Annotated in this window: 42 protein-coding genes and 2 pseudogenes (1 of these 44 running past the window's edge); 21 read left to right on the top strand and 23 right to left on the bottom strand. The window is 63.2% G+C overall.

Annotated elements, in window-relative coordinates; translation table 11 throughout:
• Together NCS67_RS14055 and NCS67_RS14050 are read right to left on the bottom strand one after the other, a co-directional pair.
• Positions 1 to 211, bottom strand: partial view of a GMC family oxidoreductase gene (locus NCS67_RS14055; protein WP_250435466.1) — the 5' end (the start) only. It extends 1385 nt beyond the left edge of the window; only the first 211 of its 1596 coding nucleotides appear in the window; the start codon lies at positions 209 to 211; the stop codon falls past the left edge of the window.
• A gap of 36 nt (positions 212 to 247) precedes the next feature.
• Positions 248 to 703, bottom strand: a complete 456-nt coding sequence (locus tag NCS67_RS14050; protein ID WP_250435464.1) for a sugar dehydrogenase complex small subunit — start codon at positions 701 to 703, stop codon at positions 248 to 250.
• Positions 704 to 801: 98 nt separating this feature from the next.
• Between NCS67_RS14050 and NCS67_RS14045 the strand changes: the two genes are divergently transcribed.
• From NCS67_RS14045 to treY, 9 genes are all read left to right on the top strand, one after another.
• Positions 802 to 1458 carry a DUF1345 domain-containing protein gene (locus tag NCS67_RS14045; RefSeq protein ID WP_008354009.1) on the top strand — a complete coding sequence of 219 codons (657 nt, stop codon included), beginning with the start codon at positions 802 to 804 and terminating at the stop codon, positions 1456 to 1458.
• A 307-nt stretch (positions 1459 to 1765) separates the two neighbouring features.
• Positions 1766 to 3415, top strand: coding sequence for a glycogen synthase GlgA (gene glgA / locus NCS67_RS14040; RefSeq protein WP_250435462.1), 1650 nt, complete (start codon positions 1766 to 1768; stop codon positions 3413 to 3415).
• A gap of 335 nt (positions 3416 to 3750) precedes the next feature.
• Entirely contained in the window at positions 3751 to 7152 is a 3402-nt protein-coding gene (locus NCS67_RS14035; RefSeq protein ID WP_250435461.1) for a maltotransferase domain-containing protein, read from the top strand.
• Positions 7153 to 7183: 31 nt separating this feature from the next.
• Complete coding sequence (gene treS, locus NCS67_RS14030) at positions 7184 to 10594, top strand: maltose alpha-D-glucosyltransferase (RefSeq protein WP_051079077.1); 3411 nt, start codon at positions 7184 to 7186, stop codon at positions 10592 to 10594.
• On the top strand, positions 10581 to 12806 hold the full coding sequence (gene glgB / locus NCS67_RS14025) for a 1,4-alpha-glucan branching protein GlgB (protein WP_250435459.1): 2226 nt from the start codon (positions 10581 to 10583) through the stop codon (positions 12804 to 12806). The genes treS and glgB overlap by 14 nt, the downstream gene beginning before the upstream one ends.
• A 170-nt stretch (positions 12807 to 12976) precedes the next feature.
• Positions 12977 to 15202 (top strand): glycogen debranching protein GlgX, encoded by a 2226-nt coding sequence (gene glgX, locus NCS67_RS14020; protein WP_250435457.1) that lies wholly within the window; start codon positions 12977 to 12979, stop codon positions 15200 to 15202.
• Between the two features lie 46 nt (positions 15203 to 15248).
• Positions 15249 to 17147 carry a malto-oligosyltrehalose trehalohydrolase gene (treZ, locus tag NCS67_RS14015; protein WP_250435456.1) on the top strand — a complete coding sequence of 633 codons (1899 nt, stop codon included), beginning with the start codon at positions 15249 to 15251 and terminating at the stop codon, positions 17145 to 17147.
• Positions 17144 to 19351 (top strand): 4-alpha-glucanotransferase, encoded by a 2208-nt coding sequence (malQ, locus tag NCS67_RS14010; protein ID WP_250435455.1) that lies wholly within the window; start codon positions 17144 to 17146, stop codon positions 19349 to 19351. The genes treZ and malQ overlap by 4 nt, the downstream gene beginning before the upstream one ends.
• Positions 19348 to 22293 carry a malto-oligosyltrehalose synthase gene (gene treY, locus NCS67_RS14005; RefSeq protein ID WP_250435454.1) on the top strand — a complete coding sequence of 982 codons (2946 nt, stop codon included), beginning with the start codon at positions 19348 to 19350 and terminating at the stop codon, positions 22291 to 22293. The genes malQ and treY overlap by 4 nt, the downstream gene beginning before the upstream one ends.
• Before the next feature lie 738 nt (positions 22294 to 23031).
• Here the strand turns inward: treY and NCS67_RS14000 are convergent.
• Both NCS67_RS14000 and NCS67_RS13995 read right to left on the bottom strand, forming a co-directional pair.
• A complete protein-coding gene (locus NCS67_RS14000; RefSeq protein WP_008354020.1) occupies positions 23032 to 24396 on the bottom strand; it encodes a hemolysin family protein in 1365 nt (454 codons plus the stop codon).
• Positions 24397 to 24456: 60 nt separating this feature from the next.
• Positions 24457 to 25578, bottom strand: coding sequence for a sensor histidine kinase (locus NCS67_RS13995; protein WP_250435453.1), 1122 nt, complete (start codon positions 25576 to 25578; stop codon positions 24457 to 24459).
• Between the two features lie 691 nt (positions 25579 to 26269).
• Between NCS67_RS13995 and NCS67_RS13990 the strand changes: the two genes are divergently transcribed.
• The 10 genes from NCS67_RS13990 (at position 26270) to NCS67_RS13945 (ending at position 37841) form a co-directional block, all read left to right on the top strand.
• Positions 26270 to 27553, top strand: a complete 1284-nt coding sequence (locus NCS67_RS13990) for a flippase (protein ID WP_033536876.1) — start codon at positions 26270 to 26272, stop codon at positions 27551 to 27553.
• Between the two features lie 296 nt (positions 27554 to 27849).
• Positions 27850 to 28011 carry a hypothetical protein gene (locus NCS67_RS13985; protein WP_160297408.1) on the top strand — a complete coding sequence of 54 codons (162 nt, stop codon included), beginning with the start codon at positions 27850 to 27852 and terminating at the stop codon, positions 28009 to 28011.
• A gap of 415 nt (positions 28012 to 28426) precedes the next feature.
• On the top strand, positions 28427 to 29581 hold the full coding sequence (locus NCS67_RS13980; protein WP_008354025.1) for a glycosyltransferase: 1155 nt from the start codon (positions 28427 to 28429) through the stop codon (positions 29579 to 29581).
• A gap of 10 nt (positions 29582 to 29591) precedes the next feature.
• Positions 29592 to 30671 (top strand): glycosyltransferase family 4 protein, encoded by a 1080-nt coding sequence (locus NCS67_RS13975; RefSeq protein WP_250435452.1) that lies wholly within the window; start codon positions 29592 to 29594, stop codon positions 30669 to 30671.
• A gap of 66 nt (positions 30672 to 30737) precedes the next feature.
• Positions 30738 to 31841: a glycosyl hydrolase gene (locus NCS67_RS13970; protein ID WP_008354027.1), complete on the top strand. Its 1104-nt coding sequence runs from the start codon at positions 30738 to 30740 to the stop codon at positions 31839 to 31841.
• A gap of 506 nt (positions 31842 to 32347) precedes the next feature.
• Complete coding sequence (locus NCS67_RS13965) at positions 32348 to 34699, top strand: polysaccharide biosynthesis tyrosine autokinase (RefSeq protein ID WP_250435451.1); 2352 nt, start codon at positions 32348 to 32350, stop codon at positions 34697 to 34699.
• Between the two features lie 138 nt (positions 34700 to 34837).
• The gene (locus tag NCS67_RS13960; protein ID WP_250435450.1) at positions 34838 to 35083 is read left to right on the top strand and encodes a hypothetical protein; all 246 of its coding nucleotides are present in this window, start codon (positions 34838 to 34840) and stop codon (positions 35081 to 35083) included.
• 87 nt (positions 35084 to 35170) lie between these two features.
• The gene (locus tag NCS67_RS13955; RefSeq protein WP_144403786.1) at positions 35171 to 36583 is read left to right on the top strand and encodes a hypothetical protein; all 1413 of its coding nucleotides are present in this window, start codon (positions 35171 to 35173) and stop codon (positions 36581 to 36583) included.
• Positions 36584 to 36690: 107 nt separating this feature from the next.
• Positions 36691 to 37032: an FKBP-type peptidyl-prolyl cis-trans isomerase gene (locus NCS67_RS13950; RefSeq protein ID WP_008354031.1), complete on the top strand. Its 342-nt coding sequence runs from the start codon at positions 36691 to 36693 to the stop codon at positions 37030 to 37032.
• 11 nt (positions 37033 to 37043) lie between these two features.
• Complete coding sequence (locus NCS67_RS13945; RefSeq protein WP_175983191.1) at positions 37044 to 37841, top strand: helix-turn-helix transcriptional regulator; 798 nt, start codon at positions 37044 to 37046, stop codon at positions 37839 to 37841.
• Here NCS67_RS13945 and NCS67_RS13940 read toward each other — a convergent pair.
• The 16 genes and pseudogenes from NCS67_RS13940 to leuC form a co-directional block, all read right to left on the bottom strand.
• Positions 37823 to 37924, bottom strand: a pseudogene (locus NCS67_RS13940) (PLP-dependent transferase); the annotation flags it as partial. The gene NCS67_RS13945 and the pseudogene NCS67_RS13940 overlap by 19 nt on opposite strands.
• 113 nt (positions 37925 to 38037) lie before the next feature.
• Positions 38038 to 39585, bottom strand: coding sequence for an amidophosphoribosyltransferase (purF, locus tag NCS67_RS13935; RefSeq protein WP_008354035.1), 1548 nt, complete (start codon positions 39583 to 39585; stop codon positions 38038 to 38040).
• Between the two features lie 143 nt (positions 39586 to 39728).
• A complete protein-coding gene (locus NCS67_RS13930; protein WP_008354036.1) occupies positions 39729 to 40262 on the bottom strand; it encodes a CvpA family protein in 534 nt (177 codons plus the stop codon).
• Positions 40263 to 40271: 9 nt separating this feature from the next.
• Positions 40272 to 41135 (bottom strand): SPOR domain-containing protein, encoded by an 864-nt coding sequence (locus NCS67_RS13925; RefSeq protein ID WP_250435449.1) that lies wholly within the window; start codon positions 41133 to 41135, stop codon positions 40272 to 40274.
• Between the two features lie 41 nt (positions 41136 to 41176).
• A complete protein-coding gene (gene folC, locus NCS67_RS13920; RefSeq protein WP_008354038.1) occupies positions 41177 to 42487 on the bottom strand; it encodes a bifunctional tetrahydrofolate synthase/dihydrofolate synthase in 1311 nt (436 codons plus the stop codon).
• A 78-nt stretch (positions 42488 to 42565) separates the two neighbouring features.
• Entirely contained in the window at positions 42566 to 43438 is an 873-nt protein-coding gene (gene accD, locus NCS67_RS13915; RefSeq protein WP_008354039.1) for an acetyl-CoA carboxylase, carboxyltransferase subunit beta, read from the bottom strand.
• A gap of 70 nt (positions 43439 to 43508) precedes the next feature.
• The gene (gene trpA / locus NCS67_RS13910; RefSeq protein ID WP_175983188.1) at positions 43509 to 44312 is read right to left on the bottom strand and encodes a tryptophan synthase subunit alpha; all 804 of its coding nucleotides are present in this window, start codon (positions 44310 to 44312) and stop codon (positions 43509 to 43511) included.
• A gap of 76 nt (positions 44313 to 44388) precedes the next feature.
• Entirely contained in the window at positions 44389 to 45264 is an 876-nt protein-coding gene (locus NCS67_RS13905) for a DNA-methyltransferase (RefSeq protein WP_175983187.1), read from the bottom strand.
• An 11-nt stretch (positions 45265 to 45275) separates the two neighbouring features.
• A complete protein-coding gene (gene trpB / locus NCS67_RS13900; RefSeq protein WP_008354043.1) occupies positions 45276 to 46469 on the bottom strand; it encodes a tryptophan synthase subunit beta in 1194 nt (397 codons plus the stop codon).
• Between the two features lie 48 nt (positions 46470 to 46517).
• Positions 46518 to 47186 carry a phosphoribosylanthranilate isomerase gene (locus tag NCS67_RS13895; protein WP_250435447.1) on the bottom strand — a complete coding sequence of 223 codons (669 nt, stop codon included), beginning with the start codon at positions 47184 to 47186 and terminating at the stop codon, positions 46518 to 46520.
• Positions 47183 to 47986: a tRNA pseudouridine(38-40) synthase TruA gene (gene truA / locus NCS67_RS13890; RefSeq protein WP_250435446.1), complete on the bottom strand. Its 804-nt coding sequence runs from the start codon at positions 47984 to 47986 to the stop codon at positions 47183 to 47185. Before truA ends, NCS67_RS13895 begins: the two co-directional genes overlap by 4 nt.
• 1 nt (position 47987) lies before the next feature.
• The gene (locus NCS67_RS13885; RefSeq protein WP_250435444.1) at positions 47988 to 50060 is read right to left on the bottom strand and encodes a FimV/HubP family polar landmark protein; all 2073 of its coding nucleotides are present in this window, start codon (positions 50058 to 50060) and stop codon (positions 47988 to 47990) included.
• 149 nt (positions 50061 to 50209) lie between these two features.
• On the bottom strand, positions 50210 to 51331 hold the full coding sequence (asd, locus tag NCS67_RS13880) for an aspartate-semialdehyde dehydrogenase (RefSeq protein WP_008354047.1): 1122 nt from the start codon (positions 51329 to 51331) through the stop codon (positions 50210 to 50212).
• Between the two features lie 384 nt (positions 51332 to 51715).
• Positions 51716 to 52783 (bottom strand): 3-isopropylmalate dehydrogenase, encoded by a 1068-nt coding sequence (leuB, locus tag NCS67_RS13875; protein WP_008354048.1) that lies wholly within the window; start codon positions 52781 to 52783, stop codon positions 51716 to 51718.
• A gap of 22 nt (positions 52784 to 52805) precedes the next feature.
• Complete coding sequence (gene leuD / locus NCS67_RS13870) at positions 52806 to 53456, bottom strand: 3-isopropylmalate dehydratase small subunit (protein ID WP_008354049.1); 651 nt, start codon at positions 53454 to 53456, stop codon at positions 52806 to 52808.
• Positions 53457 to 53480: 24 nt separating this feature from the next.
• Positions 53481 to 54890 (bottom strand): 3-isopropylmalate dehydratase large subunit, encoded by a 1410-nt coding sequence (gene leuC, locus NCS67_RS13865; RefSeq protein WP_008354050.1) that lies wholly within the window; start codon positions 54888 to 54890, stop codon positions 53481 to 53483.
• 344 nt (positions 54891 to 55234) lie between these two features.
• Here leuC and NCS67_RS13860 point away from each other — a divergent pair, with 344 nt between their 5' ends.
• Together NCS67_RS13860 and NCS67_RS13855 are read left to right on the top strand one after the other, a co-directional pair.
• Positions 55235 to 55480: an AbrB/MazE/SpoVT family DNA-binding domain-containing protein gene (locus tag NCS67_RS13860; RefSeq protein WP_175983181.1), complete on the top strand. Its 246-nt coding sequence runs from the start codon at positions 55235 to 55237 to the stop codon at positions 55478 to 55480.
• Positions 55474 to 55794, top strand: a complete 321-nt coding sequence (locus tag NCS67_RS13855; RefSeq protein ID WP_008354052.1) for a type II toxin-antitoxin system PemK/MazF family toxin — start codon at positions 55474 to 55476, stop codon at positions 55792 to 55794. Before NCS67_RS13860 ends, NCS67_RS13855 begins: the two co-directional genes overlap by 7 nt.
• Positions 55795 to 55885: 91 nt before the next feature.
• On the opposite strand, the gene gltA is transcribed toward NCS67_RS13855, so the two are convergent.
• From gltA to sdhB, 3 genes and pseudogenes are all read right to left on the bottom strand, one after another.
• Positions 55886 to 57187 carry a citrate synthase gene (gltA, locus tag NCS67_RS13850; RefSeq protein ID WP_008354054.1) on the bottom strand — a complete coding sequence of 434 codons (1302 nt, stop codon included), beginning with the start codon at positions 57185 to 57187 and terminating at the stop codon, positions 55886 to 55888.
• Positions 57188 to 57323: 136 nt separating this feature from the next.
• Positions 57324 to 57593 carry an FAD assembly factor SdhE gene (locus NCS67_RS13845; protein WP_008354055.1) on the bottom strand — a complete coding sequence of 90 codons (270 nt, stop codon included), beginning with the start codon at positions 57591 to 57593 and terminating at the stop codon, positions 57324 to 57326.
• Between the two features lies 1 nt (position 57594).
• Positions 57595 to 57671, bottom strand: a pseudogene (gene sdhB, locus NCS67_RS13840) (succinate dehydrogenase iron-sulfur subunit); the annotation flags it as partial.

Below are 57671 nucleotides of genomic sequence, written 5' to 3'. Positions count from 1 at the left end.
GCGGCGCGTGACGCACGAGCGGATACGGCGCGCAGAGATCGCGCTTGTCGGCGGCGCGGCGAAAGTTCTCGACGATCTGCCAGCGCGCAAGACGCGGCCCGGCTTCGAGCAGAATCACCGACGCGCCCGCTTTCGCCAGCCGGTACGCGACGAGACTGCCCGCCACGCCCGAGCCGACGACCACGACGTCCGCCGAAGTGGAACCCGCCATGCGCGTGCCCTTGTCTTGAATGGCGATGCGCGGCGCTCAGGGCTTCTTCGCCCAGTCGGCCGGCTCGCCGCGGCAGTATGAGGGAACCGTGAGCATGTCGCCGACGGGATCGAACATCAGTGCGCGTTCGTACGCAACGACTTCGACATGCGGCGGCTCGCCGACGACGCCGAGATACCACGCGCGCATCACGCTGCCGACCGTCTTCGCAAGCTCGGGACGCGTGGCTTCGAGCGCGGCGGTGATGATGTCGGTGGGCGTGCCGCCGTGCGTCGCGATCCACTTCTCGAGCGCGGCGATCTTCGCGGCGAAGTCCGCGTCGTGCCGGGCAAGCGCCGCGTGCACGCGTTCGGCGAGACGCGGATCGAAGTGCGTGCGGCCGGTGAGTTTCATCGACACGGCGAGAAACGCGCCGATTCCGCTCGCGGGCGGTTCCTGAGCGCGCGCCGGCACGAGCAGCGCGCACGCGCCCGCCATGATTCCCCTTCGCATCGCAAACGACGTCATCTCTGGCACTCAGCTTGTTGAAAGGCGATCGGGCAATAATCGCAGCGTCGGGCGATGCCTGCCTCACATGCGGACAAAACGAAATGAAGCCGATCTTCCCGCCCGTACTGCGCAACCGGCCGCGCGCGCTGATCGGCCTGGCTGTTGGTTGCGTCGCCGCCGCTTTGGTTCCGGCGCACGTGCGGCCGACGGCGCGCGCGCTGATCGGCTGGGACTCGGCCGTGTGGCTCTACCTCGCGCTCATCTGGGTGAAGATGGCGTCCGCGCGCCAGAGCGACGTGCAGGAACTCGCCGAGCGCGAAGACGAAAACGCCGCGACCGTGCTGATGGTCGTGAGCGTCGCGGCGATTGCGAGCATCGTGGCGATCGTCGTCGAGCTGTCGACCGCGAAGCACATGGGCGCCGGCGCGGTGCTGCATTACGTGCTCACCGGCGCGACGATGCTCGGCGCATGGTTCCTGATCCCGACGATGTTCACGCTCCACTACGCGCGGCACTACTATCAGTCGCCGGACAACGATACCGCGCTGAGATTTCCCGACCGTCATCTGAAGCCGGGTTACTGGGACTTCCTCTACTTCTCCTTCACGATCGCGGTCGCGTCGCAGACCGCCGATATCGCGCTTGCATCGACGTCGGCGCGCCGCACGGCGCTCGCGCAATCGGTGCTGTCGTTCTTCTTCAATCTCGCGGTGCTCGGGCTTTCGATCAACATCGCCGCGAGCATGGTCGGCGGCTGAAACGACGCTGTCACGCGCGCGCCATAAGCTCGACGAACGGCTCATCGAACGCGCCGTGTAAAAACGCGGCGCGCGCCGCAGTCAGTTTTACACGCGGCACGTTCGTGCCTTTCTTGCTCTGCGGGACGTGGGCGCCGGCGGTCTCGTCGTGCCATAGGCGGAAATGAACGTGCCGCAGCGCACACACGCCCCCGCTCGGTGGCACAGCGATTGCTGCATTGCGCCAGCCCAATCAGAAGAAACCCGGATCAGCACTCGCTCGCGCGGCCTCGCGCTCGTGCGTTCCGCATGCACAGGAGAGCCCATTTTGCCTTTGAACGTTCTGCTGGTCGCCTCCGAAGCCGTCCCGCTCGCCAAGACCGGCGGACTCGGCGATATGGTCAGCGCCTATGCTGCCGCGCTGCGCGAAGCCGGCGTCGATGCCACCATCCTGCTTCCCGCCTATCCGAACGCTATTGCCCAAGCAGAAGGCCTGAGCAAGATCGGCACCCTCACCGGCCTGCCCGGCGGCAACGCGGCGCTGCTGCGCGGCCGTATGCCCGATACCGGCGTGCCGGTTCTGCTGCTGCGCTGCGACACGCTCTACGCGCGCGACGGGCTTTATCAGGACGAACAGGGCCGCGACTATCAGGACAACGCGCTTCGCTTCGCGACGCTTTCCGCCGCCGCGGTGCGGATCGCGCAAGGCGTGCGCGGCGTGAAGAAGCCGGACATCGTTCATGCACACGACTGGCACACGGGCCTGACGCCGCTTCTGATGAAGCACGCGGACGTGCACGCAAAGAGCGTATTCACGATCCACAATCTCGCATTCCAGGGCAACTACGCGCTCTCGCTTGGTGCGTCGCTCGGCGTGCCGGAAAAGTGGCTCGTGCATGCGTTGAGCGACCCGAAGAGCATCGAGTTCTATGGCGCATTGAGTCTGATGAAAGCGGGCATCGTCCACGCCGATCGCGTAACGACCGTCTCCGAAACTTACGCGCGCGAAATTCTCACGCCGCGCTTCGGTCATCTGATGGAAGGCGTGCTGCAAAGCTGCGCCGACAAGCTGTCGGGCGTCGTGAACGGCATCGACGAAGAAACGTGGAATCCCGCCGCCGATCCGCTCATCGAACGCACCTATTCCTTCGACGATATGCGCGGCAAGCACGCGTGCAAGCGCGCGCTGCAACGCATGTTCGGCTTGCCCGTCGATCCGTTCGCGCCGCTGATGGCGATCGGCAGCCGCATGACCGGTCAGAAACTCGCCGATGTCGTGCTCGATGCGCTGCCGCGTCTGCTCGCGCGACATCCGCGTCTGCAGCTCGCCGTGATCGGCAAGGGCGAGGCGCATATCGAAGCCGGTTTCAGGAAGCTCGCGCAGGAATGGCCGGATCGCGTGGGCGTGCATATCGGATACGACGAACGGCGCGCCCATGCCCTGCACGCGGGCGCGGACATCCTTCTGCACGGCAGCCGCTTCGAGCCGTGCGGCCTCACGCAGATGTATGCGATGCGCTACGGCACGCTGCCGGTCGCATCGCGCGTGGGCGGCCTCGCCGACACGATCGTCGATGCGGCGCAAAACGAACTGCACGGCATGCGCGACGTGCTCCGTCCATCGGCGTGGCTGCGCGACGGCACGCATGATCTGCCTGTCGCGCCGGTCCCCGCGCCGCGCTCCTCGCACGCGCCCACCGGCTTTCTCTTCGATGGCGAACGCGCGGACGATATCGTCTACGCCGCGAGCCGCGCGCTCGACGCCTACATGCGTCCGCAAGTGTGGCGCGCGTTGCAGCGCAACGCGATGTCCTGCGATTTCGGATGGAACGAAGCCGTGACGACGATGGTCGCACTGTACGTCGGCCTGAGCGGCGCGCGTCCGAGCCGCACCGCATTGCGTGCGCGCCGCGTGGCCGATGTCATGCCGACGCCCGCACGGGCACAGGACGCGCATTCGATGGCGCGCACCGCGTGAGCGTGCCGGCGGCAGTTGCTCCATAGTAGCGACCAGGGTTCGAACCGGGCGCGGCACGCAACGTGCTGTCCCGCCCGTGCATGAGCCCGAAGGAAATCACTTGGGGACCGTGGCGCCCACCGTGATGCAAGAAGGCATTCGATGCACGGTGCATCGCGACAACGCGGCCAGGCAGGCGTCGAAATCCGGCGCCAAGGTGTAATCTGAGTTCCGCCTGAGAGTTCGCGTGATTCGTGACGCGCGGACCAGCTCTTCAGCCAGTTTGGCCCGTGAGCGTGATCGCGATTGATGCCCGCATCCCCGCCACCGCAGGACGACTCTGGAAAAGACGAACGATGGAAAACCATCAAGCTCCTCATGCGTACGCGCCGCGTATCTACTTCATCGATCCCCTGCTCGTCGGCCCGCTCGCGAACTGGCCCGCCCAGTTCGAGCACGCGGCAGGGCTCGGCTTCGATCACGTCCTGATCGGCTCGCCGTTCACGCCCGGCAGCAACGGGCATCGCGAAGCGGTCGCCGATCATCATCGCCTGCATTCCGTCTTCGAATCCGATGGGAGCGCATCCGACGGCCTGCGCCAGCTCGCCGACGCCGCGAAAAAGCACAAGCTCACGCTGCTCGTCGATATCGTGATCGACCGCGTGAGCGCCGAAGGCGGCCTTTATCAGGACAACAAGCACTGGTTTCAGCCGTTCGAAAGCGCGGATGCGCGCCTCGATCCGCGCAAGCCGCCGCGTCAGCGCGACGTCGCGTGGGCGAATTTCGCCGATGGCGAGGCCGCGCATCATCTGACCGAATGGTGGGCGCGCGAGCTGAACCTGCTCGCCGATGCGGGCGTGGGCGGGTTTCGCTTCGATGCGCCGGACGCGGTGCCCGCGCATGTGTGGCGCAGGCTCGGCGCGGCGGTGCGCGAAAAGCATCCGGAGACGCGCTGGCTCGCGTGGACCGTCGGCGTCACGCGGCATGATCTGCACGGTCTCGCCGACGCCGGTTTCGACGCCGTGTTCGCATCGACGCGCTGGTGGGACTTCAAGAGCGCGTGGCTCTTCGACGAGCACGCGGCGCTGTCGCGCATCGCACCGCCCATCGCGTTTCCGGAAGATCCGTTCGGCGCGCGGCTCATCAGCGATCTCGCCGATACGAGCGACACCGCGCTCGTCGAACGCGCCTACACGCGCGCGCTCGACACCGCCGCCGCGCTCGGCACCGGCATCATGGTGCCGATGGGCTTCGAATACGGCGTCGCCCTGCCGATGTCGCCGCAATACGGCATCGCGGCGGAATACGAGCGTGCGAAGAGCGAGAAGCGCATCGATCTCACCGCGCGCATCCGGCGTGCGAATGAGTTGCAGCGCAACGTCGGCACGCTCGCGAGCGTCGGCGAACTGCGCGCGCTGACGGGGGCGGGCACGCCCTACGCGGCGCTGATTCGCGCGGATGGCGGCGATCTGCGCCATAGCAGCGACGCCGTGCTCGCCGTCATCAATCCCGATCTCGTCGCGCCCGTGCACGTCGATACGTTGCATCTGCTCGAATCGGTGCCGGGCAACTACACGCGCTTCGCGCTGATCGACGACACGATGGGCAAGCCCGAGCGCCTCGCGCCCTTCACGCTCAAGGCGGGCGAAGTGCGCCTGTATCGCGCGGAAGCCGAGCCGTTCATCCTGCTCGCGCAGCCGCAAGTGAAGCGCGGCGCGAAGGCCGCCGACAAGAAGTCCGTCGCCGAGGCGATCGCCGCGCCGCGCGTGTCGATCGAGAGCGTGACGCCTTCGGTCGATCACGGACGCTTTCCGGCGAAGCGTATCGTCGGCGAGGCGGTGGAGATTCAGGCAGCGATCTTCGCGGAAGGCCACGACAAAATCGCCGCCGCCGTGCAATGGCGCGCCGCCGATGAAACCGAGTGGCACGAAGTGCCGATGACCGCCGTGCAGCCCGCCGGCCTCGATCTGTGGAGCACGCGCATTCCGCTCGAACGCGTGGGCCGCCATGAATTCGTCGTGATGGCGTGGCGCGACGATTACGCGTCGCTCGTCGATCACATGCAGAAGAAGCTGAAGGCCGGTCAGACGGTGGAGCTCGAAGTCGAGGAAGCGAAGCATCTGTTCGCGCTGATCCTCGCCGAAGTCAAAACCTCCGACGATGCCGACAGCGACAGCGCGCCGCTCGAAGCGATCGTCAAGGAATTCACGAAGGCCGACGACGCGCGCAAGCTCGAACTCGTGCTCGCGAGCGCGACCGCGAAAGCCGTTGCAGCGGCGCGGCATCGTCCGTTCCTGTCGCGCGATCCGGTCGTGTACCGCATCGATTCGGAACGCGCCGCCGCGCGCTTCGCGAGCTGGTACGAGATCTTCCCGCGTTCCATGAGCGACGACGTGAATCGTCACGGCACGTTCATCGACGTGATCGGCAAGCTGCCGCGCATCCGCGAGATGGGCTTCGACGTGCTGTACTTTCCGCCGATCCATCCGATCGGCGTCGCGAACCGCAAGGGCAAGAACAACTCGCTGACCGCGCAGCCGGGCGATGTCGGCAGCCCATATGCGATCGGCGGCAAGGAAGGCGGCCACGACGCGCTGCATCCCGAACTCGGCAATCTCGACGACTTCAAGCGCATGCTCGAAGCCGCGCACGAACACGGGCTCGAGATCGCGCTCGACTTCGCGGTGCAATGCTCGCCGGATCATCCGTGGCTCAAGGAGCATCCGACGTGGTTCGCATGGCGTCCCGACGGCACGCTGCGTTATGCGGAAAATCCGCCGAAGAAGTATCAGGACATCGTGAATCCGGACTTCTACGCGCAGGACGCGAAACCCGATCTGTGGCTCGCGTTGCGCGACGTGTTCCTGCACTGGATCGCGGCGGGCGTGCGAATCTTCCGCGTCGACAATCCGCATACGAAGCCCTTCCCGTTCTGGGAATGGGTGATCGGCGACGTGCGCGCGCGCCATCCCGATGTCATCTTCCTCGCCGAAGCGTTCACGCGGCCGCGCGTGATGAACCGTCTCGCGAAGCTCGGCTTCTCGCAGTCGTACACGTACTTCACCTGGCGCGAGAGCAAGCGCGATTTTCTCGAGTACATGCACGATCTCACGCAGACCGATGCGAAGGAATTCTTCCGCCCGAACTTCTTCGTGAACACGCCGGATATCAATCCGCGCTTCCTGCAAAGCTCCGGACGGCCGGGCTTCGTGATTCGCGCGGCGCTGGCGGCCACGCTATCCGGATTGTGGGGCGTGTATAGCGGCTTCGAGCTGTGCGAATCGGCGGCGCTGCCGAACAGCGAGGAGTATCTCGACTCCGAGAAGTACGAACTGAAGGCGTGGGACTGGAACCGGCCCGGCAACATCGTCACGGAAATCACCGCGCTCAATCGCATCCGCCGCGCGAATCCCGCGTTGCAGACGCATTTGGGCGTCAACTTCCTGCCCGCGCATAACGATCACATCCTGTTCTTCGAAAAGGCGAACGCATCGCGCGACAACGTCGTGCTCGTCGCGATCAACCTCGATCCATTCAACGAGCAAGGCGCGGATATCGAACTGCCTTGGCAGACGCTCGAACGCTGGGGCGTGCATGAGTGGGACGCGATCGCGGTCGAGGATCAGGTGACGGGCGAGCAATTCGAATGGCGCGGACGGCGCCAGCATGTGCGGCTCAATCCGCATTCGCTGCCATTCGCGATCTGGCGCATATCGCCGACATGGGGTTTGCCGAAGCCGCAGCCTGACGCAGCGTGATTCATCGACGTACGAAAGCACACCAAGAACATTGGAGCGAAACGTGGATACAAGGGTGAAGCGCAACAAGAAGGCGTCGATTCTCAACGACGATCCGCTTTGGTACAAGGACGCGATCATCTATCAGGTTCACATCAAGTCTTTCTTCGATGCGAACAACGACGGCATCGGCGATTTTCCCGGCCTGCTCGCGAAGCTCGACTACATCGCGGAGCTGGGCGTCGATGCGATCTGGCTGCTGCCGTTCTATCCGTCGCCGCGCCGCGACGACGGCTACGACATCGCAGACTATCGCAACGTGCATCCGGACTACGGCACGATCGCGGACGTCAAGCGCTTCATTCAGGAAGCGCACGCGCGCGGCATACGCGTGATCACCGAACTGGTCATCAATCACACGTCGGATCAGCATCCGTGGTTTCAGCGCGCGCGTCATGCGAAGCCGGGATCGAATCATCGCAACTACTACGTGTGGTCCGACACGGACAAGAAGTACGAAGAGACGCGCATCATCTTCATCGACTCGGAACCTTCGAACTGGACGCACGATCCGGTCGCGGGCCAGTATTACTGGCATCGCTTCTACGCGCATCAGCCCGACCTGAACTTCGATAACCCGGCGGTCATCAAGGAAGTGCTCTCCGTGATGCGCTTCTGGCTCGACATGGGCATCGACGGGCTGCGGCTGGACGCGGTGCCGTATCTCGTCGAGCGCGAAGGCACGAACAACGAGAATCTGCCCGAGACGCACCAGATCCTCAAAAAGATTCGCGCCACCATCGACGCGGAGTATCCGAACCGCATGCTGCTCGCGGAAGCGAATCAGTGGCCGGAAGACGTGAAGGAATACTTCGGCGACGAAGACGAATGCCACATGGCGTTCCACTTCCCGCTGATGCCGCGCATCTATATGTCGATCGCGAGCGAGGATCGCTTTCCGATCACGGACATCATGCGGCAGACGCCGGACCTCGCCGAAACCAATCAATGGGCGATCTTCCTGCGCAATCACGATGAACTCACGCTCGAAATGGTCACCGACTCCGAGCGCGACTACTTGTGGAACACATACGCGAGCGATCGCCGCGCGCGCCTGAACCTCGGCATTCGCCGTCGTCTCGCGCCGCTGATGGAACGCGACCGGCGCCGCATCGAGCTCATCAATTCGCTGCTGCTGTCGATGCCCGGCACGCCCGTGATCTATTACGGCGACGAGCTCGGCATGGGTGACAACATCCACTTGGGCGATCGCGACGGCGTGCGCACGCCGATGCAATGGTCGTCCGACCGCAACGGCGGTTTCTCGCGCGCCGATCCCGAGCAACTCGTGCTGCCGCCCGTGATGGGCTCGCTCTACGGCTATGACGCGGTGAACGTCGAATCGCAAAGCCGCGATCCGCATTCGCTGCTGAACTGGACGCGCAAGATGCTCGCGGTGCGCCGCTCGAAGCATGCGTTCGGCCGCGGCACGATCCGCTTCTTGCGGCCCGCGAATCGCAAGATCCTCGCGTATCTGCGCGAACTCGAAGGCGAGCCGCCGATCCTGTGCGTCGCGAATCTCTCGCGTGCGCCGCAAGCGGTGGAGCTGGATCTGTCGGAATTCGACGGCTCCGTGCCGCTCGAAATGACCGCCGATTCGCCGTTCCCGGCTATCGGCAAGCTCACGTATCTGCTCACGTTCCCGCCCTACGGCTTCCTGTGGTTCCAGCTTTGCCCGGGCAACATGCGGCCCGCGTGGGCGCAGGCGCCGTCCGAGCAATTGCCCGAGTTCGTCACGATGGTGATTCGCGCCGGCCAGACCGGCCCGACGCCGGAAAACGTCCGGCTGCTCGAATCGGAAGTGCTGCCGAACTATCTGAGCAAGCGCCGCTGGTTCGCATCGAAGGATCAGAAGCTGCATGCGGTGCGCCTCGCCGCGCTGACCACGATCGAAGGCGCGGGCTTCGCGTTCACCGAGATCGAAGCCGATGTCGGCGATCATTGCGAGCGCTACGTGTTGCCGCTGTCGATCGCGTGGGGCACGGAGACGACGTCGCCGCTCTACATGCAGCTCGCGCTCGCGCGCGTGCGGCGCAACCGCAACATCGGGCATCTGACCGATGCGTTCTCGGTACCGCAATTCACCTATGGCGTGATCCGCAAGCTCAAGGAGCGCGCGGTCGTGCCGACGGTGCAAAAGAGCGAGATCCGCTTCATTCCGACCGAGCTCTTCGACACGCTCAATCTCTATCCCGCCGATCCGCCCGAGATCCGCTGGCTCGCCGCCGAACAGAGCAACAGCTCGCTCGTGATCGGCGACAAGATCGTGCTCAAGCTCGTGCGTCGCGTCGTGGGCGGCATTCACCCCGAAGCGGAAATGAGCCGCTATCTGACGCAACTCGGCTACGCGAACACCGGCCCGCTCTACGGCGAAGTCGTGCGCGTCGATCCGCAGGGCGTGCCGCATACGCTCATCATCCTGCAGGGTTACATCGACAATCAGGGCGATGCGTGGAACTACGCGCTCGACTATCTGCGCCGCACCGTCGATGAGCTCGCGGTCGCGGTCGAATCCGAAGAGCACGCGCAGGAACGCGACGCGCAGGCGGAAGGTTTAGCGGGCTACGGCAACATCGCGGGCATCATCGGCAAGCGGCTGGGCGAACTGCACGTCGCGCTCGCATCGCCGACGGAAGACGAAGCGTTCTCGCCGCAGCGCGCATCGGCCGAGGACGTCGAGGGCTGGATCGACGGCACGCTGAAGCTGCTCGAATCGGCGCTCGACATCCTCGCGCAGAAGATCGGCGAATTCAACGAGCACGACCGTTTCCTCGCGCAAAGCCTGCTCGACCGGCGCGAACTGCTCGTCGATACGGTCAAGAAGCTCGTCGCGCCCGATGCCGATGCGTTGTGCATCCGCATCCACGGCGATTTCCACCTGGGCCAGGTGCTGATGGCGCAAGGCGATGCGTATCTCATCGACTTCGAAGGCGAGCCCGCGCGACCGCTCGACGAACGCCGCAAAAAGACGAGTCCGCTGCGCGACGTCGCGGGCCTGTTGCGTTCGCTGTCGTATGCGAGCGCGGCAGCGCAATCGACGACGGAAAACGCGCCCGCGCAGACGGCGGATCGCAAGCGGGCGCTCTTCGAACGCCTGCGCGCGTTCGCCGAGGAGAGCTTTTTGCGGGAGTACACCGGGGCGATCGCCACGTCGCCCGAAACGATCGCGGCCGAAGACGTGTTTCAGCCGTTGCTCGATCTTTTCCTGATCGAGAAGGCCGCTTACGAAATCCGCTACGAAGCAGCGAACCGGCCGACCTGGATCGGCCTTCCGTTGCGGGGTCTCGCGTCGCTCGCGAGCCGCCTGCTGGGAGACACGGGCGAGCCGCCCGCTCCGGGCACGCGACCCGTATTCGGAGCCAACAAGGACAATCCGGATGGAACTCACCATGAACACTCGTAGCGATCCGGCGGATACCAGGAACCCGGCGCACGGCCTCAATCCGCTCGATATCGACGCACTCGTCGAGGCCCGGCATCCCGATGCCTTCTCGATGCTCGGCCTGCACGAAACCGATCTGGGGCACGTCGTGCGCGTGTTCCTGCCGGGCGCATCGTCAGTGAGCGTCGCGGATGCGGGCAACGGCGAGCATCTCGGCTCGCTCGCGCGCATCCACGATGCGGGGCTTTACGCGGGCTTCGTCACGAGGCCGGCGGCGTATCGCCTGAAGATCGACTGGCACGGCACGCCGCAGGAAACGCACGACACGTATTCGTTCGGCCCTGTGCTTAACGACGAATGGCTCGACCGTCTCTCGCAAGCCGATCCGTATGCGGTGCTCGAATGCCTCGGCTCGCGGCCCATCACGCATGGCGGCGTCGCGGGCGTGCGCTTCGCGGTGTGGGCGCCGAATGCGCGGCGCGTCTCGGTGGTCGGCGACTTCAACACATGGGATGGGCGGCGCCATCCGATGCGCCTGCGTCACAACGCGGGCGTGTGGGAGCTGTTCATTCCGGGCATCGGCGCGGGCACGCGTTACAAGTACGAGATCGTCACGCGCGACGGTCATACGCTGCCGCTCAAGGCCGATCCGTGCGCGATGCAGAGCGAGAAGCCGCCGTCGACGGCATCGGTCGTCGCGGATGCCGATGCGATCGATCATTACGCATGGACCGACGCCGAGTGGATGAACACGCGCGGCGGCAAGCAGACGCCGCAATCGCCGATCACCATATACGAGGCGCATGCCGAGTCGTGGCTGCGCGTGCCGGAGGAAGACAATCGCGGCATGAACTGGCACGAGCTGGCCGAGCGTCTGATTCCGTATGCGAAGGGCATGGGCTTCACGCACCTCGAATTCATGCCGATCGCGGAGCATCCGTTCGGCGGTTCGTGGGGTTATCAGCCGCTCGGGCAGTTCGCGCCGTCCGCGCGCTTCGGCACGCCGGAGCAGTTCGCGGAGTTCGTGAATCGCGCGCACGAGGCGGGGCTCGGCGTCATCATCGACTGGGTGCCGGCGCATTTTCCGAACGACGCGCACGGTCTCGTGCAGTTCGACGGCACGCCTTTGTACGAGCACGCGGACCCGCGCGAGGGTTATCACCAGGACTGGAACACGATGATCTACAACCTCGGCCGCAACGAGGTGAGCGCGTTCCTGATCGCATCGGGGCTGGCGTGGCTGAAGCGCTATCACGTCGATGGCTTGCGTGTCGATGCGGTTGCGTCGATGCTGTATCGCGACTATTCGCGCAAGGCCGGCGAGTGGGTGCCGAACATTTACGGCGGGCGAGAGAATCTCGAATCGATTGCGTTCCTGAAGCGGCTGAATCATGAAGTGCGGCAGATTCCGGGCGCGATCACGGTTGCGGAGGAATCGACTGCATGGCCGGGCGTGACGGCAAATGTCGAGAGCGGCGGACTCGGCTTCGACTTCAAGTGGAACATGGGCTGGATGCACGACACGCTGCACTACATGCAGGAAGATCCGGTGTATCGGCAGTATCACCATCATCTGTACACGTTCGGGATGGTGTATGCGTATTCCGAGCGCTTCGTCTTGCCTTTGTCGCACGATGAAGTCGTGCATGGCAAGGGGTCTTTGATCAACAAGATGCCGGGCGACCGATGGCAGAAGTTCGCCAATCTGCGCGCTTACTTTGGCTTCATGTGGACGCATCCGGGCAAGAAGCTGTTGTTCATGGGCGGAGAGTTCGGCCAGTTCGCGGAGTTCAATCACGATGAATCGCCGCATTGGCATCTGCTCGATGATTCGATGCATGGCGGGTTGCAGAAGCTCGTGCGCGATCTGAATCATCTCTATACGAGCGAGCCGGCGTTGCACAAGCTGGATAGCGATTCGCGCGGCTTCGAATGGCTCGTCGGGGATGACAACGCGAATAGCGTTTATGCGTATCGGCGTACGGATGCCGAAGGGCGCGATGTCGTCGTGGTGTGCAATATGACGCCGGTGCCTCGTCTGGCTTATCGGATCGGGTTGCCGCGGCGCGGGCGGTGGAGCGAAGTGTTCAACTCCGATGCTTCCATTTATGGTGGGTCGAATATGGGGAATGGCGGGGTGATTCATACGGACGACTATCCGAGTCATGGGAGGGAGCAGTCGGCGGCGTTGACATTACCGCCGTTGGCAACCATCGTGTTGCGGGCCGATTGATGGTTTTTTTTCGCCGGATCCCGTAATCGCGTCGGTCTATCAGCGTTGCCCCGCACAGGGGCAGTGCTGATAGACCACTAAGAAACCGGGATTCCATAGAAGCGCAAGCAATACGAAGAGCAAGAGCAGGAAACAGCAAAGGCAGAAAAACCCCAAAAGGATGCGCCAACATGGCAAATGCACTCCCCGACAAGTTGCTCCCGGGCGCGCCCTACCCGCTCGGAGCCAACTGGGACGGTCTGGGCGTCAACTTCGCGGTGTTCTCATCGAATGCTCATCGCATCGAGGTATGTCTCTTCGACAGCACCGGCCGCAAGGAACTGATGCGCTTCGACCTGCCCGAGTGCACCGACGAAATCTGGCACGGCTATCTCCCCGGCGCGCACCCCGGCACCGTCTACGGCTTTCGCGCGCATGGCCCGTATCAGCCGCAGCAAGGTCATCGCTTCAATCCGCACAAGCTGCTGCTCGATCCCTACGCGAAAAAGCTCGTCGGCCCCTGGCGATGGTCCGACGCCCTCTTCGGCTATCGCGTGCATTCGAATCGCCTCGACATGTCGATGGATCGCCGCGACTCCGCACCCGCGATGCCCAAATGCATCGTCACCGACGACGCCTTCGACTGGTCGCGCGACGTGCGCCCCGACACGCCCTGGGGCGAAACCATCGTCTACGAAACGCACGTGCGCGGTGCATCGATGATGCGCCACGACATCCGCCAGCACGAACGCGGCACCTTCGCCGCGCTATCGTCGCCTTGGTTCATCGAGCACTTGCAGAAGCTCGGCATCACCGCCGTCGAATTTCTTCCGGTGCACGCGTTTCTCAACGACCGCTTTCTCGTCGAACGCAGTCTCAGGAATTACTGGGGCTACAACACCGCCGCGTTCTTCGCGCCCGAGCCTTCCTATCTGTCGACGCATCGGCTCAACGAAATGCGTATCGCCGTACGTCAACTGCACGCGGCGGGCATCGAAGTGATTCTCGACGTCGTCTATAACCACACTTGCGAAGGCAACGAACTCGGCCCGACCGTCTCGTGGCGCGGCCTCGACAACGCAAGCTACTACCGCCTCATTCCCGGCGACGAACGTCACTACATCAACGAAACCGGCTGCGGCAATACGGTGAATCTGTCGCATCCGCGCGTCTTGCAGATGGTGATGGACTCGCTGCGCTACTGGTGCACGGCGTTCAACATCGACGGCTTCCGCTTCGATCTCGGCGTCACGCTCGGCCGCGAAGGCCACGGCTTCGATCCCGGCTCGGGCTTCTTCGATGCCGTGCGCCAGGATCCCGTTCTCTCCACGCGCAAGCTCATCTCCGAGCCGTGGGATATCGGGCCGGACGGCTATCAGGTCGGCAATCATCCGCCGGGATTCGCGGAATGGAACGACAAGTATCGCGATGGCGTCCGGCGTTTCTGGCGCGGCGATGCCGGCATGCGCCCCGATCTCGCCGCGCGTCTCACCGGCTCGGCGGAACTTTTCAACCGGCGCTTCAGGAAACCATGGGCGTCGGTGAACTTCGTCGCGTCGCACGACGGCTTCACGCTTGCGGACGTCACCGCGTATTCGCACAAGCACAACGAAGCGAATCAGGAAGGCAACAACGACGGCCACAACGAGAATTGCAGCGCGAACTGGGGCATCGAAGGTCCGACCGACGATCCCGCGATTCTCGAAGTGCGCGCGCGTCTCGCCCGCTCGATGATCGCGACGACGCTGCTCTCGCTCGGCACGCCGATGCTTCTCGGCGGCGACGAATTCGGCCGCACGCAGCAGGGCAACAACAATGCCTATTGCCAGGACAACGAGATTTCGTGGATCGACTGGGACGCGGCGCAAAGGCCCGCTGGCGTCGAGATGACGGAGTTCGTCGCGAAAGTTATTGCACTGCGCAAAAACTACCCGGTGTTGCGCGAAACGCGCTTCCTTTACGGCGACCGCGAAGTGCTGCCGGGACTCTACGATGTCAGTTGGTTCGATGAACGCGGCAACGCGCTCGCGATCGAAGCATGGCAGGACCCGGAAGGCCGCGCGCTCACGCTGCGGCGCGCGGGCCCGGGCGTCGACGGTGAAATCGACGTGCTGCTGCTCATGTTCAATGCATCGTCGCAAACGCTCGTGTTCACACCGCCCGCGCCGCACTTGGAATGGAACGTGCTCTTGGATAGCGCGGAGCCCGATTCGGTGACGCGGCCTCTCGTCGGCAGCGAGTTGGAAGTGGCCGCGCACAGCGTCGTGGTGATGCTGGCCGAGCCGACCGGCGATGCCGACTGGCAAGCGGTCTGGATGGCGGGCGCGCATCAGGGGCCGCGTCTTCTGACGGCATTGCCGCCCGATCCGGGCACGATGCCCTCGCATCGCGATTCCGAGATCGATTCGCCTCACTGACGCACAACCCATACGCAGTCCACCGCATCATTAGAGGCAGGAAATCATGTCCGAACGTCCGATCGATCCGCACAAGCATCAATATGCGTATTGCCTTCCTTTCGGCGCTCATCTGACGGGCGCCGCACGCGACAATCCGCGCACGCGCTTTCGTTTCTGGGCGCCATCGCGCGATGCCGTGCAAGTGGAAATCCTGCGCGCGGGCGGCACGCCCGAACGCGTCGACATGCAGCCGACCGGCGACGGTTGGTTCGAAGCCGAAGCCGATGGCGGCGCGGGCACGCTGTATCGCTATCGGCTCGACGAGGACCTCGCCGTGCCCGATCCCGCCTCGCGCTATCAGCCGCAGGACGTGCATGGACCGAGCGAAGTCATCGACCCGCGCGCGTATCGATGGACGCACACGAACTGGCACGGCCGGCCGTGGGAAGAAACCGTGCTTTACGAACTGCACGTCGGCGCGATGGGCGGTTTCGCGGGCGTCACCGCGCGCCTGCCCGAACTCGCGCAACTCGGCGTGACGGCCATCGAGCTGATGCCGCTCAACGATTTCTCCGGCACGCGCAACTGGGGCTACGACGGCGTGTTGCCCTACGCGCCTGACTCGGCGTATGGCCGTCCCGAAGATCTGAAGAGACTCGTCGACACCGCGCACGGTCTCGGCCTGATGGTCTTTCTCGATGTCGTCTACAACCACTTCGGACCGGACGGCAATTATCTGCACGCGTATGCGAAAACCTTCTTCCGCGAAGGCGTGAACACGCCGTGGGGCCCGGCGATCGACTTCGAGCGCCCGCAAGTGCGCGACTTTTTCTTCGACAATGCCCTGTACTGGCTCAACGAATATCGTTTCGATGGCCTGCGCCTCGACGCGGTGCACGCGATCAACGATGACGAATGGCTGCGCGAACTGGCGCATCGCATCCGCAGTTCCGTCGAGGCGGGGCGTCATGTGCATCTCGTGCTCGAGAACGAGCACAACACGGCGAATCTGCTGGAAACGCATTTCGACGCGCAATGGAACGACGACGCGCACAACACGCTGCACGTTCTGCTGACCGGCGAGGACGAGAGCTACTACGGCGCGTATTCCGACAAGCCGATCGAAAAGCTCGCGCGCATTCTCAGCGAAGGTTTCGCGTATCAGGGCGATCCGTCGCCGATTCATGACGGCAAGCCGCGCGGCGAACCGAGCGCGCATCTGCCGCCCACGCGCTTCGTCGCGTTCCTGCAGAACCACGATCAGATCGGCAATCGCGCGATGGGCGATCGCCTGCGCGCATTGACCGACGACGAATCGCTCTTCGCCGCAACCGGCCTTCTGCTGCTTTCGCCGCAGATTCCGCTGCTTTTCATGGAAGAGCAACACGGATCGAGGCAGCCGTTCCTCTTCTTCACCGACTATCACGATCAACTCGCCGATGCGGTGCGCGAAGGCCGTCGCAAGGAATTCGCGAAGTTCTCCGCATTCACCGACGAAAAGCGCCGCGCGCAGATTCCCGATCCGAACGACGAGAAAACGTTCGACATGTCCTCGCCGAAGATCAGCGACAAGCAGGACGAAGAAGACCGGCTCGAATGGCTGCACTTCTATCGATCGGCGTTGACGGTGCGCGCGAAGCTCATCACGCCGCGTCTGAAGGGCGCCAAAGCGCTCGGCGCGGACGTGCTCGGCGACAAGGCGCTCGTCGCGCGCTGGAAGCTCGGCGACGGCGAAACGCTCTCCATCGCGCTCAATCTCGGCGACGCGGCTGTCGCGCTCGACAAGCAGCCGCCAGGCAAGATCATCTTCGAGACGCCGGCGCGCGCGCAGGATCGCGTGCGTAACGGCGAACTCGGCGCTCGCACGTTCCTCGCGTGGATCACCGGCGAAGTGAACGAATATGCGATTGCGCACGACGCGCGCCGCTTCGAACCGGCATCCGCGGAAGGAAAAGTCTCGTGAACGCCGCCGCGACGAAAACGACCCAGACGGGCGCCACGCGTTCCGTGAGCAGCATCGAGGCGCTCGCGGAGCGCGCGGGCTTCGAGATCGAATGGCAGGACGCGCACAAGAACACGCAGCGCGTGCCTGAAACGACGCTGCGCATTCTGCTCGAAAAGCTCGGCCTGCCGTGTGGCAACGCCGCGCAGATCAAGCAGAGCATGAACGCCGTCGATGCCGAAATGAGCGGCCGCAAGCTGCCGCCGCTCATCACGGCCGAAGTGGATCGCGGCATCGCGCTGCCGGTGTCGGCGGCGAAACAGGGCGCGCGCTATCGCATCGAACTCGAAAGCGGCGAAGTGATCGACGGGCGCTTCACGTCGCCGAAGGGCGAGACCGCGCTGCTCTCGCCGATCGCGGAGCCGGGCTATCACACGCTCGTCATCAACGACCATCGCACGACGCTCGCGGTCGCGCCCGCGCGCTGCTACACCATCGACGATGCGTGGCGCACGCTGCACGAAGATGCGGCGAAGGCGCCGCCGCTGTGGGGCGTCGCGGCGCAAGTGTATGGCTTGCGGCGTGACGGCGACGGCGGCATCGGCGATTTCACCGCGCTCGCATCGCTCGCGACGCAAACTGCGAAGCGCGGCGGACATGCCGTCGCGATCAGCCCGATGCACGCGATGTTCAGCGCCGAGCCGAACAAGTTCAGCCCGTATTCGCCGTCGTCGCGGCTCTTTCTCAACATCGCGCACGTCGATCCTGCCGCGGTGCTCGGTGCGCCTGCCGCGCGCGCCGCGATCGACAAAGCGGGCGTCGCGAAGGAACTCGCCGAACTCGAAGGACTGACGCTGATCGACTGGCCGCGCGCATCGAAAGCGCGCCTCGCGATTCTGCGCGCCCTCTTCGACGCGTTTTCCGAAGATCGCGATTCGCCCTTCGCGAAAGACTTCGCCGCATTCGTCGAGGAAGGCGGACGTCCGCTCGAAGACCATGCGCGCTTCGAAGCGCTGCAGGCCGCGCAGATCGCGCAAAACGGCGAAGGTCACTGGCGCAACTGGCCCGAAGCGTTGCGCGATCCGCGCAGCGACGCGGTGACGGAATTCGCCGATGCGCATCGCCGCGAGGTCGATTTTTATCTCTTCACGCAATGGCTTGCCGCGAAGGGACTCCTGCACGCACAACACGCCGCGCGCGATGCGGGCATGGCGGTCGGGCTCGTCGCGGATCTCGCCGTCGGTTGCGACAGCGCGGGCAGCCACGCATGGTCGTATCGCGATGAAATGCTGACGGGCGTGTCGGTCGGCGCGCCGCCGGATCTGTTCAACCAGGCCGGGCAATCGTGGGGACTCACGACGTTCTCGCCGCGCGCGATGCGTACGCAAGGCTTCGCCGCGTTCATCGACATGCTGCGTTGCGCGTTCAAATGCGCGGGCGGCATCCGCATCGATCACATACTCGGCTTGCGCCGGCTGTGGCTCGTGCCCGAAGGCGAAAGCGCGAAGGACGGCGCGTATCTGCGCTATCCGCTCGAGGACATGCTGCGGCTGATCGCGCTCGAATCGTGGCGGCATCGCGCGATCGTCGTCGGCGAGGATCTCGGCACCGTGCCGCCCGGCTTTACCGAGCGCTTGCAGGAGCACGGCTTGCTTGGCATTCGTGTGCTGTGGTTCGAGCGCGAAGTGGACGGGCCGGGCTTCAAACCGCCGCGCGAATGGGACAGCGGCGTCACCGCGACGACGACGACGCACGATCTGCCGACCGTCACCGGATGGTGGCGCGGCGAGGACATCGTGTGGCGCTCGAAGATCGGCCAGACGATGGCGCGCGCCGATGGCCGCGACGCCGTCGAAGCCGCGCTCGAGGAACGCGGCGAAGATCGCGCGCATCTGTGGCGCGCGTTTCAGGACGCGGGCATCGCACCGGATGACGTGGAGGCGCCCGATATCGACAATGCGCCCGTCGACGAGGCGCTCGCCTTCGTCGCCGCGACGCCCGCGCCGCTCGTCACCTATCCGCTCGAAGATTTGCTCGCGCTCGTGGAGCAGCCGAATCTGCCCGGCTCCATCGACGAGCATCCGAACTGGAGAAGGCGCATCACGCGGCCCGTCGACGAACTGTTTCTCGACGATGCCTTCGCCGATCGCCTGCTCGCCGTCGATGCCGCGCGCAAGCGTTCCGCGCAACCGAACGAACCCAAATCGAAACCCGAATCACCATGACCGTACCGCGTTCCACGCTCAGGCTTCAGCTTCACAAGGGCTTCACTTTCGACGATGCCGCCGCGCTCGTGGACTACTTCGCGCTGCTCGGCGTGAGTCACGCGTACGTCTCGCCGATCACGACCGCGACCGCCGGCTCCACGCACGGCTACGACGTCGTGGACTACACGGCGGTCAATCCCGAACTGGGCGGCGAGGACGGCCTGCGGCGCTTCGTCGAGAAGCTGCGCGCGCACGAGATGGGACTGATCGTCGATATCGTGCCGAATCACATGGGCGTGGGCGGCTCGGAGAACGCGTGGTGGCAGGACATCCTCGAATGGGGACGGCATGCCGCGCATGCGCGCTTCTTCGACGTCGACTGGCATTCGCCCGATCCCGCCTTGCGCGGCAAGGTGCTCGCGCCGTTTCTCGGCGCGTCTTACGGCGACGAGTTGCAGGGCGGCAAGATCAAGCTCGCGTATCGCGCGGATGAAGGGCGCTTCGTCATCGAGTATTACTCGAACGTGTTTCCAGTCTGTCCGGTCGATTACCCCGCCGTGTTCCAGGAAGCGCCCGAGCTCGCGCAACGCTTCGTCGGCCTGACGACGCAGCCCGCCGATCAGCCGCGCGCCGCCGATGCGCGCACCGCGCTCATCACCATCGCGCAGACGGAAGGCGGCCAGGCCGCGATCGAGGCGATTCTCGCGGCGCACTCGCCAGATACGTCGGCGGGTCGCGACCGGCTGCATCGGCTGCTGGAGCGCCAGCATTATCGGCTGGCATGGTGGCGCACCGCCGCGGACGAAGTGAACTGGCGGCGTTTCTTCGATGTGAGCACGCTCGGCGGCGTGCGCGTCGAGCGGCCTGAAGTGTTCGAGGCATCGCATGCGCTCGTGTTCCGGCTCTTCACCGAAGGCCTGATCGATGGTGTGCGCGTCGATCACGTCGATGGTCTCGCCGAACCGCGCGAGTATTGCCAGCGCCTGCGCGCGCGGCTCGAAGAGTTGGCGGCGGAACGGCCCGAGGCGTTGCGGCATGGCAATGGGCGCACGTATTTCGTCGTCGAAAAGATTCTTGCGCGCGGCGAGCCGTTGCGCCGCGACTGGCAGGTCGATGGCACGACCGGTTACGACTTCATGAACGATGTCGGCGCGCTGCTGCACGATCCGGCGGGCGCGGAGCCGCTTGCCGCGCTTTGGGCCGAGATCACGGGCAAGAGCGCATGCTTCGCCGACGAAGCGCTCGCCGCGCGCCGCAAGATCCTCGCGGAGAATCTTGCGGCGGAACTGGATCGCGTGACGCGCGCGCTGCATCGCATTGCACGCGATGCGCAGACCACGCGCGATTTCACATTCACGTCGATACGGCGCGCGGTCGCGGAACTCGTCGTGCAGTTTCCGGTGTATCGCATCTATCCCGTGGGCGGCGTGCGCAGCCCCGATGACGAGCACTTTTTCGCGCAGGCGCTCGAAGCCGCGCGCGCGGTGCTCGCGCGTGCGGACCATGTGGTGCTGGATCAGGTCGCGCAATGGCTCGGCGGCAAGCTGCCCGATGAACTGCCGCAGCCCGAGCGTGGCGAACGCAACGACCGCCCCGAACGCGGCCGGGATCGCGCGGCGGAGCGCAATCGCGAGCGTGAGCGCGATCGCAATCAGGCGCAGGCGGGGCCGAATCCCCCGTCGTCGAGCGGCTCGCAGCGTCGCGCGGCGCAGACGCTGTTCTCGCAGCTGACATCGCCCGTGGCGGCGAAGGCGGTCGAGGATACGGCGTGTTATCGCTACGGACGGCTGATTTCGCGCAACGAAGTGGGCGCCGATCCGGGCGAGTTCGCGTTGTCCGTCGATGCGTTTCACGCGGGCAATCGCGAACGCCTCGATGCGTTTCCGCACGCGATGCTTTGCACGGCGACGCACGATCACAAGCGTGGCGAGGACGTGCGCGCGCGCATCGCTGCATTGAGCGAAATTCCCGACGAATGGGCCGCGACGCTCAGGCAATGGTCGACGTTGAACACACCATTGCGACGCGGCCCGAGCGGCGGACATGGCGAAACCACCGGTATCGACGACTGGGCGCCGGGGCCGGCGGCGGAAGCGATGCTGTATCAGACGCTCGTCGGATGCTGGCCGACCACACTCGCGCCCGATGACGAAGCGGGCGTTCGCGAACTCGCCGAACGTGTCGCCGGATGGCAACTGAAGGCGCTGCGCGAGTCGAAGACGCGCACGAGCTGGTTTGCACCCGACGAAGCGTATGAGAACGCGTGCAGGGACTTTCTGTTCGATATCGTCGCGCCGCAGCGCCGCGATGGCTTTCTGCGTGAGTTATCGGCGTTCGTCACGCGGCTCGGACCGCTCGGCGCGATCAACAGCTTTCAGCAAACGCTTTTGCGGCTCACGTCGCCGGGCGTGCCGGACCTTTATCAGGGCACGGAGTTGTGGGATTTCAGTCTTGTCGATCCGGACAATCGTCGGCCTGTCGATTATGAGTTGCGTCGCAAGTGGCTTCTCGAGATCGAAGAGCAAGGGCCGCCTTCGGAGCAATTGGCGAACTGGCGCGATGGGCGCGTCAAGCTTGCAATCGTGCGGCGAGCTTTGGCATTGCGCAAGCATTGCGAGTCGTTGTTTGCGCAGGGCGAGTATTTGCCGCTCGAGGTCGAGGGCGAGCATGCGGGGCGCGTGATTGCGTATGCGCGGCATGCGGGGAGCGCGTTTGCTGTCGTTGTTGCGACGCGGCTTGCAGCGCCGCTGCTGGACGTCGGGCGCGACGTGCCGCTTGTCGAGGCCGGGCGTTGGGGCGATACCGCCATCGTGTTGCCAGAAGCGCTGCATTCAAGGGCTTTGTTTGACTGGCTCAGTCCTAATGCGCCTAAAGCCGATGGGGCGAGGTTGTTTTTGCGCGATGCGCTTGGGGTTATGCCGGTGGCTTTGCTTGTTGAGGAAGGGGTGCCTAAGGCTTAGGTTTCTGCTTTTCGCTTTCGCTTGTTGCTTTCGCTTTTTCTTTTGCTTTCGCTCTTGCTTTCGCTTGTCGCCGGATCCCGGTTTCGCGTCGGTCTATTAGCACTGCCCCTGTGCGGGGCGGCACTCACTTTCTTTGCTGCTGCAAAGAAAGTAAGCAAAGAAAGCAGCTCGTTAAGCCCGCGGTCACACGCAATTTGGGTAGTCCTCTCGTCCACGGTGGCACTCGCCTAAAGAGTGCCCTCATCACAATAACGGGGCTTGGATCGCGCGCGGTCCGCCGCCCGAAAACGCTGAGGACACTGGTTCAGCACGAAATGGCTTCGGCACAGCGCTACGCGCTGCCGCCAGGTATGCAAGGGAAACCAACGTGCGGCACTTGCGGTGAGATGGAGACGTTAGTAGACAAGCACATGCATCCCCGATTGACCCATCGGCCGCGAAGCGGGCCGGAGCTATTTGGTGCTGAACCACCTCGTTGTGTGGTGCGATGTGACAGACCGTGCGCGAGCCAAGCCCGGTGATTGTGATGAGGGCACTCTTTAGGCAGCCCACGATGGACGAGAGGACTACCCAAATTGCGTGTGACCGCGGGCGTATCGGGAGCTGCTTTCTTTGGTTACTTTCTTTGCAGCAGCAAAGAAAGTGACTGCCGCCCCGCACAGGGGCAGTGCTAATAGACCGACACGATAACGGGATCCGGCGAAATCACTAGCGAAAGCGAAGAAAAACCCAAAAAGGTCATTCCGCTTCCTCAAGCGCCTCCTCCCGCGGATACACCCGAACCAGCACAATCCTCGGCCCCTTCATCTTCTTCACGACGATATCGAACCGATCGAACTCCACCCGCTGCCCTTCACTGGGCAAATCGCCCAAAGCATTGATTACGAGCCCGCCAACCGACTCCGCGCGTCCTTCATCGATATCGATCCCCAACGCGCGCTCGAGCGAAACAACCGGCAAGCTGCCCTTGCCCATCAACGTGCCGTCATCCATGCGCGACCAATCGGCATCGCCCTGACGAAACTCGTCGTGAATCTGCCCCACGAGCGCGCCAAGCAGGTTATCGAGCGTGATGAAACCGATAGGCTTCGCGCCCTTGCGCCCAACGATCGCCAGATGCGGCGCGCCCTTGCGAAAGCGCCGAAACAATTCAAGCGCCGACAGATTCGGCGCAACGTACTGCACCGGCCGCACATGACGCGAAAGCTTGTCGATCTTCCCGACCGCATCCTTCGAAAAGTTGAAGTGGATGCCACGCGCGCCGCCATCGCCTGAAAGCAGAAGGTCCTTCAGATGGATCATGCCGATCACGCGCTCGCCCGACGCATCGGCGAAAAGCGGATAGCGCGAGAAACGATGCCGCGCGATCACGGCGAGGTTGTCGCGCATCGGCAGATCATTGCGCAAGCCGACCAGCTCGTGCGCCGGACGCATCAGATCCGACACCGTCATGCGGCTAAAATCGAGCGAATGCGCGATCGTATTCCACTCGTCCTCGTTATACGAGGAGCCGCCGCCATGACGGCGCCCGCGCAGGATCAGCTTGAGCTCGTCCGTGGAGTAATGCGCGTCGTGACCATGTTCGGCCGAAATGCCGAAAAGACGCAGCACGAAGTTCGCGCTCGTATTCAGCACCCAGATGAACGGATACATCAGCCAGTAAAAGCCGTATAGCGGCGTGGCGAGCCACAGGCCGACCTGTTCCGCGCGACGGATGGCCCACGACTTCGGCGCCAGTTCCCCAACGACGATATGCAGGAACGAAATGACGGAGAACGCGAAGAAGAGCGAGATCGAGTCGATCAGCTTCTCCGACTCGACGCCGAGCAGTGCAAAGAGCGGATGAAGCAGCGCCGCGAACGCGGGCTCACCGATCCAGCCGAGTCCGAGCGATGCCAGCGTGATGCCGAGCTGACATGCGGAAAGATAAGCGTCGAGCTGCCCGTGCACCTTTGCGAGCAGTCGGCCAGGCAAGCCATTGGTGCGTGCCAACGCCTTGACGCGTGTGGCCCGCAGCTTGACGAGCCCGAACTCCGCCGCGACGAAGAAACCATTCAACGCGACGAGCAACAATGCGCCGATCAGCGCGACAACCTGAGCCAAAGCAACTCTCTTCGAAAGTGGAAAGCGTCAGTATATGGGTGACAGCTGATCGGAAGTCAATTACATGCCCGCGACCGGCACGCGCACCGATAACGTCACTTCGGCGTTGTCGGCGATATCGCTGTGCTCGAACGCGCCGCCATGCGCCTCCGACACGCGCTTGCACAATGCAAGGCCCCATGCGATGCGTCCGCCTTCGCGCGGCTCGAGCGCCTGACGCCGCGCGAACGCTTCGAGCACGTGCGGCGAGGCCGTATCGCCGAGCGCCTGTGCCGATGCCGTGAATTGCACGTCCGTGCGCCACATGCTGCCCTCGACGTTGCTCGACACACGCACCGTCGCGCCCGCGGGACTCGCTTCGGCGGCGAACGCGAGCATGAGCCAGAGCGTCTGCAACAGACGTTCGGCATCGCCTTCGACTTGTTCTTCCGCGAGCGGCGAATCGATGTCGATCGTCACGTCACGCGCGCGCGCGACGCCGGCACGCGCGAGCGCCGCGATCTTTTCCAGAAGTGGTCGCAACGCGACCGGCGCGAGCGCGACCTGTAGCGCCTTGGTCTCGGCGCGCGTCGTATCGACCGATTGCTCGATGAGCTTCACCTGTTGCTCGACGCCCGAGCGAATGCCCGCGAGCGCGCGCTGCGCGGCGGCATCGTTGGCGTCGACCTTGCGCTCCAGCACATAACCCCAGCTATGAATTGCGTTGAGCGGGCCGCGCAAATCGTGCGATACGACCGACAGCACATGATCGCGCATGAAAAGCGCAGCCTCGGCTCGCAGATGCGCGATGCGATCCTTTGCGCTGGGCTCGCCGTCCGGCGCGTTCGCCGGCGACACGATCAGCGTCACGCAATCCGGGCCCGGCAGCGCGATGATCGAGAAGGCGCGCGGCGCGTCGTCTTCGCCGAAGCTCACATGCGCGCGACGCGTGCCGTTGCCTGCGAGCGCGGCATCGGCAGCCTCGGCGAGCACCGCAGTGAGCGGCCGCGGCAACGGCGTCTCGGCGAGTGCGCGGCCGTTCAGCGCGGCGGGATCAAGATCGAAGAGATGAGCGAGAACGGAGTCGGCGGAGAGGCATCGCTGGGCGGCGTCGAGCACCAGCACGCCGTCGTTTCCTGCGACGGCCGCATCGAAGGACTTGTCGCCTTCGGGTTCGACCGTACTGGAAAAAGACGTTGTCACGGTTGTGGATCCTTGGTGTATCGGTGTTGCGGTTGATGTCGCGGAAGCTGGGATGCGTAGTAGCAGTGCGCGTATTGGCCTGACGAACGAGGACGCGCGAGAAACCTTGCAAGTCATTATATGTGAGCGCCTACCACGCCTGCGGCAGCGGTGCGCAACGCGCTCCGCTGCGCCGCTCGCAGCAATTCGCGTGCACGACCGATTCGGCATCATGCGCATGCGTTTTCATTCGACGCTCGCACAAGATGCTATCGGCGAACTATTGCGACACGTCATGTGTCGGAAGGGAAGGCCTCGTGGTTCACGCGCCTTTCGCTTACCAGCACTTCGCGAAAATTTCAATCGAACGATCGCATCCGACCATCGTGTTACGTGTGCAAACCCACTGACAAATACGGGTTTTCCTTGTTAAATAGCTTCTGTCGCACAGACAGCGCACTCTCCGGAAGTGTACGACGGTCCGGAACCGGCGCATTTCGTTCAACTTCAGCGCGCTTGATGCCAGGCCAAGGCACAAGTGCGCAGACCTCTTTGGCCCGCGCCGCATTGACGGCAATACGTACGAGCGAAACTAATCGCTTCATGCGTTGTCACGCAATGGCCCGCCCGTAACGGGCGAGCATGCAGGGTTCGTAGCCCTGCGTCATAGTCATAAGATCAAGCTGCGCTAAAGCCGGGGAAAAACCGTTCAATGGCTTCATTTCGAAAGAACTTCACGATATTGATGACGCTGCAGGTATCCACATACCTCGCACCGTTGCTGACGCTGCCATGGCTCGCGCGCGTCCTCGGCCCCAGCGAATACGGACGCCTTTCGTTCGGCCTCGCCTTCACCGCATACTTCATCTCAATCACCAATTACAGCTTTTCGCTGACCGCGACGCCGAAGATCTCGATCAATCGTCAGAGCCGCGAAATGCGCTCGAAGCTGTTCTGGGAAACCATCGTCACGCAGGCCGCGCTTGCACTGGCTGGCTTCTTCGTTGTCATCGCGCTGACGTCGGTCGTACCTTATCTGCAAGAGAACCGCGAGTTGCTTCTCATCGGCTATGGTCAGGCAGTCGGTGCAATGTTAATTCCGACGTGGTACTTTCAGGGCATCGAAGATCTCGGCATGTTGAGCCTGTTCGTATTCATCGGACGTGCCCTCAGCATTCCTGCGATGTATCTCTTCGTGCGCGAGCATGACGACGTCCATAAGGCGATGGCCGTCAATGCTCTGGTGCCGCTGCTGTCGGGCATCGCGATTTGCACGTACCTTTATCTGCGGCGCGAGCTCGACTTCGTGCGCGTGTCGCTCCGTACCATCGTCGTTCGTCTGAAGGACGGATGGAGCGTATTCATGGCGACGTCGATCGTCGACATCTATGCATCGAGCAACATCGTGCTCCTGACATTTATTTCGGGTAATGTTGCAGCAGGTTATTTCGCCGCGGCCGACAAGCTGATCCGTGCCGCGTTGAACATGCTTCAGCCGCTCAAGACCGCGGCCTATCCGCGCGTGAGCTTTCTCATGCATCACGCAAAGGATGATGCGTTTGCATTCCTGCGCAAGATGTTCGTCGTGCAAGGCCTGATCGTGTCGCTGATCTCGGTGTGCATCTTCTTCGGCGCGCCGCTTGCAGTAAAACTCTTGTATGGGCCGAAGTTCTTGCCTACCGTAGAGGTGTTGCGCTGGATGGCATTCGTGCCGTTGATGGTCGGCCTGACGGATCTGTTCGGTGTTCAGACGATGCTGCCGCTCGGCATGAAGGCACAGTTCAGCCGCGTGCTGATGGCCTCCGCGGTACTGAATTTCAGCTTGCTTGCCGTGCTGGCGAAGCTCTTCGGCGAGCAGGGCGCGGCGGCTACGGTGCTGATCGTCGAGACGCTGGTTGCTGCGGCCATGGCCTTCACGCTGCATCTGCAAGGCGTGCCGTTGCTCAAGCGTCAGCGCCCGATCGCGGGAGGAAGTGCCGGGTCTGAAACGACGTGAACCCTATCGGGAAATACGTCGTAGCTAATAAGCTTTCCCAGGCTGCATATTCGCTTTTCCATAAATGTGAAACTGGCGTGTTAAAAACAGTAACAAGTGATTCTAATTGGTAACGCATTTATCGAATCACGCGCTTTAACAAAGCTTTGTTTTGCACCCGAAGAGCGCAGCGGATGCTTTCGACTTGCGCTCTACTCCAAAGTTGCATTTAAGTATGTGAGTCAACGAACCGACCTATGCAGGTCGAGTCGTTATCTTAATGGTATGAGCAGCATTTAATTAAGAGAGCCTGCAGAATGGAAACAGAAGAAATGTCGGTCGAGCATGTACAAAGGCTGGCCGATCAGGCCGAGAGCCTGCGCATGCAGTCGGTCGCGGTACCGCTCAAGGATCTGCAGATCCTTCTGCAGATTTGCGAGACGGCGATAGCTCAGCAGAATGCTGCGGCCGCCAAATAAGCTTTATTTTCCGTATTCGTCAGCACGATTTCGCTGACTTCACGATGTTTCCAAAAAAGACCGACATCGGGGCGCCCATCCGACCAAAGCTGATTGGTCCGGGAGCTTGCGGCAGGTAAATCCAGGCTTGTCATCAGGCTTGACGGGGCTCTTGGCATCCCCGTGCGCAAGGAACGAGTAATGCTATGTCGGATCTCGTGTGTGCTTTTCGGACGCGTATTTAAATCGTGCGATTAGTACTCGCCACGCATATCCCGGCTTTTTGACGCGTTCCTCGAAGTGGCCATGAACCGCCGCTTCGGATGCGTTCGCCCTGCGTGAACGTATCACGTCATTTTTCCATAACGACTAGACCATTCCTTCTCATCGCGTATCGCCGCGGGCGCTCGGCGCAACGCCATTCGAAGAGTTGAATATGAAAGAGATCGTCCATATCACCGAAGCCTTCGGCGGCGGTGTACTGTCCATGCTGACGCAGCTTTCCAATCGCGCGGCGGCCGCTGGCGTCGGCGTAACGATCCTTCATTCGATCCGGCAAGAAACACCCAATAATTTCGCCAAGCTCTTTCATCCGGCAGTAAAGCTAACCTACGTCAGCATGTTCCGCGAAGTGAGCGTGAAGAATGACCTGACGAGTCTCTGGAGCCTCGTCCGCAAGTTGAAGGAGTGCGATCCATCGGTGATCCATCTGCATTCGTCGAAGGCGGGCGTTCTCGGACGCGCGGCCGCGCGCATCGCCGCGCCGCGCGCACGCGTGTTCTATTCGCCGCACGGTCTCGCGTTCCTGCGCCGCGACGTGTCGCCCGCGAAGCAGTTTGCTTATCTGAGCTTCGAGCGCATCGCCGCGAAGCTCGGCGGCACCATCGTCGCGTGTTCGAAAAGCGAGCTCTCCGAGATCGAAACGAAGATGCATGCGCGACGTGCCCGCATGATCGAAAACGGCGTGAACGTTCCGGAGATTCCGCCGCGCGTCGACACGAACGCGGGCGGCATCGTCATCGGCATGAGCGGCCGTGCGATGTTTCAAAAGAACCATGAAGCGTTCGTGAAGCTCGCGAGCGAGTTGTCCAACCCTTCGGTGCGCTTCCTGTGGATCGGCGGCAACGAAACCGAATTGCCCGCCGGCACGCCCAAGGATGCCGTCGCGTGCAGCGGCTGGGTCACGCGCGATCGGGCGCTCGAACTCACGGCTGGGCTCGATATCTATGTGCAGACGTCCCGGTGGGAAGGCATGCCTATCGCACTCATCGAGGCGCAGGTCGCGGGCATTCCCGCCGTCGTCACCGATGTGGTCGGCAATCGCGATGTCGTGCAGCACGGCGTGACCGGCTTCGTTGCATCGAACATGGAGGATATGGCGAAGTACATCGCGATGTTGCGCGATGACCCGTCGTTGCGCGCACGCATGGGGGCCGCAGCGAGAGCATCCGCAAGCAAGCGCTTCTCGATGGACGCGATCTTCCGTCAATGGCTTTCGATGTACGAGTTCGGCTCCGACAAGCCCACGCGCGAGCCGCTCGGCGCGAACGAGGTTGCATCGTATGAAACCAGCTCCGATTCACAGTTCTGACGCCCTGCACATGGATACGACAATCGCCACGAACAAGCTCGTCTATAACGGCCGCTTCACGAGCCAGAAGACCACCGGTGTGCAACGCGTCGCGCGCGAACTCGTCGCCGCGCTAGGAAAGTTGCCGCAAGGCTCGCATGTGACGCTCGCGGTGCCGCCGCAGGACGGACTCGATCCCGTGCAAGGCGTTCAGACCGTCAAGCTCGGCTTCGGCAAGGGCGTCTTCTGGGAGCAGATCGTCCTGCCGCTCTTCGCGGGGCGCTCGCGTATCGTGAATCTTTCGAACTCGGGTTCCATCTTCCGCCCGAACCAGATCATCTACATGCACGATGCCGCGGTGTTCGATACGCCCGCGCATTTTTCGTGGAAGTTTCGCACCTGGTATCACGTGATGTTCTGGATTCTCGCGCGCACGTCGAGCTGCGTGCTGACGAATTCGAAGTTCTCGCGCGACCGGCTCGCGCATCATGTCGGCGTGCCGGCGGAGCGTATCGGCGTGGTGCCGCTCGCGGCCGATCACCTCGATCAGATCACGCCCAATCTTTCGGTGATCGACGAGCTCGAGCTCACGAAGCGGCGTTACGTGCTCGCCGTGAGCAGCATGAATCCGACGAAGAACTTCAAGCGCCTCGTCGAGGCGTTCATGCGTCTGAACGATCCGTCGATCGATCTCGTGATCGTCGGCATGAAGAACGCCGCGATCTTCGGCAAGGCGCACGATCTGTCGAGCGCGCCGAACATCAAGCAGGCGGGCTATGTCAGCGACGAAAAACTGCGGGCGCTCTACCAGAATGCGGCGTGCTTCCTCTATCCTTCAATCTACGAAGGCTTTGGCATTCCGCCGCTCGAAGCCATGCGCAACGGTTGCCCGACACTCGTCGGACGCGCGGCCGCATTGCCGGAAACGTGCGGCGATGCATCGATCTATTGCGACCCGTACTCGGTCGAAGACATTTCGAACAAGTTGCGCGAGCTGCTGGATTCGCCCGAACTGAGCGAAGACCTTAGACGTCGCGGCCTCGCGCATGCCGAGCGGTTCCGGTGGACGGAAAGCGCCCGCTTGCTGATGCAGTTCATCGACAAGCCATGATGGCAACGACGTCACATCATTCCCACGCGCCCGCCGCAGCACGGCGCGCGCTTACATGAGGGCCGAATGTCGATGCGAACTCTGGTGGCTGCCGTCTCGCTCTTCGGTGCGCTGTGCTGCGCATCCGTTCTGATCTATGCGCGCAGCGGCACGTCCGACGCCTATTCCAGCAAGCACTCGGCAACGCACAAGGCGGACGCCGCGAGCAGCGCGACGCCCAGGATCGCGTGCGGAAACGGATCGACGGGTGTGTTCTACGGCATCGCGGGACATCTGGAACATCACGGCGCATACGGCACGAGCGATTACGACTTGCAGATTTCACAGCTCCGCGATCTCGGCGTCACGATGTATGCGCAGGATGTATCGAGTGAACGAAGCGCGCATATGGTGGCGGATTTCGCGCGCGCGGCGGCGAAGCAATGCATCGGCGTACTCGCGCTCGTCACGCCCTTCGAGCCGGAAAAGCGCGCGAACGAGCAGGAAACTTTCGAGCGCGGCTATGCGCTCGGCAAGACGGCGGGAAGCGTGCTGAAGGGACTCGTAACGTACTACCAGGTCGGCAACGAATACGACAACTGGTCGATACTCGGCTCGGATCGCAGCGGCGAGCATCCGCAGGACTACGACAACGCGATGTTCATGAAGGCGCGCGGCTCGATCCTCGGTCTGATCAAAGGCATACGTGAGACGAATCCCGACGCGAAGATCCTGCTGACATCGTTCAGCTGGCTGCATTACGGCTTCACGGACATGCTGTATGCGGGCACGCAGCCCGACGGCTCGCGCGGCCATCCGATTCCGCAGTGGGATATCACTGCATGGCATTGGTATTCCAACATGGGTTCGATCACGGCGGCGGGCGACAAGAAGGTCAACGTGCTCGAACGCCTGCGCGACAGTTATGGCAAGCCGATCTGGATCACCGAGTACGGCGTGCGGCCCACGCACGCGGACCCGGGGGGCTATCTCATCGGCAAGGACGCATTGAAGGGATTCGTGTCGCTCGCGAAGACCTACAACATCCAGAACGTGACGTTGTACGAGCTATACGACGATCAGCGCTTTGGCGGCGATGGCAACTACGGCGTGATCCACGATGACGGTAAAACGCGCAAATCGCGCTTCAATACGGTGCGCGACTTCATCAAGGCCAATCCGATGCCATGAAACCGCAATCTATTCGTGTTACGAATGAAGTATGGGCGGAACTTGCGATTATCGCGTGAAAATGGGCTTGCGCAACCGGCGACCCCACGCTTATAACGCCCGCAACGTTCGCTACATAACAGACGCATGCAGTTTGTGTCCGGAAGATAGATTCAGCACCGTTTTTTCCGGACTCAACGTATCGTTTTACAGTAAGCGATTCGTAGGGCTTCGCGAGTTTCATCCGCCGAATCCCGAGACGCGGTTCCGAGGCACGGAGTGTGCTTCCAAGGAATATCGCACTCCGACGAGCCAACGCGCTTCGTCACGCGAACTCGAAGCATCGCGCGCTTCGCCCGCTTTTAAGAGCCTTTCGCGTCTTTAGTCTGTCTGGAAGTTCCGACGGCCCTGCGCCGGATCAAATAACACGTAAGACGTACCGCGGACATGTCGCGCGGGCTTTCTGTTTTTTCTCGGCCCGGGAAACAACGCTCAACTTATCGACTTATCGAACTGAGGACGCGCCATTGAACACCCTCTATGTCAACTCCGGATCCTCGCGCCCTGGCAAGGACGACGGCGAATTCACCGCGGGCGACATGCTCAGGCTCCTGCGCGATCACCTTGGCATGCTGTTCCTGTTCATCGGGATCACGGCCGCGCTCGCGACCGCCTATGCGTTTCTTGCCACGCCCATCTATTCGTCGGATGTCGTGGTGCGGGTCGATCCACCTGATCCGAACGCGCTCGGCATCGCGCCGCAAAACCAGGCGCAGATGCAGCAGGCTCAACCCACGGCCACGCAGCTCGCACCCGCGGAAATCTCCGTGATGCAGAGCCGCTCCGTGCTCGAACCGGTCGTGAAACAGTTCCACTTCGACATCAAGGTCAAGCCGGACATGTTCCCGGTGCTCGGTCAGATCGCTTCGTTGTTCGCGAAGAAGGGACATCTCTCGCCGGCATGGTTCGGCATGGACTCGTACGGATGGGGCGGCGAGTCGCTGCAGATCGGCCGCCTCGATGTGCCGCCTTCGCTCGAAGACCAGAAGCTCGACTTCGTTCTGCTCGACAACAACCAGTACGAACTCCGCGACCCCGACGGCGCGGTGCTCGTGCGTGGCACGATCGGTCGTCCGGCATCGGCGAACGGCGTGTCCATTCTCGTCAATAGCGCGCTCGGTCATCCGGGCGTGCACTTCGACGTGACGCGCCTCAACACGCTCGACGCGATCGCGATGATGAAGAAGACGATGAAGGTCGCCGAGTCCGCGAAAGACACGGGCGTCGTGCAGATCACGTTCAACGCCGACGATCCCGCGCTGACCGCCGATGTCGCGAACGCGCTCGGCCAGGCGTATCTGACGGCAGCCGTGCACGCGCGTCAGGCCAACGACACGAAGACGCTCGAATTCATTCGCGGAGAATTGCCGCGCCTCGAAAGCGATCTGCGTCGCGCGGAAAGCAACTTGAGCGCGTTCCGTTCGAAGTCGCAATCGGTGACGCCGCTCAACGAAGCGCAGGCCTATCTGCAAGGCAGCATCACGTCGATGCAGCAACTCGCGACGCTCAAGCTGCAACGCACGCAACTCTTGCAGCGTTTCCAGCCCACCAGCCCGCAAGTCGTCAATCTCGATCAGCAGATCGCGGAGCTCGAAGCATCGAACAAGCAGATTCAGCAGCGCTTCGACAGCATGCCCTCGTCCGAGCGCCAGAACGCGACGCTCACGCGCGATGCGCGCGTGGCCGAAACCATCTACATGGGGATGGTGAACAAGGCGCAAGAGCTGTCCGTGCGCCGCGCAAGCACGAGCGGCGGCGCGCATATCGTCGATAACGCGCTGCGTCCGTATCGTCCGGTGAAGCCGAACAAGGCGCTCGTGATCGCCGCGGGCACGGGTCTCGGCTTTTTCATCGGCACGTTCTTCATCTTCCTGCGCCGCCACGCGATGATCGGTGTGACCGATCCGATGTTCGTCGAGCGCCGTCTTTCGGTGCCGGTACTGGGCGAAGTGCTGTATAGCCGTCAGCAGGCGATGCTCGATCACGAGATTGCCGTATCGCCCGTGGAGCACGCGCCGCTCACCTACTCCGGCGCGCAGGACGGCGGCGCGCCGAAGGCGTTGCCGCATATTCATCTGCCAGAGCACGACGCGTTCGCGATGCCGCACGTCGCCGACACGGACCGCGACGCCCGCGTGCTCGCGACGCGCTTCCCGCACGATCCGGCCGTCGAGGCGCTGCGTGCGGTGCGTACCGAGCTGTATCGCGATCTCGCCAATGCGCCGAACAATATCGTGATGCTGACGGGCCCGATTCCGTCCGCGGGCAAGAGCTTCGTCGCGGCGAATCTTTCGGTGCTGCTCGCGGAAATCGGCCTGCGCGTGCTGCTGATCGACGGCGACATGCGGCGCGGCCACATCGCATCGTTCTTCAAGCAGTCGAATCCGGGCGGTCTCTCGGAAGTGCTGAAGGGCGAACTCGCGCTCGGCGATGCGATCCGTTATGTCGGCGTGCCGGGACTGTCGTTCATGTCGTGCGGCGGCTATCCGGAGAATCCTTCCGAACTTTTGATGATGCCGGGCTTCCGCAACATGCTCGCGCGCATGAGCGATCAGTTCGACCTCGTGATCGTCGATACGCCGCCGTTCCTCGTCGTCACCGACGCGGCGATCGTGGCGAGCGATGCGGGTTCGACCGTGCTCGTGCTGCGCTCCGGCATCCAGAGCGAGGAAGAGATCGAGGAAACCGTGAAGAAGGTGCAGCGTTCGGGCGGCAGGCTCGTCGGCTCGGTCTTCAACGCGATTCCGCGACGCCCGAGCAATCGCCGCAGTTATGGTTACGCGGCGGCATATACGAGCACGTTCAAGTCGATGACCTAACCGCGGCGCATAATCGAGCGCAGCGGATGAAGCATCGCGCCGCGTGCCTGTCACGCGGCGCTTCACGTTGTAACGGTGGAATCTGCACGGACTTTCGATGTAAGCACGTCGTCAACCGGGTCGATGAGAGAGACGCATATGAGCGGACATTTTTCATTCGGGCATCGGCTCGTGCACTGCCCGCGTTGCCGCAGGCAAGTGGGCGCGACGTTGAGCGTGTGTCCGCATTGCGATTTTCATCGCGTGCGAAAGGCGCGACCCGAGCGGCAGTTGCCGCCGCCCGTGCAAGAACCGGTCGTCATCCGGCGCCCGCCGCTCGTGTCGCTGCGTTCCGCGCTCGTGATCCTGCTCGCGCTCCTGGCGACGTTCCGGCCCAGAGTGTGAGCGTGCCGACGATCGATCCGGCAGGCGTTTTGCTCCCGATAACGAACGACAGCCCGTCATGAAGCGGGCGCATCCTACCCTTCGATAATGAAAGATAAAGCGTCGCTGACCGACCTCTACTACCGAATCTGGGCCTTCGCGATGCCGGTGACGTCGTTTCTCGTCATGCCATCGATTCAGGGCACGACGATCGGCTATCTGATGTGCTTCCTGTCCGTGCCGCTCGTGCTGCTGTTCGGCGGGCGCGCGCGCAAGAACTGGATGCACTTCGTGATCGCGGCGATCGCGGTCTGGCTGCTGATGGTCTGCACCTCGCAGCTCGCGGACGTCATGGCGCCCTTCGATCCCGACTTCAGCAAGATCTCGCTCGTCGACGACACCGATCCCCTCACGTTCATCATGCGCAAGAGCATGTTCACGCAGTCGCTTTACGTGGCGGCGGTCGTGCTCTATGCGGCGTATGTGTACCACTACTACAAGCCGACCTGGGACCAGTGGATTCTCGCGGCCGTCACGCTGCTCGCGATTTACGGCATTTACGAAGTGGCGTACTTCATCGCGACGGGACAGCCGGGCGACTTCATCTCGAACCGCGCATTCGGCGATCAGTTCGGCAAGGGCATCGTGCGTTCGGACGGCACGGTGAACGGCAGTTCCTTCCAGCAGATCGACATCAAAGGCTTTCCGATCCAGCGCTTGAAAGCGCTGACAGGCGAGCCGTCGATGTACGCCATGTCCATCTTCCCGTTCTGGGTCTACTTCAACGCGACGTCGCGCGTGCGCTGGCCGGTGTGGGTGATCGGACTGTCGCTTCTGATGACCACTTCTTCGACGGTGCTGATCGGCTATGCGGTGTATTCGCTGATCCGCGTGCGCAAGCTCGGCATCAACCCGGTGAAGGCGCTGATCGGACTTTTCGTGCTGTGCGTGATCGGGTATCTGCTGCAGGATTACATCGCCGAGCTCTTCAAGCAGATGGTGACCGACAAGCTCGAAGCGAAGACCGAGTCGGGTTCCGACCGCAGTCTGCTGTTCCTTCACTCGATGCAACTGTGGCTCGATCTCGCGCCGCTCAATAAGCTCTTCGGCATCGGCTTCGGCTATGTGCGCTCGACCGATCTCTTCTCGACGCTGCTCGTCAATACCGGCATCATCGGCACGGTCTTCATCAGCGCGTTGATGCTGTACCCCGCGTTCAAGCTCGACTGGGATCCGCGCGGCATGGCGCTGCGCCAGTGCTGCGCCGCGACCTGGACGATGATGATGGTGTCCGTGCCCGAGTTCGCCTATCTCGCGCCGTGGACGCTCGTCGCGATGGCCTATGTCCGCGTGCGCGCGCTGAAGATCGCGAGGCAGCAGATCGGCGATCAGGCCGCCGCCGCCGCGATGCATGATTCGCAAGACGGCGCGTCGATCGGCACCGCGATCGGCCGGCACGTAAGGCCGGAAATCGGCACACGCATCGGTTCGCGCTTCGGGCCGCACAGCCGTCATCTGTAATCGACGCGGCGCTTCCGGGCGCCGCCCGCTTCCCTGCGACGTTCTACAATGTCGGTTTCGACCACCGGTTCATCCATCGCCGATGACCGGGCAACCAGGGAGCAACCATGTCGACTGTCACGACCGATTCCGGTCTCAAATACGAAGACGTCACCGTTGGCGAAGGCACTGAAGCCGTCGCCGGCAAGACCGTCAGCGTGCACTACACGGGCTGGCTCACGGACGGCCAGAAGTTCGATTCGAGCAAGGACCGCAACGACCCCTTCGCCTTCGTGCTGGGCGGCGGCATGGTCATCAAGGGCTGGGACGAAGGCGTGCAGGGCATGAAAGTGGGCGGCGTGCGCCGTCTCACGATTCCGCCGCAACTCGGCTACGGCGCGCGCGGCGCGGGCGGCGTGATTCCGCCCAACGCCACGCTCGTGTTCGAAGTGGAACTGCTCGACGTCTGAGCGTTTTCCGCATGAGCGCGCCGCTTCATCGTCCTGCCGTGTCGTTGCGCCGCTATGAGGCGGCGCAGGCGTCGGACGTGCACGACTTTCATCAGATCGTGCTCGGCCTCGACGGGTCGATGGAGATGGCCGTCGACGGCAACGGCGCACGCATCGATTGCAGGGGTGCGTGGATCATCCCGGCGGGCGCGCGCCACGATTACTGGGCCGAGGGCGACAATCGCCAACTCGTGCTCGATCTGCCCGCCACGTCCGTCGCGGTGCCCGAGCGCTACTTCGAACGGGCGCGCGCGATCGTCATCGATCCGCGCATCACGCAAGCCGTCGCCGATGTCGCCCGTCGCGCGCATCTCGCGGATACGCATCTCGCGGACCGCTTCGCATGGCAAGCGGCTGCGCATCTGTGCGGCGCGCTGATGCACGACACCGACGATTCCATCGACGCGATGCGCGGCCTCGATTTCGCGCGCATCGACCGATGGTTGCGCTCGCAACTATCGGCGCCGCTGCGTATCGCCGATCTCGCCGCGCATTGCGGCTTCGGCATGCGGCGCTTTCATCAGCTCTTCAACGAAGCGTTCGGCGAGACGCCGCATCGCTATCTGCATCGGCTGCGGCTCGACACCGCGTTGACCTTGCTCGCCGACTCGCGCGCGTCGCTCACCGATATCGCGCTCGATGTCGGTTTCGCCGATCAAAGCGCGTTCACGCATGCGTTCTCGAAACGCTTCGGCATCTCGCCGGGGCAATGGCGCAACGGCGGTTCATCCGATTCACGCGACAGACCGGCGCGTATGACGGATGCGTGATAGCGCGCGATTTCGAGCGCATTCGCCGATTGCTTCTCGACGCGCAACCCGAGCGTCTCCATGCCATTCAACAGCACCCACGCAAGCGCTTGGCCGCTTCCGCCGCGCTCGAAAAGCAGAAGCTCGAAGGCTCGAGACGCAAAAAAGCCCGCTTGGTCCTTGCAGACGAAGCGGGCTCGTTCGAAGCGCCGAAAACTTACTCGACCGATAGTTGCAAATGCAACTGTGAGCGCGCCATGCCGCCCTCTTGCGCGTCGCTCGCAGCATCGCGATCCGACTGCGATTGCGGCGCAAGACGTGCGGACTCGATGCGATCGAGATAATCGGTCGTGACGTCGCCAGTGATGTAGTTGCCGTCGAAGCACGACGCTTCGAATTCCTTCAACGCCGGATTGATGTCGCGGATCGCGTTCTTCAGGTCTTCCACGTCCTGATAGACGAGATAATCCGCGCCGATCATGCGTGCGACTTCCTCATCGCTGCGGCCGTGCGCAACGAGTTCGCCGCGCGTCGGCATGTCGATGCCGTACACGTTCGGGAACTTCACCGGCGGCGCGGCGGACGCGAAGATCACTTTGTTCGCGCCGGCATCGCGGGCCATCTGCACGATTTCATGCGAGGTCGTGCCGCGCACGATGGAATCGTCGACGATCAGCACGTTCTTGCCCTTGAACTCGATGCCCATCGCGTTGAGCTTCTGACGCACCGATTTCTTGCGCACCGCCTGACCCGGCATGATGAAGGTGCGGCCGACGTAGCGGTTCTTGAAGAAGCCTTCGCGATACTCCACGCCGAGCTTCGCGGCGACCTGCATCGCGGCGGGGCGCGACGAGTCGGGAATCGGCATGACGACGTCGATCGGCACATCCGGCAGCACGCGCTTGATTTTCTCGGCGAGGTAATCGCCCATGCGCAGACGCGCGTTGTAGACCGGCACGCCGTCGAGGCACGAATCCGGACGCGCGAGATACACGAGCTCGAAAATGCACGGATTGAGCTCGGGCTTCTCGGCGCATTGGTGGCTGTGCAGATTGCCTTCCGCGTCGATGAAAATCGCTTCGCCCGGTTCGACATCGCGCACGAATTCGAAGCCGATGCCTTCGATCGCCACCGATTCCGACGCGACCATCCACTCGACGCCCGTCGACGTTTCGAGCTTGCCGAGCACAAGCGGACGAATGCCGAACGGATCGCGGAACGCGACGAGACCGTAGCCCGCGATCAGCGAGACGATCGCGTACGAGCCCTTCACACGGCGATGCACGCCCGCGACGGCTTTCCACAGCGCGGTCGCATCGAGTTGCAGGCCCGAGCTCGCGAGCTGCAGTTCGTGCGCGAAGACGTTGAGCAGCACTTCGGTGTCGGATGCAGTGTTGATGTGCCGGCGGTCGATGCGGAACATCTCGTCCTTCAGCTGCATCCAGTTCGTCAGATTGCCGTTATGCGCGAGGATGATGCCGAACGGCGCATTCACGTAGAACGGTTGCGCTTCTTCCTCGCTCGATGCGGACCCGGCGGTCGGATACCGCACCTGGCCGATGCCGACGTTGCCCGGCAGACTGCGCATGTTGCGCGTGCGGAACACGTCGCGCACCATGCCGTTGGCTTTGTGCATGTGGAAGTTATTGCCGTTCGCCGTGGCGATGCCCGCCGCGTCCTGTCCGCGATGCTGGAGCAGGAGCAAGCTGTCATAGATCAGCTGATTGACGGGACTTTGGGAAACTACACCTACGATGCCGCACATGGCATGGTCCTTCAAAGAGTCGAAACGGGTAGACAAGGCGTTGCCCGGATCTCTTCGACGCTTCTCTCAAAAACTGGCCGTGACGTGGCCGGGGCGAAGCGTCTTCGAGCCGTCGCGCGTTCCTCGTGTAGCCGGCCGTTCGTCTATTGTGCGGCGTTGGGCGCCAGGCCGCCCGGTTCGGGAGCGACGTGCACATACGCGGCGAGCGTATCGGGGAGCAGCGGTTTCAATTCGCGCACGCCTTGCTCGGCCATCGGCCGCAGCAGCGCATTGCGCCAAAAATCTTTCTGAGGCAGTTCGGTCAGGCCAGCCAGGGCGACCAGAATAACTACCAATATAGCCCCTCTGACGAGGCCGAACAGCAAGCCCAACGAGCGGTCCACGCCGCGCAGGCCGGTGACTTCCGTGATGCGCGTCAATAGCGCCGACAGCACGCTCGATACGAGCAGCACCGCCCCGACCACCAGCACGAACGCCACGAGCCACTGCGTAAGCGCGCCGCCGGGCCACGTCGACGGGATATACGGCACGACGAGCCCGACGAACCGTCCCGCGATCAGAATGGCGGCGACCCAGCCGACCAGACCGAACGCTTCGGCCAACAGGCCGCGCCACATGCCGCGCAGCGCGGACAGGCCGATCACGGCCATCACGGCGTAGTCGAAAGCGGTGAACATCGAGCCGGCTTAGTTCGATGCCCGGGTGCCGCCGCCCAGGCCGGCCTGCCGCACCTTCACGAGCGCGGCCTGCGCCGACGCGCGATCCGGGAACGGCCCCGCGCGCAACAGCGACTTGGTCGCGCCGTCCGACTGCTTGCGATGTTCGAGATATGCGGGCACACCCGCGGACTTCAACTTGTTGACCCAATTCTGCGCGGCGGTTTCGTCGTCGAACTGGCCGATCTGCAGCACGAAGCGGCTGCCCGCCGGCGACGACGGCGTGTTGGCCGTGCCTGCCGCGGCGTTCGCCGCGGTGTTTGCGTTGGCTTGTTCGGAAGGCTCGGCCGCTTGCGGCTTCGCGTTCTGGCTCGCCACGGCTGCGGGCTTCGACGGCTTCGCTTCCGGCTTGGCTTCGGCTTTCGCGTCAGGCTTCGCTTCCGGCTTCGGCTCGGGCTTTGCCGTCGCGGCAGGTGCCGCGGCTTGCGGCTGCGTCACGCCGGCGGAAACACTGCCCGACGCACCCGACGGCGCGTCGTGCGCGACACCGGCTTGCGTGTCGGCGTCGTTGGCGTCGCGCGACTGCTTCGCGGCGGGCGCCGGGCGGTTGGGAATATCGATGGAAATGTCGTCGGTGACGGGCTTCGGACGCGAATCGAGCACCATCGGCAGGACGATGACGGCGGCGAGCACCAGCGCGATCGCCCCGACGAGCCTGCGGCGCGCGCGCTGCTTCTCGGGCAGGGTGGGATCGAGCATCATCGCGTCGGCGTCGGTGCGCTCGGATCTGCGCGTGCGGCGTTCCGTGCGGACGGTGTGACGCGAGCCGCGCGATGAATCGGAATATGCGTCGCGACCGGAGTCGTCTTTCTTGCCGAACGAAAAGAGTCCCATGTATCGCTTGGTGCTGACGGCCGACCGTCTCAATGATGCTGCTAGTTATGCTGCATTCGACGGTAGGCCATGACGCCGGCTACCGTGTAGAAACTTCCGAAAACCAAAATTCTATCATTTTCAGACGCCCGGCTTAACGCATCTTGAAAAGCCGCCGCAGGTGTTTCAAAGCGAGAAACGCTGCTGTCGGCGCTGTCGTTGACACCAGCGTCGCGCAATGCGTGTTCCAGTTGCTCCGCCGACGCGGCGCGCGGCGTGGGCAGCGCGGTCACGTTCCAGTGATCGATCTCGCCCTTGAGTTGCTTCACGACGCCTTCGATGTCCTTGTCGCCCATCGCGCCGAACACCGCGTAAGTGTACGGAAAATAGCCCATGTTGCCGAGATTTTGCGACAACACGGCGGCTGCGTGAGGATTGTGCGCAACGTCGAGAATGATTTGCGGCTTGCCCGGCAGCACCTGGAAGCGCCCCGGCAACTCGACGTTCGCCAGGCCAAGGCGAATGTCCTGCGCCGAAACCGGCAGACGGCCGCGCAGCGCTTCGAGCGCGGCCAGCGCCGCCGACGTGTTGATGAGCTGATTCGCGCCGCGCAGCGCCGGATAGGCCAGCGCCGAGCGCCGCTGCTCGCGGCCGATATAACTCCATTGCTGGCGCTCGTTGCCCGGCTGGGCTTCGTAGCGGAAATCGCGTCCGACGAGCCACAGATCCGCGCCGATCGCCTCGGCATGTTCGATGAGAGTCTGCGGCGGCGACGGATCTCCGCACACTGCCGGCTTGCCCGTCCGGAATATGCCCGCTTTTTCGAAGCCAATTTTTTCGCGCGTGTCGCCGAGATAGTCCGTATGGTCGATGTCGATGCTCGTGATCACAGCACAATCCGTATCGACGATATTCACCGCGTCGAGACGCCCGCCCAGCCCGACTTCGAGAATCACCGCGTCGAGCTTGCGCGACGCGAAGAGATGCAGGATCGCAAGCGTTGTGAACTCGAAGTACGTCAGCGAAACCGGCTCCGGCAGGCTGGCGCGCGCCTTTTCCACGGCCGCGAAATGTTCGAGCAGATCGGCGTCGCTCGCCTCCGCGCCGTCGATGCGCGCGCGCTCGTTGAACGTCAGCAGATGCGGCGACGTATGGCAACCGACGCGATACCCCGCGCGCAGCAAGATCGTTTCGATGATCGCGCAGGTCGAGCCCTTGCCGTTCGTGCCGCCGACGGTGATGACCGGGCAGTCGAAACGCAGGCCGAGCGCATCCTTCACCTTGCCGATGCGCGCGAGGCCCATGTCGATGCCGACCGGATGCGCCGCTTCCAGATGGGCGAGCCAGGCGTCGAGAGTCGGGAATGTGTTCATTTTCGAGATCGCAAAAACAAAAGCGCCGCGCGGAACCTCGCGGGGTTCACGCGCGGCGCGGCGCTACGTACATTCGGGTCAGGCGACGGAATCGGCGGGTTGCCGCGTCATCAGCGCCATCAATTGGGCGATTTCTTCGCGCATCTTGCGGCGATCCACGATCATGTCGACCGCGCCCTTCGTCAGCAGGAACTCGGCGCGCTGGAAACCTTCCGGGAGCTTCTCGCGCACGGTCTGCTCGATCACGCGCGGGCCGGCAAAGCCGATCAGCGCCTTCGGCTCGGCAATCACGACATCGCCCAGGAACGCGAACGATGCGGACACACCGCCCATCGTCGGGTCGGTCAGCACGGAAATGAACGGCAGCTTCGCGTCCGCGAGTTTGGTCAGAAGCGCAGTGGTTTTGGCCATCTGCATGAGCGAAAGCAGGCTTTCCTGCATGCGCGCGCCGCCCGAGGCCGTGAAGCAGATGAACGGCACGTTCTGCTCCAGCGCGTTGCGCGCGCCGCGCACGAAGCGCTCGCCGACCACCGAGCCCATCGATCCGCCCATGAACGAGAATTCGAAGCACGCGACGACACACGGAATCGTGTGGATCGCGCCGCCCATGACGACCATGGCGTCGGTCTCGTCCGTATCTTCCATCGCTTCCTTGATGCGATCCGGATACTTGCGGCTGTCCTTGAACTTCAGCGCGTCGACCGGGACGACTTCCTGGCCGATTTCATAGCGGCCTTCCGGGTCGAGCAGGCGGTCGAGCCGCTCGCGCGCGCCGATTCGCATGTGATGGCTGCACTTCGGGCATACGTGCAGATTCGCCTCGACGTCGTTGCGATACAGCACCGCTTCGCACGACGGACACTTCACCCAAAGGCCCTCGGGAATGCCCTTGCGGCTTTTGGGATCGGTTTGCTTGATCTTCGGCGGCAGCAGTTTGTCGAGCCAGCTCATCGTTTTTCCTTGACTGATCGGTTGCCGCGCGGCGCACGCCCGAATCGGGCGGCCCGCGGCGGCGCGTATTTTACTGTGCGGCGTCGAGCGCCTGACGAATTTCGGCGATGAAGCTCGTCAGCGACGCGGCCGCGGTGTCCGGCTTCGCGTCTTCGAGCAGCTGCACGAGGCGGCTGCCGATGACGACGGCGTCCGCGACATCGGCGACGGCGCGCGCGGTCTGGGCGTCGCGAATGCCGAAACCGACACCGACCGGCAGGGGCACACGCGACTTGATGGCCGGGATTTTACTCGCGATGCTGGAAACGTCCAGATTTGCGGCGCCGGTCACGCCTTTCAGCGATACGTAGTAGACATACCCGCTCGCGATCTTGCCGACCGCCGCGACGCGCTCGTCCGTCGATGTGGGCGCGAGCAGGAAGATCGGATCGATGCCGGCGGCGCGCATCGACGCGCCGAAGCTCTCCGCTTCCTCGGGCGGGTAATCGACCACCAGTACGCCGTCGACGCCCGCTTCCTTCGCGGCTTTCGCGAACGCGTCGGCGCCCATGCGCTCGATCGGATTCGCGTAACCCATCAGCACGACGGGCGTTTTGTCGTCGGTTTCGCGGAAACGCGCGACGTCGGCGAGCACGCGCTTGAGCGTCACGCCGCGCGCGAGCGCCCGCTCCGACGAACGCTGGATGACGGGGCCGTCGGCCATCGGATCGGAGAACGGCACGCCCAGTTCGATGACGTCCGCGCCGCCCTTCGCCAGCGCGTGCATGAACTCGACGGTTTGTTCCGGATTCGGGTCGCCCGCGGTGATGAACGGAATCAGCCCTTTCTTGCCCTGTGCGGCGAGCGCCGCAAAAGTATTCTTGATGCGGGACATGAGATTTCTCTTAGTCGTATTCGTTGGCGTCGGACGCATTTGAATGCATTTGACGCGATCAGCAGCGAAAAAGACGCTATTCGGCTTGGGCGGCGGTGCCGGTCGCGACGAGTGTCTTGCGTCGAACGCGGGCGGGCTCTGCCGGCTCGAGCCGTGCAGCGCGCGCTTCGGCAATGCGGCTTTCGGCGATCGCGCAGTAATCCGGGTTGATCTCGTAGCCCGTGAATTGCCGGCCATGACGTGCGCACGCGACCGCCGTCGTGCCGCTGCCCATGAACGGATCGAGCACGCGCCCACCCGGCGGACAGCTCGCGAGCACCATGCGCTCGACGATCTCCAGCGGCTTTTGCGTCGGATGATCCACCCGCTCCGCGTGCTGCCGATGCAGACGCGACACGGACCAGACATCCTTCGGGTTGTAGCCCAGTTCGAGCCACTTGCTGCCTTCGAAAATCTTCCGCGAACGCGCCTTTTTCGTTTCTGCGTCGTAAGGGATGCGCACCGGATCGAGATCGAAGTAGTAGTCCTTCGATACCGCGAAATAGCCGATGTTGTCGTGCACTGACGTGAATTTCCGCGTCGTTCCGCCCATGCTCGGCACGCGACGGTCCCAGACGATCTCGTTGATCATCAAAAGGCGGCGCTTGAGGAACACGAACAGTTCGGGCGAATACTGCCAGGTGCAAAAGATATACAGCGAACCGCTCGGCTTGAGCTTCGGAATCGCGAGATCGAGCCAGCGATAAGTCCACTCGAGAAAAGCGTCGCCGGACAACATGTCCGAGTCGTTCCCGTAGTCCTTGCCCAGACCATAAGGCGGATCCGCGACGATCAGATCGATCGACGCGTCGGGAATATTCTCGGCATCGGCCAGGAAGTCGCGGTTGCGGATGTCGCTGCCGGCGCCCTGCAGGGCGCCGACGGACAACGGCTCGTCGATGACGTTGCGCATCTATCTGAGGCTCAGAACTGAATGCCCGATCGCTCGGCGACCGTATGCATGTCCTTGTCGCCCCGGCCGGACAGATTGACGAGCAACACCTTGTCGCGCGGCAACGTCTTCGCGAGCTTCGCGCCATAGGCGAGCGCGTGGCTCGATTCCAGCGCGGGGATGATGCCCTCGATCCGGCAGCAGTCGTGGAAGGCCTTGAGCGCTTCGTCATCGGTGATGCCGACGTATTCCGCGCGTCCCGCGTCCTTCAGCCACGCGTGTTCCGGACCGACGCCCGGATAGTCGAGCCCCGCCGACACCGAATGCGTTTCGATGATCTGCCCGTTTTCGTCCTGCAGCAGATACGTGCGATTGCCGTGCAGCACCCCCGGGCTGCCGCCCATCAGCGACGCCGCGTGGCGCCCGGTGTCGATGCCGTCGCCCGCCGCTTCGACGCCGATCAATCTGACGTCTTTATCGTCGATGTACGGATAAAAGATGCCCATCGCATTCGACCCGCCGCCGACGCACGCGATCACGGCATCGGGCTGGCGACCGGCCATTTCGGGCATCTGCACGCGACATTCGTCGCCGATCACGCGCTGGAAGTCGCGCACCATCATCGGGTAAGGATGCGGCCCCGCCACCGTGCCGATGATGTAGAACGTGTTTTCGACGTTCGTCACCCAGTCACGCATGGCTTCGTTGAGCGCGTCCTTGAGCGTCTTCGACCCGGATTCGACCGGCACGACCGTTGCGCCGAGCAGCTTCATCCGATAGACGTTCGCCGCCTGACGACGCACGTCTTCCGCGCCCATGTAGACCACGCACTCCATGCCGAATCGCGCGGCAATGGTCGCCGTCGCCACGCCGTGCTGGCCCGCGCCGGTTTCGGCAATCACGCGCGGCTTGCCCATCTTGCGGGCGAGCAGCGCCTGGCCGATCACGTTATTCACCTTGTGCGCGCCCGTGTGATTCAGGTCTTCGCGCTTCAGATAGAGCTGCGCGCCGCCAAGCATCTCGCTCCAGCGCTTCGCGTGATAAATCGGCGACGGACGACCCACGTAATGCTTGAGCTCGTACTCGTACTCGGCGATGAATTCGGGATCCTGACGTGCCGCGTCATACGCGACGCGCAATTCGTCAAGTGCATGGATGAGGGTTTCGGAGACGAACACGCCTCCATATTGGCCGAAATGGCCTCTTTCGTCTGGCAAGTTATACATTGCGTCACTCTCTCGGTTACGTAGCCGGCAGCGCGGCCCACGTTCGATTCACCCGGCGTCCGCCTCGCGCACCGCGCGCACGAACGCCGCCATTCGGGCGGGATCCTTCACGCCCTTGGCGCCCGGCAGTTCGATGCCGCTCGAGACATCGACCGCGTACGGGCGCACACGCCGAATGGCGTCACTGACGTTTTGCGTGTTCAACCCACCACTCAAAACGGCCCGATGCCCGAGATCTGTTGGGATAAGTGACCAATCGAATACCTTTCCACCGCCGCCGAAGCCCTCGACGAGCGCGTCGAGTAAAAGGCCGCCTGCGGCTTTGAACTTGAGAGACGATTCTATCAAATGGCTTGTGGACGCATCAGACCCGATTCGCAATGCGCGCCAATAGGATAAACCCGCAATCGATGCCAGCGCCTCGCATTGTTCCGGCGTTTCGTCGCCGTGAAACTGCAGCAGCGAGAGCGGCACGTTCGACGTGACTTCGCGAGTCCATTCGGGCGTCGCATTGACGAAAAGCCCGACCGCCGACACGAGCGGCGGCACGTGCCGCGCCAGTTCGACGGCCTGTGCGACGCTCACCGAACGCGGGCTCGGCGGATAGAACACGAAACCCACGGCGTCCGCGCCCAGCGCGACGGCGTGCTGCACGTCCTCGACGCGCGAAAGTCCGCATAGCTTGATGCGGGTGCGATGCAAATCTCGGTCTGTCATTTCGGCTCTGCCCAAATGGCGCTCCAGGGCATGCTGGCGATATGCGGCGGCGGCACCGCGAAGTGTTCAGGATAGCCGACCTCGGCCAGATACAGCCCGTCGGGCATGAAAGTCGGCGCGGCAGCGCGGCGGTCGCGGGCGGCGAGCACGTCCGCCATCCACGACGATGGATGACGGCCCCGTCCGATCGCGACGAGGCATCCCATCAGATTGCGCACCATGTGATGCAAAAACGCGTTGGCGCGAAAGCGAAAGTGGACGAAGTCGCCCTGCTCGCGTACATCGATCTGATAAAGATGCTTGACTGGCGTTTTCGACTGGCAATCGGCGGCGCGGAACGACGAAAAATCGTGCTCGCCGATCAGGCACGCGACCGAATCGCGCATCGCTGCCACGTCGAGCGGCGTGTGCACCCAGCCCGCGCGTTTCGCGAGCATGGGCGAACGCACCGGATTGACGTAAAGAACGTAGAAATAAGTGCGTTCGAAAGCCGCGAAGCGCGCGTGGAAATCGTCGGGCATCGGCTTCGCCCATTGCACCGCGACGGTGTCGGGCAGGAACGCATTCGTGCCGCGCACCCACGAAAACTCGGCGCGATCCAGAGCGGTATCGAAATGCACGACCTGACCGAGACCGTGCACGCCCGTATCGGTGCGCCCGGCGACGACGGTCGGAAGCGGCGTCTGCGCGAATTGCGCGAGCGCGCGCTCCAGTTCGTTCTGGACCGTCTTCCCGTGCGGCTGCGACTGCCAACCGCAAAACGCCGCGCCGTCGTACTGAATCCCTAAAGCGATACGCATCTCAGGAATGCGGTGCAAGCGTCGACAAGAGCGTGGCGGCCTGCTGGCGCGTCGCCGGATCGTTCGATTCGATCACTTCCTGGAGCAACGTGCGCGCGCCCGAAAGATCGCCCAGTTCGATGTATTCGGCTGCCAATTCGAGCTTATTGCGCGCGATGGTCGCCAGTTGGCCCGGCGTCAGGGCAGGCAAAGCCTCCGTCGCGTTCGACGTCGGCCCCAAATCGAAATCGAGACTGAGCGGGCCGAATTTTGTCGCGCCCAGGCCAGCGACCGATGCCGCGCCCGCCGTACCCGCTTCGATTTGCGACGCAACGGACGGGGCTTGCGACTGGCCTTGCCGCGCTGCTTCGAAATGCGCCACCGGCTGCGGCATGAACGGCGCCTGCTGGATTGGCTGCGTGCCGCCAGGCGGCTGTTCCAGCGCTGCGGGAGGCGTCTCGAGCGGCGGATTTTTCAGCGACGATGCAGCCGTCTCCGGTCCGGTCGCGCCGGGCGGCTTGATCGTCAGTTCCAGACGCGGCGGCAGTTCCATTTCGAGCGAACCGAGCGCCTGGATTGCGTCCTGGGGGAACTTCGGCATTGGGAAGCGATGCGCGAGCACCGGCTCTTCGTCCGGCGCGATGCCGGATTTTTCCGCCTCGCGCGCTGCCAGTTCTTCGATGTCGCGCTGCTCGGCGGCGCGTTGCTCTGCGGCTTGCTCTTCGGCGGCGCGCGCCTGAAGTTCGCGCAGTTCCGCCTCGCGCGCGATGATCTCGCGTGCCGCGTTCTCACGCGCCAGCTCTTCGCGTTCGGTGACCTGACGCAATTCGGCCTCGCGATCCGCACCGGCATGACCCGCCTGCTCGCGTGCGAGTGCTTCCCGCGCGGCGGCTTCGCGCGCGCGGATTTCACGCTCCTCGGCCTCGCGCGCGGCGGCCTGGCGTGCCGCGGCTTCGCGCTCTTCGACTTCCCATTTTTCGGCTTCCCGGCGCGCCGCTTCGCGCGCTTCGATCTCGCGCGCATGCTGCTCGCGCTGTTCGTGGGTGTCCGGTTCGCTGGCTGGCGGTACGAAATCGGGATGACGTGCAGCCGGCGCAACAGGCACGAACGGCTCTTCCGGTTGCGAGCGGTTCGCCCCGACGGGTGCTTCATCCGCCGCGGTCGACGGCTTTGCCTCGGTCGTCGGCGGCAACGCATCTTCGGACGGAGCGACGGGCGTCTGGGCTACTTCAGCGTTGCCGATGCTCGCGGCGGCCGCAGCCAGTCCGGACTGATCGCGCGCCGGCGACTTGCCTTGGGCACCGGCCGCCGCCTCGCGCGCCTTGCGCAGCGCTTCGTTGCGGGCGTCGGCGTCGGCCTGGGCTTCTTCCAGACTTGCGAACGTACGGGGCGCGCGATCGACGTCGTTGTCGTTCGTCGCGACTGCTCGCTTCTTGCGCCGCATTCTGAGCAGCAGGACGCCGATCACGACGATCACGATCGCGATGATGAAGGGCGACAGACCGATGGTCGCCGCTGCCACGCCGCTGCGGCTGGCCGGTTCCGGTGCGGCCGTGGCGGGCGCGCTTGCGGGCGCGGCGATTGCCGATGCGGCCTCCGGCGTCGCACGCTCCGGCGCCGCCGTCGCGCTGGCTTGCGGCTCCGCAGCCGATGCGGGCGCCGCGCTCTCCGGCGCCGGTGTGGCGGTATCCGCCGACGAAGACGCAGGCGCGGACGTTTCGGCGGGCGCGGTCTGCTGCGCCTCGGGCGCCGACGCTGCGGCCGGCGGCGCGCCGCTCAGATCGGCGGGCACGTTCAGCACCGCGCCGAGTTTCAGCTTGTTGATGTCGTGGCTGCTGAAGGCGCTCGGATTGGCGTCGAACAGGGCACGCGCGGCTTTCGCGCGGACGTCGCGATCTTTGGATCCTGTGAGTTCGCCGGCGACATCGCTCAACGATTGTCCCGGCTTGACCGCGTAGGTTTGCCCGGTGGCGGCGGAGGCCTGCGCGAGCGCATCGCCGGGATTCGCCCAGAACATCGCGCATGCGGCGAGACTTGCCGCGGCGAGCGCCGCACGCGATGACGAAACGAAAGACCGGCGAGTTCGATGGATCATTGAGGCTCCGGGTGCGGCAAAAATTGAAACATAAAGCGAAGACCGCTCGATAAACACGGCGTTGCAACAAAGCTCCACAAAAACAAAAAAGCGCCGCGTGAAACGCGACGCTTTCGAGCAAGACACGCGCTTCAGGCGCGTAGTTTACTTTACTTGTCGAGCAGAATGCGCAGCATGCGGCGCAGCGGCTCGGCGGCGCCCCACAAGAGTTGATCGCCGACCGTGAACGCCGACAGATATTCGCCGCCCATCGCGAGCTTGCGCAGACGGCCAACCGGCACCGTCAGCGTGCCCGTGACGACCGCGGGCGACAGATCGCGAATCGATGCTTCGCGCTCGTTCGGCACGACCTTCACCCAGTCATTCGCCGACGCGAGAATGCCGTGCACTTCGTCGAGCGGCACGTCCTTCGTCAGCTTGATGGTGAGCGCCTGCGAGTGGCAGCGCATCGCGCCGATACGCACGCAGAGGCCGTCGACGGGAATCGAGCCCGGCGTACCCATTGCCGGCTTGCCGAGGATCTTGTTGGTTTCCGCGCCGCCCTTCCACTCTTCCTTCGACATGCCGTTGCCGAGATCCTTGTCGATCCACGGAATCAGCGAGCCCGCGAGCGGCACGCCGAAGTTGTCGACGGGCATGCGCTCGCCGTTCATCGCGGCGAGCACGCGGCGGTCGATGTCGAGAATCGCCGACGACGGATCCGCCAGGTCTTCCTTCGCCGAACCGTAGAGCACGCCCATTTGCTGAAGCAGCTCGCGCATGTTCTGCGCGCCCGCGCCCGACGCGGCCTGATAGGTCATCGCCGTCGTCCATTCGACGAGGTTCTCGCGGAACAGGCCGCCGAGCGCCATCAGCATGAGGCTGACCGTGCAGTTGCCGCCGATGAAGTCGCGGCCGCCCTTCACGAGCGAATCCTTGATGACGTCCAGGTTGACCGGATCGAGAATGATGACCGCGTCGTCCTTCATGCGCAGCGCCGACGCCGCGTCGATCCAGTAGCCCTTCCAGCCCGCCGCGCGCAGCTTCGGATACACCTCGTTGGTGTAGTCGCCGCCCTGGCACGTGATGATGGCGTCGCACTTTTTCAGGTCGTCGATGCTCGTTGCGTCTTTGAGCTTCGTCTCGTTTTTGGCGAACGACGGCGCGTTGCCGCCCGCATTGCTGGTGCTGAAAAACACCGGTTCGATCAAGTCGAAATCGCCTTCCTGCTGCATGCGCTGCATCAGGACGCTGCCGACCATACCGCGCCAACCAACGAGACCTACGTTCATGACTAACCTTTAACTGTGGACGCTTCCCCGCATCTTTACCCGGCGTGGCCGCGCGGGGAAGACGCTCGGACACGAGGGACGATCAGCGAATCGTGATCGCTTTGATGGAGATTTTCGTAATGCGCGTTTTAGCCGTGGCTCGAGTGGCCACGATGCGCGTGCTGATGGCGAGTTCCGTCGCGAGCGACTTTGAGCCGCGTCCGATGGAATCCAGAGAGAATTGAGAGTTCTTCGCCATAGCAAAGCAATATACACGATAACCGGACGTTTTCGACGGCGTCATGCTGCAGATGCGTGAAAATCGGGCGGATCGTGCGCGAACATCGGTAAAAAGAGACGATCGGCCGCTTTAATGCTTCAGCGCGCCGATCGTCTTTCTCGCGATTACAGCGCCTTCAGCACCGCGTCGCCCATTTCCTTCGTGCCGACAACCTTGCCGTCCGCCGTCGCGATATCGCCGGTGCGGTAGCCCTGCTCGAGCACTTTCTTCACCGCGCTTTCGATGCGATCCGCCTGCTCCGTCTTGCCGAGCGAGTAGCGCAGCATCATGGCCGCCGAAAGAATGGTCGCGAGCGGATTCGCCACGCCCTTGCCCGCGATGTCCGGCGCCGAACCGTGCGACGGCTCGTACAGGCCCTTGTTGTTCTTGTCGAGCGACGCGGACGGCAGCATGCCGATGGAGCCGGTGAGCATCGCCGCTTCGTCCGACAGAATGTCGCCGAACATGTTGCCGGTCACGACGACGTCGAACGCTTTCGGCGCCTTCACGAGCTGCATCGCGGCGTTGTCGACGTACATGTGCGACAGCTCGACATCCGGATATTCCTTCGCGACGTCGATCATCGTGTCGCGCCACAGCTGCGACGTTTCGAGCACGTTCGCCTTGTCGACGCTCGTCAGCTTCTTCTGGCGCTTTTGCGCGGCGGCAAACGCGACGTGCGCGATGCGGCGCACTTCGGGCTCGGAATAGCGCATCGTGTCGAAGCCTTCCTTCGCGCCCGCGAACGGGCCGTCCGGGGCTTCTCGCAAGCCGCGCGGCGCGCCGAAATAGATGTCGCCGTTCAATTCGCGGACGATCAGGATGTCGAGACCCGACACGATCTCCGGCTTCAACGACGACGCGCCCGTCAATTGCGGATAGCAGATCGCCGGACGGAAGTTCGCGAACAGTTGCAGATGCTTGCGCAGGCCGAGAATCGCCTGCTCGGGACGCAGCGCGCGTTCGAGCTTGTCGTACTTCCAGTCGCCGACGGCGCCGAACAGGATCGCATCGGCTTCCTTCGCGAGCGCCAGCGTGGAATCGGGCAGCGGGTGCCCCTTCGCCTCGTAGCCCGCGCCGCCGACCGGCGCCTCTTCCAGCTCGAACTTCTCGCCGAGCGCGTTCAGGACTTTGACCGCTTCGGCGGTGATTTCGGGACCGATGCCGTCGCCGGGGAGAACTGCAATTTTCATCTTTCGCTTCCTTTATGCGCGGTTATCCAACGAGCCGGTTATTCAGCCACGGCTGCTTCGCGAGGCGTTCGGCCTCATATTGCTTGATCTTGTCCGCATGACGCAGCGTGAGACCGATGTCGTCGAAGCCGTTCAGCAAGCAATACTTGCGAAAGCCCGGCACTTCGAACGCGTACTCGGTGCCGTCGCCGGTACGCACGACTTGCGCTTCGAGATCGATCGTCAACTGGAAACCAACGAACGCGTAGGTCTCGTTAAACAGCTTGTCGACCTGCTGCTCCGTCAGCACGACCGGCAGGAGACCGTTCTTGAAACAGTTGTTGTAGAAGATGTCCGCGAAGCTCGGCGCGATGATCGCGCGAAAGCCGTATTGATCGAGCGCCCACGGCGCGTGTTCGCGTGAGCTGCCGCAGCCGAAATTCTTGCGCGTGAGCAGAATCGACGCGCCTTGATAACGCGGCTGATTCAGCACGAAATCCGGGTTGAGCGGACGCTTGCTGTTGTCCTGTCCGGGCTCACCGACGTCGAGATAACGCCATTCATCGAACGCGTTCGGACCGAAGCCGGTGCGCTTGATCGACTTCAGGAACTGCTTCGGGATGATCGCGTCCGTGTCGACGTTCTCGCGATCGAGCGGCGCGACGAGGCCGCTGTGCACAATGAATTTTTCCATGATCTTTCTCAGTGTCCCGATCGATTAAGCGAGCTTGCGTACGTCGACGAAATGGCCTTCGATCGCGGCGGCGGCGGCCATCGCGGGGCTCACGAGATGCGTGCGTCCGCCCGCGCCCTGACGGCCTTCGAAGTTGCGGTTCGACGTCGATGCGCAGCGCTCCCCCGCTTCCAGGCGGTCGGCGTTCATCGCGAGGCACATCGAGCAGCCCGGCTCGCGCCATTCGAAGCCGGCGTTCGTGAAGATCTTGTCGAGGCCTTCGCGTTCGGCTTGCGCCTTCACGAGACCCGATCCCGGCACGACCATCGCCAGGCGAATGTTCGACGCGACGCGCTTGCCCAGCGACTTCACGACGTACGCGGCGGCGCGCAAGTCTTCGATGCGCGCATTCGTGCACGAGCCGATGAAAATCTTGTCCGGCTTGATCGATTCGATCGGCGTGTTCGGCTGCAATGCCATGTAGCTCAGCGCGCGTTCCATCGCGTCGCGCTTGACGGGATCTTTTTCCTTGTCGGGATCGGGCACGCGGCCGTCGATCGACGTCACCATTTCCGGCGACGTGCCCCACGTCACTTGCGGCACGATCTCGGCGGCATTCAGCTCGACGACGCGATCGAAGTGCGCGCCGTCATCGGATTTGAACTGACGCCAGTATTCGACCGCCTGATTCCACTCGACGCCCTGCGGCGAGTACGGACGGTCCTTCAGATAGTTGATGGTCGTGTCGTCGACCGCGACCATGCCGGCGCGCGCGCCCGCTTCGATCGCCATGTTGCAGACGGTCATGCGGCCTTCCATCGTGAGCGCGCGGATGGTCGAGCCGCCGAATTCCATCGCGTAGCCCGTGCCGCCCGCCGTGCCGATCTTGCCGATGATCGCGAGCACGATGTCCTTCGCGGTGCATCCGCGCGGCAATTGGCCTTCGACCTTCACGAGCATGTTCTTGCTCTTCTTCTGCAACAGCGTTTGCGTCGCGAGCACGTGCTCAACCTCCGACGTGCCGATGCCGTGCGCCAGCGCGCCGAACGCGCCGTGCGTGGACGTGTGCGAATCGCCGCAGACGATGGTCATGCCCGGCAGCGTCGCGCCCTGCTCCGGCCCGATGATGTGCACGATGCCCTGACGCAGGTCGTTCATCTTGAACTGCGTGATGCCGAAGGCGTCGCAGTTCTGGTCGAGCGTATCGACTTGCAGCTTCGAAACCGGATCGGCGATGCCGTGCGAGCGGTCGGTCGTCGGCACGTTGTGATCGGACACCGCCAGATTCGCGCTGATGCGCCACACCGGGCGCTCGGCCAGCTTCAGGCCCTCGAAGGCCTGCGGGCTCGTCACTTCGTGCAGCAGGTGACGGTCGATGTAGAGGATCGAGGTGCCGTCCTCTTCCGTGTGGACAACGTGCGTATTCCACAGTTTGTCGTAGAGAGTCTGTGCCATGGTGAGCGCTTTCGTGTGTGACTGCGGGGATTTATCGGTGTACGGCTCGTGAATCGATTATGCCACCACGCGATGAGAATTGGATACTAGGATACGGGAAAAACCCATTAAAAACAGATAGTTATTGTAGTGGTTCCAGTACCCGGATGACGACTACCCGGCTGAACCTCGAGCGCATCGCGACGCTGTCCTTAGATCCTATGCCATTTGGCCGAATGTTCGCCGCACGATGCGCGCAATAGGCTGTCGTCAGCGCTCACGATCCGCGCAGTAATAACATTGTATTGACGGCTCTTTCGACAGGTAATAACATCGTGCTTCCATACTCTTCAGTAGTCGACGACATGCGAACCACCATCAGAAAAATGGGCAATTCCCAGGGCATCCTGATTCCCAAGCCGCTGCTCGCGCAATTGGGCTTGGAGAACGAGGTCGACATGGAAGTCGAGAACGACGCGATCGTCTTGCGTCGGCCTCGCGACAAAGCGCGTCAAGGTTGGGCCGAAGCCAGCAAGCTGATTGCGCAAAGCGGCGAGGACGGACTCGTCATGGGCGAATTCGGCAACGACGACGGGGAGCTCGAATGGTAGTGCGTGGAGAAGTCTGGTCGGTCGCGCTCGATCCCACCTTGGGCAGCGAAATTCAGAAAACGCGTCCGTGCGTAGTGGTGTCGCCGCCGGAGATGCACGACCATCTGCGCACGGTCATCGTCGCGCCGATGTCGTCGAAGGGAAAACCTGCGCCTTTCCGCATTCCCATTGCTTTCAAGCGGAAGCAGGGATTGATTCTTCTGGATCAGATTCGCACGGTGGACAAGCTGCGGCTCATCAAGCGGGAAGGCAGCATCGCGGACAACACGCTGACCGACGCGCTTCATACCTTGCAGGAGGTGTTCGCGGATTGAATCCGGCGCCGTCTCTGCGCGCGGCGAGCAAAAAAGCAAAAGCCCCGGCGATTTCTCGCCGGGGCTTCGATACAACTAAAACTCGATCAGCTTAGCGCTTTGCCAGCGGCTTCGCTTCACGCGGCGTCTGGCCGATGAACAGCTGACGCGGACGGCCGATCTTCTGCTCAGGATCGGCGATCATCTCGTTCCACTGCGCGATCCAGCCGACCGTACGAGCCATCGCGAAGATGCAGGTGAACATCGACGTCGGAATGCCCAGCGCGCGCTGCACGATGCCCGAGTAGAAGTCGACGTTCGGATACAGCTTGCGCGACACGAAGTATTCGTCTTCCAGCGCGATCTTTTCGAGTTCCATCGCGAGCTTGAAGAGCGGGTCGTCGTGCAGGCCGAGTTCGTTCAGCACTTCGTGGCACGTCTCGCGCATCAGCTTCGCGCGCGGGTCGTAGTTCTTGTACACGCGGTGTCCGAAGCCCATCAGCTTCACGCCCGAGTTCTTGTCCTTCACCTGCTTGATGAACTCAGGAATGTTGTCGACCGAGCCGATCTCTTCGAGCATGTTCAGCGCGGCTTCGTTCGCGCCGCCGTGCGCCGGACCCCACAGACATGCGATGCCGGCTGCGATACACGCGAACGGATTCGCACCCGACGAACCCGCGAGACGCACCGTCGACGTCGACGCGTTCTGCTCGTGGTCCGCATGCAGGATCAGAATACGGTCGAGAGCGCGCACGAGCACATCGTTGACCTTGTACTCTTCGCACGGGTTCGAGAACATCATGTGCATGAAGTTCGCGCTGTACGACAGTTCGTTCTTCGGATACACGAACGGCTGACCGATGCTGAACTTGTACGCCATCGCGACGAGCGTCGGCAGCTTCGCGATCATGCGGATCGCGGAGACTTCACGGTGACGCGGATCGTTGATGTTCAGCGAGTCGTGATAGAACGCCGACAGCGCGCCGACCGCAGCCGTCAGCACGGCCATCGGGTGCGCGTCGCGACGGAAGCCGCGGAAGAAGAAGTGCATCTGCTCGTGCACCATCGTGTGACGCGTGACGGTGTCCACGAATTCCTTGTTCTGCGCCTCGTTCGGCAGTTCGCCCTTCAGCAGCAGATAGCACGTTTCGAGGAAGTCCGCGTTCACGGCCAGTTGCTCGATCGGGTAGCCGCGATACAGCAGTTCGCCCTTGTCGCCGTCGATATACGTGATCGCCGAATTGCACGCCGCCGTCGACATGAAGCCCGGGTCATACGTGAACTTGCCGGTCTGACCGTACAACTTGCGGATGTCGATCACGTCCGGGCCCATCGTGCCCTTGTAGATCGGCATTTCGACGCTCGGCGAGTTGTCGCTGAACGATAGCGTGGCTTTAACATCTGACGGGGTCATAGCACATCCTCAATCGAAGTATGGATACAGGTTTTCGATAATTTGCACGACGGAAGCTGCGCGGCAAAACTGTTTTATCGGCCTGTGTGCAGTGCAACAGGCCTATTTTGCAAAACTCCGCGAATTCCTGCTGGAATCACACGGTGCGCAGCATTTCCAGCAAGCGGGTTACGTCCGGCGTCGCCAGGTCGCCTTCAGGCTCCGTGCGCGCCAGCAGCAAGTCCATCAGTTCGTTGTCGCTCAGCTCCAGCAGGCGGGTCAATGCGGCCACGTCGGCGTCGCTGAGGTCATGCTCATATCGGCTGAAGAAACGATCGAAGATCAGATCGTTTTCCAGCAGGCCGCGCCTTGCGCGCCAACGAAGGCGCGCGCGGCGAAGAGGGTCGGACTGGTGAGATTCGTCCATTTCAAACCGCCCGTCGCACCATCAATTCCTTGATCTTGCCGATCGCCTTGGTCGGGTTGAGCCCCTTCGGGCACACGT

Origin of the sequence: Caballeronia sp. ATUFL_F2_KS9A, assembly GCF_023630765.1 — a bacterium.
GTDB lineage: Bacteria > Pseudomonadota > Gammaproteobacteria > Burkholderiales > Burkholderiaceae > Caballeronia > Caballeronia zhejiangensis.
The sequence above is the reverse complement of the archived record's forward strand: the minus strand, read 5'-3'. Positions and strand labels throughout refer to the sequence as shown.

Excerpts from the sequence above, each read along its gene's own strand:
- NCS67_RS14050 (WP_250435464.1), bottom strand. The coding sequence starts at position 703 with ATGCGAAGGGGAATCATGGCGGGCGCGTGCGCGCTGCTCGTGCCGGCG.
- NCS67_RS14045 (WP_008354009.1), top strand. The coding sequence starts at position 802 with ATGAAGCCGATCTTCCCGCCCGTACTGCGCAACCGGCCGCGCGCGCTG.
- NCS67_RS14035 (WP_250435461.1), top strand. The coding sequence starts at position 3,751 with ATGGAAAACCATCAAGCTCCTCATGCGTACGCGCCGCGTATCTACTTC.
- glgB (WP_250435459.1), top strand. The coding sequence starts at position 10,581 with ATGAACACTCGTAGCGATCCGGCGGATACCAGGAACCCGGCGCACGGC.
- glgX (WP_250435457.1), top strand. The coding sequence starts at position 12,977 with ATGGCAAATGCACTCCCCGACAAGTTGCTCCCGGGCGCGCCCTACCCG.
- treZ (WP_250435456.1), top strand. The coding sequence starts at position 15,249 with ATGTCCGAACGTCCGATCGATCCGCACAAGCATCAATATGCGTATTGC.
- treY (WP_250435454.1), top strand. The coding sequence starts at position 19,348 with ATGACCGTACCGCGTTCCACGCTCAGGCTTCAGCTTCACAAGGGCTTC.
- NCS67_RS13990 (WP_033536876.1), top strand. The coding sequence starts at position 26,270 with ATGGCTTCATTTCGAAAGAACTTCACGATATTGATGACGCTGCAGGTA.
- NCS67_RS13985 (WP_160297408.1), top strand. The coding sequence starts at position 27,850 with ATGGAAACAGAAGAAATGTCGGTCGAGCATGTACAAAGGCTGGCCGAT.
- NCS67_RS13980 (WP_008354025.1), top strand. The coding sequence starts at position 28,427 with ATGAAAGAGATCGTCCATATCACCGAAGCCTTCGGCGGCGGTGTACTG.
- NCS67_RS13975 (WP_250435452.1), top strand. The coding sequence starts at position 29,592 with ATGGATACGACAATCGCCACGAACAAGCTCGTCTATAACGGCCGCTTC.
- NCS67_RS13970 (WP_008354027.1), top strand. The coding sequence starts at position 30,738 with ATGTCGATGCGAACTCTGGTGGCTGCCGTCTCGCTCTTCGGTGCGCTG.
- NCS67_RS13960 (WP_250435450.1), top strand. The coding sequence starts at position 34,838 with ATGAGCGGACATTTTTCATTCGGGCATCGGCTCGTGCACTGCCCGCGT.
- NCS67_RS13955 (WP_144403786.1), top strand. The coding sequence starts at position 35,171 with ATGAAAGATAAAGCGTCGCTGACCGACCTCTACTACCGAATCTGGGCC.
- NCS67_RS13950 (WP_008354031.1), top strand. The coding sequence starts at position 36,691 with ATGTCGACTGTCACGACCGATTCCGGTCTCAAATACGAAGACGTCACC.
- NCS67_RS13945 (WP_175983191.1), top strand. The coding sequence starts at position 37,044 with ATGAGCGCGCCGCTTCATCGTCCTGCCGTGTCGTTGCGCCGCTATGAG.
- purF (WP_008354035.1), bottom strand. The coding sequence starts at position 39,585 with ATGTGCGGCATCGTAGGTGTAGTTTCCCAAAGTCCCGTCAATCAGCTG.
- NCS67_RS13930 (WP_008354036.1), bottom strand. The coding sequence starts at position 40,262 with ATGTTCACCGCTTTCGACTACGCCGTGATGGCCGTGATCGGCCTGTCC.
- NCS67_RS13925 (WP_250435449.1), bottom strand. The coding sequence starts at position 41,135 with ATGGGACTCTTTTCGTTCGGCAAGAAAGACGACTCCGGTCGCGACGCA.
- folC (WP_008354038.1), bottom strand. The coding sequence starts at position 42,487 with ATGAACACATTCCCGACTCTCGACGCCTGGCTCGCCCATCTGGAAGCG.
- accD (WP_008354039.1), bottom strand. The coding sequence starts at position 43,438 with ATGAGCTGGCTCGACAAACTGCTGCCGCCGAAGATCAAGCAAACCGAT.
- trpA (WP_175983188.1), bottom strand. The coding sequence starts at position 44,312 with ATGTCCCGCATCAAGAATACTTTTGCGGCGCTCGCCGCACAGGGCAAG.
- NCS67_RS13905 (WP_175983187.1), bottom strand. The coding sequence starts at position 45,264 with ATGCGCAACGTCATCGACGAGCCGTTGTCCGTCGGCGCCCTGCAGGGC.
- trpB (WP_008354043.1), bottom strand. The coding sequence starts at position 46,469 with ATGTATAACTTGCCAGACGAAAGAGGCCATTTCGGCCAATATGGAGGC.
- NCS67_RS13895 (WP_250435447.1), bottom strand. The coding sequence starts at position 47,186 with ATGACAGACCGAGATTTGCATCGCACCCGCATCAAGCTATGCGGACTT.
- truA (WP_250435446.1), bottom strand. The coding sequence starts at position 47,986 with ATGCGTATCGCTTTAGGGATTCAGTACGACGGCGCGGCGTTTTGCGGT.
- NCS67_RS13885 (WP_250435444.1), bottom strand. The coding sequence starts at position 50,060 with ATGATCCATCGAACTCGCCGGTCTTTCGTTTCGTCATCGCGTGCGGCG.
- asd (WP_008354047.1), bottom strand. The coding sequence starts at position 51,331 with ATGAACGTAGGTCTCGTTGGTTGGCGCGGTATGGTCGGCAGCGTCCTG.
- leuB (WP_008354048.1), bottom strand. The coding sequence starts at position 52,783 with ATGAAAATTGCAGTTCTCCCCGGCGACGGCATCGGTCCCGAAATCACC.
- leuD (WP_008354049.1), bottom strand. The coding sequence starts at position 53,456 with ATGGAAAAATTCATTGTGCACAGCGGCCTCGTCGCGCCGCTCGATCGC.
- leuC (WP_008354050.1), bottom strand. The coding sequence starts at position 54,890 with ATGGCACAGACTCTCTACGACAAACTGTGGAATACGCACGTTGTCCAC.
- NCS67_RS13860 (WP_175983181.1), top strand. The coding sequence starts at position 55,235 with ATGCGAACCACCATCAGAAAAATGGGCAATTCCCAGGGCATCCTGATT.
- NCS67_RS13855 (WP_008354052.1), top strand. The coding sequence starts at position 55,474 with ATGGTAGTGCGTGGAGAAGTCTGGTCGGTCGCGCTCGATCCCACCTTG.
- gltA (WP_008354054.1), bottom strand. The coding sequence starts at position 57,187 with ATGACCCCGTCAGATGTTAAAGCCACGCTATCGTTCAGCGACAACTCG.
- NCS67_RS13845 (WP_008354055.1), bottom strand. The coding sequence starts at position 57,593 with ATGGACGAATCTCACCAGTCCGACCCTCTTCGCCGCGCGCGCCTTCGT.